The sequence below is a fragment of the Luteimonas sp. GW821-FHT14E02 genome, assembly GCF_058803905.1.
This window is the reverse complement of the sequence record NZ_JBXAPK010000002.1, coordinates 87,710-145,380: the sequence shown is the minus strand read 5'-3', so window position 1 is coordinate 145,380 and position 57,671 is coordinate 87,710. Positions and strand designations below refer to the sequence as shown.

At 65.6% G+C, this 57,671-nt stretch carries 45 protein-coding genes (1 of these 45 cut by a window edge); 9 read left to right on the top strand and 36 right to left on the bottom strand.

Features of this window, described 5'->3' with window-relative positions; all coding sequences use genetic code 11:
• Positions 1–798, bottom strand: partial view of a serine hydroxymethyltransferase gene (gene glyA, locus AC1RNP_RS03705; RefSeq protein WP_493049909.1) — the 5' portion only. It extends 471 nt beyond the left edge of the window; only the first 798 of its 1,269 coding nucleotides appear in the window; its start codon is at positions 796–798; its stop codon lies beyond the left edge, outside the window.
• Positions 799–1,092: 294 nt separating this feature from the next.
• On the opposite strand from glyA, the gene lpxO reads away from it, so the two are divergent.
• Complete coding sequence (gene lpxO, locus AC1RNP_RS03700; RefSeq protein ID WP_493049908.1) at positions 1,093–1,995, top strand: lipid A hydroxylase LpxO; 903 nt, start codon at positions 1,093–1,095, stop codon at positions 1,993–1,995.
• A 142-nt stretch (positions 1,996–2,137) separates the two neighbouring features.
• On the opposite strand, the gene AC1RNP_RS03695 is transcribed toward lpxO, so the two are convergent.
• Positions 2,138–2,710 (bottom strand): RcnB family protein, encoded by a 573-nt coding sequence (locus AC1RNP_RS03695; protein ID WP_493049907.1) that lies wholly within the window; start codon positions 2,708–2,710, stop codon positions 2,138–2,140.
• A gap of 218 nt (positions 2,711–2,928) precedes the next feature.
• Between AC1RNP_RS03695 and ettA the strand changes: the two genes are divergently transcribed.
• Entirely contained in the window at positions 2,929–4,587 is a 1,659-nt protein-coding gene (gene ettA, locus AC1RNP_RS03690) for an energy-dependent translational throttle protein EttA (protein WP_493049906.1), read from the top strand.
• A gap of 139 nt (positions 4,588–4,726) precedes the next feature.
• On the top strand, positions 4,727–5,554 hold the full coding sequence (gene pyrF / locus AC1RNP_RS03685; protein WP_493049905.1) for an orotidine-5'-phosphate decarboxylase: 828 nt from the start codon (positions 4,727–4,729) through the stop codon (positions 5,552–5,554).
• Between the two features lie 12 nt (positions 5,555–5,566).
• Here pyrF and AC1RNP_RS03680 read toward each other — a convergent pair whose 3' ends face one another.
• The 5 genes from AC1RNP_RS03680 to def all read right to left on the bottom strand — a co-directional run bounded on the left by AC1RNP_RS03680 (position 5,567) and on the right by def (position 9,401).
• The gene (locus tag AC1RNP_RS03680; RefSeq protein ID WP_493049904.1) at positions 5,567–6,100 is read right to left on the bottom strand and encodes a pyridoxamine 5'-phosphate oxidase family protein; all 534 of its coding nucleotides are present in this window, start codon (positions 6,098–6,100) and stop codon (positions 5,567–5,569) included.
• An 81-nt stretch (positions 6,101–6,181) separates the two neighbouring features.
• Positions 6,182–6,520 carry a hypothetical protein gene (locus AC1RNP_RS03675; protein ID WP_493049903.1) on the bottom strand — a complete coding sequence of 113 codons (339 nt, stop codon included), beginning with the start codon at positions 6,518–6,520 and terminating at the stop codon, positions 6,182–6,184.
• 17 nt (positions 6,521–6,537) lie between these two features.
• The gene (locus AC1RNP_RS03670) at positions 6,538–7,695 is read right to left on the bottom strand and encodes a peptidogalycan biosysnthesis protein (RefSeq protein ID WP_493049902.1); all 1,158 of its coding nucleotides are present in this window, start codon (positions 7,693–7,695) and stop codon (positions 6,538–6,540) included.
• A gap of 6 nt (positions 7,696–7,701) precedes the next feature.
• A complete protein-coding gene (locus AC1RNP_RS03665; RefSeq protein WP_493049901.1) occupies positions 7,702–8,430 on the bottom strand; it encodes a class I SAM-dependent methyltransferase in 729 nt (242 codons plus the stop codon).
• A 437-nt stretch (positions 8,431–8,867) separates the two neighbouring features.
• A complete protein-coding gene (def, locus tag AC1RNP_RS03660) occupies positions 8,868–9,401 on the bottom strand; it encodes a peptide deformylase (protein ID WP_493049900.1) in 534 nt (177 codons plus the stop codon).
• Between the two features lie 65 nt (positions 9,402–9,466).
• Here def and AC1RNP_RS03655 point away from each other — a divergent pair, with 65 nt between their 5' ends.
• On the top strand, positions 9,467–9,859 hold the full coding sequence (locus AC1RNP_RS03655; protein ID WP_493049899.1) for a hypothetical protein: 393 nt from the start codon (positions 9,467–9,469) through the stop codon (positions 9,857–9,859).
• Between the two features lie 103 nt (positions 9,860–9,962).
• Here AC1RNP_RS03655 and AC1RNP_RS03650 read toward each other — a convergent pair whose 3' ends face one another.
• The 19 genes from AC1RNP_RS03650 to AC1RNP_RS03560 form a co-directional block, all read right to left on the bottom strand.
• On the bottom strand, positions 9,963–10,808 hold the full coding sequence (locus AC1RNP_RS03650; RefSeq protein ID WP_493049898.1) for a glycosyltransferase family 2 protein: 846 nt from the start codon (positions 10,806–10,808) through the stop codon (positions 9,963–9,965).
• Positions 10,805–11,749, bottom strand: a complete 945-nt coding sequence (locus tag AC1RNP_RS03645; RefSeq protein WP_493049897.1) for a glycosyltransferase family 2 protein — start codon at positions 11,747–11,749, stop codon at positions 10,805–10,807. The genes AC1RNP_RS03650 and AC1RNP_RS03645 overlap by 4 nt, the downstream gene beginning before the upstream one ends.
• A gap of 21 nt (positions 11,750–11,770) precedes the next feature.
• Positions 11,771–14,011 (bottom strand): type II secretion system secretin GspD, encoded by a 2,241-nt coding sequence (gene gspD, locus AC1RNP_RS03640; protein WP_493049896.1) that lies wholly within the window; start codon positions 14,009–14,011, stop codon positions 11,771–11,773.
• Between the two features lie 10 nt (positions 14,012–14,021).
• On the bottom strand, positions 14,022–14,807 hold the full coding sequence (locus AC1RNP_RS03635) for a type II secretion system protein, XpsN-like (RefSeq protein WP_493049895.1): 786 nt from the start codon (positions 14,805–14,807) through the stop codon (positions 14,022–14,024).
• Positions 14,794–15,456 carry a type II secretion system protein GspM gene (gspM, locus tag AC1RNP_RS03630; RefSeq protein ID WP_493049894.1) on the bottom strand — a complete coding sequence of 221 codons (663 nt, stop codon included), beginning with the start codon at positions 15,454–15,456 and terminating at the stop codon, positions 14,794–14,796. The genes AC1RNP_RS03635 and gspM overlap by 14 nt, the downstream gene beginning before the upstream one ends.
• Positions 15,440–16,630 (bottom strand): PilN domain-containing protein, encoded by a 1,191-nt coding sequence (locus AC1RNP_RS03625; protein WP_493049893.1) that lies wholly within the window; start codon positions 16,628–16,630, stop codon positions 15,440–15,442. Before AC1RNP_RS03625 ends, gspM begins: the two co-directional genes overlap by 17 nt.
• Complete coding sequence (locus AC1RNP_RS03620; protein WP_493049892.1) at positions 16,627–17,505, bottom strand: type II secretion system minor pseudopilin; 879 nt, start codon at positions 17,503–17,505, stop codon at positions 16,627–16,629. The genes AC1RNP_RS03625 and AC1RNP_RS03620 overlap by 4 nt, the downstream gene beginning before the upstream one ends.
• Before the next feature lie 41 nt (positions 17,506–17,546).
• The gene (locus tag AC1RNP_RS03615) at positions 17,547–18,239 is read right to left on the bottom strand and encodes a type II secretion system protein GspJ (RefSeq protein WP_493049891.1); all 693 of its coding nucleotides are present in this window, start codon (positions 18,237–18,239) and stop codon (positions 17,547–17,549) included.
• Positions 18,236–18,709 carry a type II secretion system protein XpsI gene (gene xpsI, locus AC1RNP_RS03610; RefSeq protein ID WP_493049890.1) on the bottom strand — a complete coding sequence of 158 codons (474 nt, stop codon included), beginning with the start codon at positions 18,707–18,709 and terminating at the stop codon, positions 18,236–18,238. Before xpsI ends, AC1RNP_RS03615 begins: the two co-directional genes overlap by 4 nt.
• Positions 18,706–19,200: a type II secretion system protein XpsH gene (gene xpsH, locus AC1RNP_RS03605; RefSeq protein ID WP_493049889.1), complete on the bottom strand. Its 495-nt coding sequence runs from the start codon at positions 19,198–19,200 to the stop codon at positions 18,706–18,708. Before xpsH ends, xpsI begins: the two co-directional genes overlap by 4 nt.
• Before the next feature lie 74 nt (positions 19,201–19,274).
• Positions 19,275–19,706, bottom strand: a complete 432-nt coding sequence (gene gspG / locus AC1RNP_RS03600) for a type II secretion system major pseudopilin GspG (RefSeq protein ID WP_493049888.1) — start codon at positions 19,704–19,706, stop codon at positions 19,275–19,277.
• Between the two features lie 202 nt (positions 19,707–19,908).
• Positions 19,909–21,126, bottom strand: a complete 1,218-nt coding sequence (gene xpsF, locus AC1RNP_RS03595) for a type II secretion system protein XpsF (protein WP_493049887.1) — start codon at positions 21,124–21,126, stop codon at positions 19,909–19,911.
• 143 nt (positions 21,127–21,269) lie between these two features.
• Complete coding sequence (locus tag AC1RNP_RS03590; protein WP_493049886.1) at positions 21,270–21,563, bottom strand: GIY-YIG nuclease family protein; 294 nt, start codon at positions 21,561–21,563, stop codon at positions 21,270–21,272.
• Between the two features lie 54 nt (positions 21,564–21,617).
• Positions 21,618–23,297, bottom strand: coding sequence for a type II secretion system ATPase GspE (gene gspE / locus AC1RNP_RS03585; protein ID WP_493050277.1), 1,680 nt, complete (start codon positions 23,295–23,297; stop codon positions 21,618–21,620).
• A gap of 285 nt (positions 23,298–23,582) precedes the next feature.
• Entirely contained in the window at positions 23,583–25,490 is a 1,908-nt protein-coding gene (locus tag AC1RNP_RS03580) for a S8 family peptidase (RefSeq protein WP_493049885.1), read from the bottom strand.
• Positions 25,491–25,603: 113 nt separating this feature from the next.
• On the bottom strand, positions 25,604–34,564 hold the full coding sequence (locus AC1RNP_RS03575; protein WP_493049884.1) for an ESPR-type extended signal peptide-containing protein: 8,961 nt from the start codon (positions 34,562–34,564) through the stop codon (positions 25,604–25,606).
• A 422-nt stretch (positions 34,565–34,986) separates the two neighbouring features.
• Positions 34,987–39,063, bottom strand: a complete 4,077-nt coding sequence (purL, locus tag AC1RNP_RS03570) for a phosphoribosylformylglycinamidine synthase (RefSeq protein WP_493049883.1) — start codon at positions 39,061–39,063, stop codon at positions 34,987–34,989.
• A gap of 103 nt (positions 39,064–39,166) precedes the next feature.
• Complete coding sequence (locus tag AC1RNP_RS03565; protein WP_493049882.1) at positions 39,167–40,000, bottom strand: DsbC family protein; 834 nt, start codon at positions 39,998–40,000, stop codon at positions 39,167–39,169.
• Positions 40,001–40,359: 359 nt separating this feature from the next.
• A complete protein-coding gene (locus AC1RNP_RS03560; RefSeq protein WP_493050276.1) occupies positions 40,360–41,370 on the bottom strand; it encodes a site-specific tyrosine recombinase XerD in 1,011 nt (336 codons plus the stop codon).
• A gap of 93 nt (positions 41,371–41,463) precedes the next feature.
• Between AC1RNP_RS03560 and AC1RNP_RS03555 the strand changes: the two genes are divergently transcribed.
• Positions 41,464–41,949, top strand: a complete 486-nt coding sequence (locus tag AC1RNP_RS03555; RefSeq protein ID WP_493049881.1) for an RDD family protein — start codon at positions 41,464–41,466, stop codon at positions 41,947–41,949.
• 18 nt (positions 41,950–41,967) lie between these two features.
• On the opposite strand, the gene AC1RNP_RS03550 is transcribed toward AC1RNP_RS03555, so the two are convergent.
• The 7 genes from AC1RNP_RS03550 to AC1RNP_RS03520 all read right to left on the bottom strand — a co-directional run bounded on the left by AC1RNP_RS03550 (position 41,968) and on the right by AC1RNP_RS03520 (position 47,534).
• Positions 41,968–42,354, bottom strand: a complete 387-nt coding sequence (locus AC1RNP_RS03550; protein WP_493049880.1) for a hypothetical protein — start codon at positions 42,352–42,354, stop codon at positions 41,968–41,970.
• A 16-nt stretch (positions 42,355–42,370) separates the two neighbouring features.
• Positions 42,371–43,783, bottom strand: coding sequence for an O-antigen ligase family protein (locus tag AC1RNP_RS03545; RefSeq protein ID WP_493050275.1), 1,413 nt, complete (start codon positions 43,781–43,783; stop codon positions 42,371–42,373).
• Complete coding sequence (locus AC1RNP_RS03540) at positions 43,761–44,906, bottom strand: glycosyltransferase (RefSeq protein WP_493049879.1); 1,146 nt, start codon at positions 44,904–44,906, stop codon at positions 43,761–43,763. Before AC1RNP_RS03540 ends, AC1RNP_RS03545 begins: the two co-directional genes overlap by 23 nt.
• A gap of 14 nt (positions 44,907–44,920) precedes the next feature.
• Positions 44,921–45,121 carry a zinc-finger domain-containing protein gene (locus AC1RNP_RS03535; protein WP_493049878.1) on the bottom strand — a complete coding sequence of 67 codons (201 nt, stop codon included), beginning with the start codon at positions 45,119–45,121 and terminating at the stop codon, positions 44,921–44,923.
• Positions 45,122–45,439: 318 nt separating this feature from the next.
• Entirely contained in the window at positions 45,440–46,150 is a 711-nt protein-coding gene (locus tag AC1RNP_RS03530; protein ID WP_493049877.1) for a pirin family protein, read from the bottom strand.
• A gap of 118 nt (positions 46,151–46,268) precedes the next feature.
• A complete protein-coding gene (locus AC1RNP_RS03525; RefSeq protein ID WP_493049876.1) occupies positions 46,269–46,877 on the bottom strand; it encodes a YceI family protein in 609 nt (202 codons plus the stop codon).
• A 69-nt stretch (positions 46,878–46,946) separates the two neighbouring features.
• On the bottom strand, positions 46,947–47,534 hold the full coding sequence (locus AC1RNP_RS03520) for a malonic semialdehyde reductase (RefSeq protein WP_493049875.1): 588 nt from the start codon (positions 47,532–47,534) through the stop codon (positions 46,947–46,949).
• Between the two features lie 127 nt (positions 47,535–47,661).
• Here AC1RNP_RS03520 and AC1RNP_RS03515 point away from each other — a divergent pair, with 127 nt between their 5' ends.
• The gene (locus tag AC1RNP_RS03515; RefSeq protein ID WP_493049874.1) at positions 47,662–48,609 is read left to right on the top strand and encodes a mitochondrial fission ELM1 family protein; all 948 of its coding nucleotides are present in this window, start codon (positions 47,662–47,664) and stop codon (positions 48,607–48,609) included.
• Positions 48,610–48,637: 28 nt separating this feature from the next.
• Here AC1RNP_RS03515 and AC1RNP_RS03510 read toward each other — a convergent pair whose 3' ends face one another.
• Entirely contained in the window at positions 48,638–49,276 is a 639-nt protein-coding gene (locus AC1RNP_RS03510; protein ID WP_493049873.1) for a TetR family transcriptional regulator, read from the bottom strand.
• A 470-nt stretch (positions 49,277–49,746) separates the two neighbouring features.
• Here AC1RNP_RS03510 and AC1RNP_RS03505 point away from each other — a divergent pair, with 470 nt between their 5' ends.
• From AC1RNP_RS03505 to AC1RNP_RS03495, 3 genes are all read left to right on the top strand, one after another.
• Complete coding sequence (locus AC1RNP_RS03505; protein ID WP_493049872.1) at positions 49,747–51,468, top strand: right-handed parallel beta-helix repeat-containing protein; 1,722 nt, start codon at positions 49,747–49,749, stop codon at positions 51,466–51,468.
• A gap of 82 nt (positions 51,469–51,550) precedes the next feature.
• Positions 51,551–52,849, top strand: a complete 1,299-nt coding sequence (locus AC1RNP_RS03500; RefSeq protein ID WP_493049871.1) for an FG-GAP repeat domain-containing protein — start codon at positions 51,551–51,553, stop codon at positions 52,847–52,849.
• A 325-nt stretch (positions 52,850–53,174) separates the two neighbouring features.
• Positions 53,175–54,932 (top strand): hypothetical protein, encoded by a 1,758-nt coding sequence (locus AC1RNP_RS03495; protein ID WP_493049870.1) that lies wholly within the window; start codon positions 53,175–53,177, stop codon positions 54,930–54,932.
• Between the two features lie 58 nt (positions 54,933–54,990).
• Here AC1RNP_RS03495 and AC1RNP_RS03490 read toward each other — a convergent pair whose 3' ends face one another.
• Both AC1RNP_RS03490 and AC1RNP_RS03485 read right to left on the bottom strand, forming a co-directional pair.
• Positions 54,991–56,169, bottom strand: a complete 1,179-nt coding sequence (locus AC1RNP_RS03490) for a DUF4785 domain-containing protein (protein ID WP_493049869.1) — start codon at positions 56,167–56,169, stop codon at positions 54,991–54,993.
• An 8-nt stretch (positions 56,170–56,177) separates the two neighbouring features.
• Positions 56,178–57,056, bottom strand: a complete 879-nt coding sequence (locus tag AC1RNP_RS03485; RefSeq protein WP_493049868.1) for a hypothetical protein — start codon at positions 57,054–57,056, stop codon at positions 56,178–56,180.
• Positions 57,057–57,671: the final 615 nt, after the last annotated feature.

Here is a 57,671-nt window from a genome sequence, read left to right as displayed (position 1 = left end):
CTGGATGCCGGGGAAGACGATCGATTGCAATTTCTTCTCGATCTCCTCGGCCGCCTCGCCCATCGCGGCGCGGCTGGCGACGATGATGCCGCCGCGCGGGCCGCGCAAGGTCTTGTGCGTGGTCGAGGTGACCACGTGCGCGTGCGGCAGCGGGCTCGGGTACACGCCGGCGGCGATCAGGCCGGCGACGTGCGCCATGTCGACGAAGAGATAGGCGCCGATCTTGTCGGCGATGGCGCGGAAGCGCGCCCAGTCCACTACCTGCGAGTAGGCGCTGAACCCGGCCACCACCATCTTCGGCTTGTGTTCCAGGGCGAGGCGCTCGACCTCGTCGTAATCGATCAGGCCCTCGTCGTTCACGCCGTACTGCACGGCGTTGAGGATCTTGCCGGAGAGATTGACCTTGGCGCCGTGGGTGAGATGGCCGCCGTGCGCCAGCGACATGCCCAGGATGGTGTCGCCGGGATTGAGCAGCGCGAAATACACCGCCTGGTTGGCCTGCGATCCTGAATGCGGCTGCACATTCGCGTAGTCGGCGCCGAACAGCTGCTTGATGCGGTCGATGGCCAGCTGTTCGGCCACGTCGACGTATTCGCAGCCGCCGTAGTAGCGCTTGCCCGGATAGCCTTCGGCGTACTTGTTGGTCAGCACGCTGCCCTGCGCTTCCATCACCCGCGGGCTGGCGTAGTTTTCCGAGGCGATCAGCTCGACGTGATCCTCCTGGCGGCGCACCTCATTGGCGATGGCTTGGGCGAGTTCGTCGTCGAAACCGGCGATGCGGGCGCTGCTGGAGAACATTCGGGACCTCGGGCGGGGGTTTGGCGCCTGGAACACCGGCGCGGACGGGGTTTTCAAGTATCGCAGGGCGCGGGACGCCGTCATAGGGCCGCCGGTGGCTCTTCACGCCTCTCCGCCGCATCCAGACGGCGCCAACCGTGCCGTGCGGCACTGATTCATCCCCCTTGCAAAACAATATGATCCGCCCCAGAAACCGGGGCAGGCCTTTAAAATGCGGTCGGCAAGCTCTTCGCCAGCCAGACCCACCGGGCGACGCGCCCGCCCTCCTTCTCCCTCTGGTCCAGAGTTCACGCCGTGAAATGGGTTTTCGTCCTTTTGTTCGTCGCCAGCGCGATCTACGTGCATTTCCGCGGCAAGGTGCGCCATCGCGTGGGCCGGCAGCTGCTCGACCACTCCACGTTCATGGCGCCGATCAACGTGCTGATGTACGCGTTCTCGCGCGTGCCGACAACGGCCTTCATCGACCCCGGCAAGCATTTCCCCGAGCTTGAAACGCTGCGCGGCCACTGGCAGGTCATCCGCGAGGAGGCGCGGCACCTGCGCGAGATGCAGCACATCAAGGCGGCCGACGGCTACAACGATGTCGGTTTCAACTCCTTCTTCCGCCGCGGCTGGAAACGCTTCTACCTAAAGTGGTACGACGACGCCCACCCCTCCGCCGCCGAGCTGTGCCCGCGCACCACCGAGCTGCTGCGCGCCATCCCGAGCGTGAAGGCGGCGATGTTCACCGAACTGCCGCCGGGTTCCGAATTGCGCAAGCACCGCGACCCCTTCGCCGGCTCGCTGCGCCTGCACCTCGGCCTGGAAACGCCCAACGACGACGCCTGCTTCATCGACGTGGACGGCACCCGCTACAGCTGGCGCGACGGCGAGTGGACCATGTTCGACGAAACCTTCATCCACTGGGCGCAGAACGGCTCCGACCAGAACCGGACCATCCTGTTCTGCGACATCGAGCGGCCGATGAAATATCGCTGGGCGCAGTGGCTCAACCACTTCGTCGGCAAGAACTTCATCGCCGCCGGCGCCTCCCCGAACATGGAAGGCGACAAGACCGGCGTGATCAACAAGTTGTTCAAGTATTTCTACGCGGTGCGCCTGAAAACCAAGGAACTGCGCAAGCGCAGCAAGTTCACGTACTACGCACTGAAGTACCTCGGGATTGCGCTGGTGGTGGCGCTGATCATCTGGCTCTAGGGAAACTCCAAGATCGTCATTCCGGCGAAAGCCGGAATCCAGTTTTTCCGTCAAGAGTCGGATTCCGGCTTCCGCCGGAATGACGAGCAAAAAGAAAGCGCGCCCTGGGCGCGCTTTCTTCGTTCCGGATGCCGGCTCCGCCTTAGTTGTGCAGGATCAGGTCGGCGATGACGCCGGTGGCGATCGCCACCAGCAGGAAGTCGCCGGCATCGCTGCGGCGCCAGCGGTAGCCATACGGCGGGTGCCGCAGGCCGTAGCGCCCGTAGTCGTAGACCACGTAGGTCGGGCCGTAGCCGCGATCGTAGTAGCGGGTGCCACGCGCCCAGCGCGGCGGGCCGTAACCGTGGTAGCCGTAGGCGCGGCCATAGGGCGGGCCCGGACGGTAGTCGTGGTGGATCACGCGTACCGGCGGCGCGTAGTAGCGTCGACCGTAGTCGCGATCGCCGTAATAGCGTTCGTCACGGTAATACCGCCTGTCGTCGTGTCGACCGTAGTAGCGTCGATCGTCATCGCGATCACGCCCGTGACGTTCACGGCGCCAATCGCCGCGGTCATCGTTGCCGCGGTGGTCACGCCAACGCTCCTGGCGGCCGTCGTGACGCTCGTAGCGGCCATCGCCGTGCTCGCGCCAGCCATCACGCGCGAGGGCCGTCGGCGCGGTCGCCATCAGCGCAAGCAGCAACGGCGCCGTGAATCCGAGCAGTTTCCGCATCATGTCGTTCTCCCGGGTGGGATCTGGTTGGGGACACTATCGGAGAGGGCAACTGAATCGCCACTTTCCCGAACCGGGTTCGCCCGGCTCCCCAACAAACCGGTTCAGATGGCGTGCAGACGGACGGCCTGGCGAGGGCGCACCGGCTATAATCCTGACTTCCCAACCTTCCAGCTCGCCCGCCGGCCCCGCCGCGGGCGCGGGCCGCATCGGAATCCTGCATGCAATACATCTACACCATGAACGGCGTCAGCAAGACCGTGCCGCCGAAGCGTCAAATCATCAAGGACATCTCGCTGTCGTTCTTCCCCGGCGCCAAGATCGGCCTGCTGGGCCTGAACGGCGCCGGCAAGTCGACCGTGCTGAAGATCATGGCCGGCGTCGACCAGGATTTTGTCGGCGAAGCCCGCCCGCAACCCGGCATCAAGGTCGGCTATCTGCCGCAGGAACCGGAGCTGGACCCGGAGAAGACCGTGCGCCAGGCGGTCGAGGAAGGCGTCGGCGAAATCCTCAACGCCCAGGCCGAACTCGACAAGGTCTACGCCGCCTACGCCGAGGAAGGCGCCGACTTCGACAAGCTGGCCGCCGAACAGCAGCGCCTGGAATCCATCCTGGCCGCCGGCGACGCGCACACGCTTGAGAACCAGCTGGAAATCGCCGCCGACGCGCTGCGCCTGCCGCCGTGGGAGGCCAAGATCGGCAATCTCTCCGGCGGTGAGAAGCGCCGCGTCGCCCTGTGCCGCCTGCTGCTGCAGAAACCCGACATGCTGCTGCTCGACGAACCCACCAACCACCTCGACGCCGAGTCGGTGGAATGGCTGGAGCAGTTTCTGCAGCGCTACACCGGCACCGTGGTGGCCGTCACCCACGACCGCTACTTCCTCGACAACGCCGCCGAGTGGATTCTCGAACTCGACCGCGGCCGCGGCATTCCGTGGAAGGGCAACTACACCGAATGGCTCATCCAGAAGGAAGACCGCCTGAAGCAGGAAGAAGGCCAGGAAAAAGCCCGCCAGAAGGCGATCGCCAAGGAACTGGAATGGGCGCGGCAGAATGCCAAGGGTGGCCGCTCGAAAGGCAAGGCGCGCCTGGCCCGCATCGAGGAACTGCAGTCGGTCGATTACCAGAAGCGCAACGAGACCAACGAGATCTTCATCCCGCCGGGCGAGCGCCTGGGCAACAAGGTCATCGAGTTCAAGAACGTCAGCAAGAAGTTCGGCGACCGCCTGCTGATCGACGATCTCAGCTTCAGCGTGCCCCCGGGCGCGATCGTCGGCATCATCGGCCCGAACGGCGCCGGCAAGTCGACGCTGTTCAAGATGATCACGGGCAAGGAGAAGCCGGATTCGGGCACGATCGAGACCGGCCCGACCGTGAAGCTGGCCTACGTCGACCAGAGCCGCGAAGCGCTGGCCGGTAACCACAACGTGTTCCAGGAAGTCTCCGGCGGCCTGGACATCCTCAACATCAACGGCATCGAGATCCAGTCGCGCGCCTACATCGGCCGCTTCAACTTCAAGGGCCAGGATCAGCAGAAGCTCGTCGGCACGCTGTCGGGCGGCGAACGCGGCCGCCTGCACATGGCCAAGACCCTGCTGCAGGGCGGCAACGTGCTGCTGCTCGACGAGCCGTCGAACGACCTCGACATCGAAACCCTGCGCGCGCTGGAAGACGCCTTGCTGGAATTCCCCGGCAACACCTTCGTCATCTCGCACGACCGCTGGTTCCTGGACCGCATCGCCACGCACATCCTCGCCTTCGAGGGCGATTCGCACGTGGAATTCTTCCAGGGCAACTATCGCGAGTACGAGGAAGACAAGAAGCGCCGCTTCGGCGACGATGCCGGTCCGCACCGGCTGCGCTTCAAGGCGCTGAAGTGAGACAACAGCGAACGGGACCGGCGACGGTCCCGTTTTTATAGGTAACGGCTTCACAGGCAACAGCTTCGCAGGCAGCGGCACAAGCCATCGGCATCATCGCCTCGCATCGACATTGATATCGACTCCAGGAGTTGCTCCCATGAACTTCATGCACGCATTGCGCCAACGCTGGCAACAAGCCGGCACCCTGGTCTGCGTCGGCCTCGATCCCGAACCTGCGAAGTTCCCCGCGAAATTGTCCGGCGATGACGATGCGGTGTTTTCCTTCAACCGCGACATCATCGACGCCACGGCCGACTACGCCTGCGCGTTCAAACCGCAGATCGCGCATTTCGCCGCGCTTGGCGCCGAAGACGCGCTGTCACGACTGATCGCACACATCCATGCGCACCATCCCGGCATCCCGGTGATCCTGGATGCCAAGCGCGGCGACATCGGCAGCACCGCGCAGCAGTACGCGGCCGAGGCATTCGACCGCTACACCGCCGACGCGGTCACCGCCAATCCCTATCTTGGTCATGATTCGCTGCGGCCGTTCCTGGATCGCGCCGACAAGGGCGTGGTGATCCTGTGCCGCACCTCCAATCCCGGCGCCGGCGATTTGCAGGATCTGCCGGTCCGCGGCAACGATGGCAAAGAACGGCCGCTCTACCAGCACGTCGCCGCGAAAGTCGCCGGCGAGTGGAACGTCCATGGCAACTGCGCCCTGGTCGTGGGCGCGACCTGGCCGGCGCAGTTGAAGGAAGTGCGCGCGATCGTCGGCGACGTGCCGTTCCTGGTGCCCGGCATCGGCGCACAGGGTGGCGATGTCGAAGCGGTGGTGAAGAACGGCGCCACGTCCGATGGCACCGGCCTGATCATCAGCAGCTCGCGGGCGATCCTGTATGCGTCCGACGGCGACGATTACGCGCAAGCGGCGGCGCGCGCGGCGCGCGAGTTGCGCAACCAGATCAATCGATACCGCTGAATCTTCACGCGACTAGACTCCAGCCCATGCGGCCGCCAACGTGGATAGCGGCACCTCGATGCGCCGGTCCTGCTTGTCCTGCAGCCACCGCTCGATGTCGAACAGCCACCAGCGGGTGATCGTCACTTCGTAGAAGCGGCGATTTCCGGTTCCCACGAACTCTTCGATCGGAAGCATCCATTCCCGCCTGACCAGATCGTCAGGAAAGTTGTGCTCGTAATAGTGCCGATGGGCGGCATGCGCTTCCACGGAGTCGAGGACTCTGCACTCACTCACGAACTGGGCACCATCCAGCCCGATCGGCGAAGCCGCCCCCAGGTCATGGCGGAAGATGCTGCCGGACACAACGGCACCGCCTTCAAGATTGCGCGAATGCAAGGCATCTCGCATGGAGTACCAGATCAACTTCAGCGGCTCGGCCCGGCAAACATAATTGACCGTCGATGCCCACGGCTCGCCTCGCGCGGACACCGTGGCCAGGGTCATGAAACGTGCCGTGCGCAGTAGCAGCCGACTACGATCGAGCGGCGCGGAAAGTTCGGTCATGAACTTCCTCCAGCAATATTGGCGGGGAATATTGGCGAAACGGGCGACACAACCGGGACGACGCGTCCACGGACGCCGCCGTCAGGATTTGGGAGGAAGTGGCGCGTCGTTGAGCAGACGCGCTTCCAGGATCTCCCACCACAGATCCTGTTCCACGCGGCGTCGTTCCCATTCGGGATCCTGCGAGCGACGATGGACTTCCTTGCGATACGCGCCCCAGGCAGCCTCATCGGCGAAGGACACTGAGTGCTCCAGAGAATGCGCCTCGGTGCCGATCGTTCGAACCAGCCAGCGAGGATCGTGCGCCATCTCGAGGCCGGCGTAGAACCAGTCCTCGCGCTCCCGCACCCAACGCCAGAAGGCCCGCAAATCGCCGCGCGCCTTGATCGTGGGTCGCATGACATAGACCAGATGCAGCATCCGACGCTCCTTGTGCCTCAATGCGATAGCCGGCCCCACGCCGGCCCCAGGTGGTGTCCAAACATTTGTTCGTGTTGGGCGATGAAACGGTTGTTGTGCCGGTCGACCGCCTCCCTCGACACGGATGCGTCCACCAGCAATACGAGCGCCGCCAGCGGGTTGACCTCCGCACCGCGCAACGACTTGGCCTGCAGGGATGAAATGGAAAGTTCTATCCTGTCGATGCCGTGCGCCGCCGCGTAATCCAGCGGTGCGTAGTAGGACAATACGAAGTAACGGAAGTCGCCATCGTCGACGGCATAATCGGACCCGAAGTAGCGGGTGTGCAGCGTTCTCCCGAGACGGTAGAACACCGTCAACGCCACGATCCGCCGATCGCGGCGGGCAACCGCGACGATCGCGGATTCGTGCACGCCGGAGCGGCGCTGTCCGTCGAGCAAACGCCGCATCCAGGCTGCGCCTTGCATGCTGCCATGCCTGGCTCGGTTCTGCGCGATCAGATCGGCAGCCACCTGCTCGACCTCGCCGTCCAGCGCGCACCACTCCACCTGGTCACCATGCTCCGCGAACACCGCGAGCTCTTTGCGGATTCGCCAGCGGTTGTGTTTGCTTGCCGCCTGCATCGCATCCGTCAACCCATGCGGCGGCACCGTCAGCGAAGCCTCTGCCGAATGCAGGATCACCTGTGCATTCTCGCGCAGCGATGCCAGCTCCAGCGCCTTGTCCAGCGGCATGTAGGGAATCACCACGCCTGCGCGGCCGCGGTGCGCGGCCAGACTTGCGGCCGCGTCGAGCAATCCTCGCAAAGCCCGGCCTCGCCTGAGGCCGAGCGTGCACGGAATCTCGTTATGGGTCGATCGCCGCGCGCCTATCCAGAGGAACTCCCGCTCCCACGGACCAGGCACGTCGACGAAGTGTTCGGGAAGACAGAACAGACCCGGCGTGCGTTCGCCATCCCAGAGCGCACAGCCCCCAAGCAAACCGGCCGGGCCATGCAGCGTCAACAGCTCGGCCGGCCCGAGCGCATGCTCCAGCGCCGCCAGCCATCCGTGGCAGTTGTAGAAATCGTTGTCGGCAATCAGTGCGTCCCACGCATGACGATCGACGATCGAAACGGAGGGCACGACCACGGCACGCAGGCCATCACATATGTCCGGAGCATGTGTGACGATCATGGCGCATCAGCGTTGACAGTTCATGATCGCCGCATGCGGCTTCTGCCAGTAGGGCCGCATGAAGCTACCGGCTTCGCCATGCTCCTCGTCACTGAGCAGGCCGTGCGAAACCCACTGCACGGGACGGAAGCCGGCCGCATGCATCGCCGATTCGAGCGAGTTCCTGTTCCAGTAGTAGGCAGTGACCGTCGCATCGTATGGCGGTTTGCACAGATCGAGACGGACCTTGCCTCCATCGACATCGGGACCATCCGGCATCATGCGAAACCCATAGCGTTCGTAGTAGCCCGGCTCGCGCACATAGTCCGGGTGAATGGGCAAGGCGACCAGACGACCGCCCGGCCGCAACGGGCGCGCCATCGATGCGCACATCGCCTCCAACTCCTCGAGCGTGGTGGCATACGGCAACACGTACACGGCCAGGACCAGATCGAAGCGACCGTCGAGATCAGCGTGCAGATTCGAGGTGTGCTCGATCCCCAGCCGATCCTTCTCCTCTCTCCGGCGGGCGTACTGCAGCATGCCGTCGGATACGTCGTAACCGACTACTCGACGCGCGCCACGCGCTTTCATCCAGCGCGAATATATGCCATTTCCGCAGCCGAAATCCAGCACATCGCGTCCCGTCAGATCACCGAGCACGGCGAAGACGTTCGGGATTTCCATATGCTTGCGGAATGGCCATTGCGCCATGTCTTCGTAAAGGCTGGCGAGTTCGTCGAACTGACTATCCATGCGACCTCTCCCTGGACGTTGACGAGACTTCGATGTCATCACGACGGCAAGCCTTGAACGCTTCAGCGCGTTGTCCATGCATCACCGTGTGGCGCGCACGCTAACCAAATCAATGACGAAAAAAAGCGAATGAAATCACTGTTCCCCCACCGGAATTCGCGCGGCTTCGTGAAGAATTCTTCACATCCATCAGGAAACAGACGACGTCGTCGTTTCATCCGTGCTCGCAGTCGCACGGAAGCGATCGTTGTATTCGTCTGTCGGTGCCTGGTCTTTTCCAAGCTACGGATGATGGATGTTGAAGCAATGAACGACGAGCGTGAGCAGCGACTGCCAGCCCTCAAAGGAACATCAACGCAAATGCAATCGAGGCGTCACACGATGCGATCAACCGGCACCGGTAAGCAATGCTTTCCATCTCGACAATGGAAAGCGATTCAATCGTCGCTGTTGGGATCGAGCCCCGGGAACAGGATCTCGGTGAATCCGAACCGGGTGAAATCCTCGATCCGCGACGGGTACAGCCGGCCGATCAGATGATCGCATTCGTGCTGCACCACGCGCGCGTGGAAATCTTCGGCCTCGCGCTCGATCGGCGCACCCGACGGGTCGAACCCGCGATAGCGGATGCGGCGGAACCGCGGCACCACCCCGCGTAGCCCCGGAACAGACAGGCAGCCCTCCCATCCCTCTGCCTTTTCCTCCGACAGCGGCTCGATCGTCGGGTTGAGCAGGATCGTTCGCGGCACCGGCAGCGCGTCAGGATAACGGTCGCTGTGCTCGAACCCGAAGATCACCAGCTGCAGGTTCACGCCGATCTGCGGCGCGGCCAGCCCGACCCCGCCGGCGGCATGCATGGTGTCGAACATGTCGGCAATCAGGGCATCCAGTTCCGGGGTGCCGAACGCCGGAACCGGCTCAGCGATCCGGAGGAGACGGGGGTCACCCATTTTGAGGATGTCACGTATCACTGCCCGCTCCCGTCCGCCCGCGCGCCCGCCTCGAAACCCGTCAAAAGTCTGGTGAATGGGGAATCGTGCTGCTCTATACTTTCGGCGCCAATGGTTGGCGCCTCACCCGGACCCTTAAAGGAATTATCGTCATGAAAAGCATCTTTGTCACCGCTGCACTGGCTGCATCGTCGTTGTTCGCGTTTTCTGCGAACGCGCAGGCTGCTGACGCCCTGCTTTGCTACAGCTCTCTTTTCAGCCAGAGTTCCGGCGGCACCCCTTCCGGAACCGTGAATTATCCGCAGCTGACCAACGCGACGAAGTACACCTGCAATTCGACTGCCCAATACACGCTGTCCCAGCTCGCCCAGGGTGGCTGGATTGTCGTTGCCATCGACGAGACCTTGTACTCGACCACGTTCAACAGCAACGGCACGACCACCACCAATTCCCGCTACAGACTGATTATCCGCAGGTAATGCCGCAATGACGGATTGCCGTGGCCGGCTTGCAAACAGGGGGTCGGCTGCGGCAACACCTGGAACTTTCATCGCGTGCGTCGACGATAATCCGCGCACATGTTCACTTAAGAGCGCGCAAGGTCGCCGGTAGAAACCTGGCCCAGATCGCCGCCCAGATCGCCGTCCGGCTGACAAGATTGCGCCGGGGCGCTTCGAACTTCCGGAAATAGCGCCACAAGCCACGATGCTTGTGCCACTCCACGAACAGCGGCCGCGCGCGACTGGAAACACCACGCACATGCACGACACGCACGTCGTTCGCGACCGCCACCGACGCACCGGCCATCCGCACACGCCGGCATAGATCCAGATCCTCGGCATGCAGGCGATAGCCCTCGTCGAAGCCGCCAATACGATCGAACAGCGTGCGCGGAAGCAGCATCAAGGCGCCCGACACCGCATCGACATGCTGCAAGGCCTGGCCATCGTCGGGCGGCACATCGAGCGGACGTTTGCCACCTCCGCCGATCGCGGCTTTCAGCATCGCGCCGAAATCGGGATCGCGACGACGCGCGGCGCCATCGCGCACGCCCGCCTCGTCGACCAGATCGGCGCCAACTAGCCTCTCGGTCTCGCCGTTACGGGCATGCGCGAGCAGCCGCGCCAGCGTGTCCGCTTCCACCAGGCAATCGGGATTGACGAATGCCAGCCAGGGCGCGTCGCAATCTCGCGCGCCCTGATTACAGCCGACGGAAAACCCCGGGTTGTGCGGATTGCCGATGAAATGCACGCGCGCGTCCGTCGCCGCATGCCGCTGCACGATGGCGAGCGTGCCGTCGCGCGAATCGTTGTCGACGATGCGGATCTGGGAAATCCCTTCGCTGTGGCGCAGCCGGGTCAGGCAGTCGTCGATGGTGGTGGCGCTTTCGTGGGTGACGACGACGGCAGCGATACCTGGAGCCGTCATGACGCGTCCTCCTCGCCCGTTTCCTCCGTCGGAGGCAACGATAATGTCTCCGGCGCCCCCTTCGCAGCATCAGTGCTCACCGCAGGCGCCGTGTCGATTTCCGCGGGCGACCCGAACAGATCATGCTGCGCGGGAGACGAGGGAAGGCCGGCCTGCAAGCGGACAAGCGCATCGCGCGTCGCGCGCAGCGGATCATCCATCAGGAAGCCGGCCAACCGCGCATGCCATCCCGGCCAGCGCACGGCCAGGGCATCCAGATCGCCGTCGGCAGGCCCACCCTCGCCGCCACGCGCGACGAAAGCGGTTTCGCACAAGGCATTGCGCCAGCCGAGTCCCGACAGGCGCAGCGACAGATCGATCAGCGCGGCATACCACGAGGCATAGGTGGCCGCATCGAGCCCGCCCGCCTTGGCACGCGCACGGCCGCGCAGGAGGACGGCATGATCGACCGCCGCGGGCAGTTCCGGATGCCGCGGCGCCATCGCCGCCGCCGCGCGCGCGATTCGTTCCGGATCCTCGGGAATCGGCGCGATCTCGCCGCAGCGCGGCCATGCCGCGGTCTCGCCGGCATTGCACCAGGGCGTGGCGGTGGCGATCGAGGCATCGCGCGCGAAGCACGCTGTCAGCTGCATCGCCCATCCGGGCATCGGGATCGCATCCGGCGCGAGCACGATGACATCGGCATCGCCGCACGCCTTGAGCATTTCATCGAGGTGCGCGACCTGACCAATCGATCGCTGCCGGCGCGTGTAGTCGGCGGACAGTTTGGTCCGCGCGATCCAGCGCTCGATCACGGCATAGCCGCGCGGACCGCATTGCGCATCATCCGCCAGCCAGACCTGCGTGCCGGCCGGCGTGTTTGCCTCGAGCGCGCCGAGGCAGGCGTCGAGCGCGACGTCGTCGGCCCCGACCGGCAGCAGCACGACCGGGAGATCAGTCATGCGGCGCCCCGGTCTTCCGCATTACTTCTTCCGCTTGGGCTGGAGGGGTTCCATCGCGCGGAAGCGGCGGCTGTACTCGTCGGTGAGCGCGTTGGCCTCTTCCGGACTACGGACGATGGTGGGCGTGATGAGCACGATCGTCTCTGTGCGCTCGGTGGTCGAGCTTTGCCCACCAAACAGGGCGCCGATGATTGGAATACGGCTCAATCCCGGAATACCGTTGGAGCCACGACGAACATCGTCACCGATGAGGCCGGCGAGCAATACGGTATTGCCATCCTGCACTGCGGCCTCAGTCTTGAGCCTGCGTGTCGAGATTCGCACATTCGGGTTTTGCGCAGTCGGCTGACTGGACGGCTGACTGATCTCTTGAACGATATCAAGGAATACGATGCCATCCTTGGTGACACGCGGACGCACCTTGAGAATAGTACCTGTATCCAGATACTGCACCTGATTGTAGGACGTGCTGCCTCCGACGACCGGATTCACCGAAGTCGAAACAATCGGAATCTTTTCTCCGACATTGAAAGTCGCCTCGCTATTGTTCTTCACGAACACCGATGGTGTTTGCAGAATCTGCACATCAGTCACTTCATCCAGAGCCTTGATGACCGCAGCCGCATCATTCTTCACCAATTGCCACAACACTCCACCACCGGAGGTGCCTGCGCCTATAGCGGCGCCGAGCGTACTCCACTTGCTTGGCCCCGATATTCCAGCCTGATTGCCAGGCGCCGGGAACGGCCCGATGCCGTTATCGGTCATGCCTTTTTCGAGGTACCAGCTCACACCCCACGAGAGATCGCCCTTGAGCTGCACCTGCACCACTTGCGCTTCGATATGCACCTGCGAAGGCATGATATCGAGCCGCTCGATGACATCCTTGATCGAATTCCAGGCACTACCGGTGCAACGCACCAGCAAGGTATTGGTTTCGTCCACCGCCGAGACACCGACGCGCTCGCCTTCCACTTCCAGTGTGACGCGGCCATTGCCGCCCTGGCGCGGACTGAGCGATAGCGACCCGTTACCTAGACCGCCACCACCACTTCCGCCGAGAGAGTCGCTACCTGTCGAAGCCGAGCTCAGTCCCGAATCGTTATCCAGCCCGCCGTCCTTGATCTCCGTGGGATTAAGCCCCGGCATCAAGGACGCATTACCACTGCCTTCGTCGCCGCCGCGGCTTCCGCTGCCGCCGAAAACATCGGCCAACCGGTCAGCGAGATCCTTCGCCTTGACGTATTTCAATTCGTAGGAGAACAACTGCGAACCAGCGCCCGCGCCATCGATGCGCTCCAGCCACTGCTGGATCTGGTCGAGGTAATCCGGCTGCGGCGTGATCACCAGCACCGCGTTGGCGCCTTCCAGCGGCATGAAGCGGAACATGCCGGCGACCGGGGTCTTGCTCTGCTCGCCGAAGACTTTTTCCAGATCCTGCACCACCTTGCTGGCCTTGCTGGTCTGCAACGGGAACACGCCGACCGACATGCTCGACATCCAGTCGACGTCGAAGATCTGGATGGTGCGCAGGTAGTTCTCCAGTTCGGTACGGCTGCCGGCAACGGTGATGACATTGCGGCCGGAATCGACGTTGACGATCGTGCCCTGGCGCGCATATGGCTTGAGGATCTTCTCCATCTCCGTCGCGGAGATGTATTTCAGCGGCACCACGCGCGACTCGAAGCCGCGCGCGTTGGCGGCTGACCCCGTGCGCGGAGCGACAGCGCCCGTGGTGATGGCCTGATCGGCCGGAACGATGTTGTAGCGGCCATCGCTGTAGATCAGCCGCGCGTTGTTCCAGCCCAGCACCATTTCCAGCAACGACAAGGCTTCGGCCGGGCTGACCGGCTTGGGCGTGGCGAGCGTCACCGTGCCCTGCACGCCCGGCGCGATCACGTAGTTCTGGCCGAGCATGTCACCGAGGATGGCCTTGGCGACGGCCTGCAGCGATTCACCCTCGAAATTGAACGTGGCCGAGCCACTGGTCCCGCCGAGGTTTGGCGGTGTGGAGGCGGCGATGTCGCGATTGATGGTCTGGCCGCTGCCGCGGCGAATCTGCGGACGCGGGCCTCCGTTCTCGCTGTACTCCTTGCGGATGTCACGCGGAGTACTGTCTTTCTTGTCCTTGTCCTGCTCCGCCTCATCGGCGGCCGGCGACTGCAGCTTGGTGTTGTCACGACGCACGGTCGGCGTCGGTGCGGTCGCGCAGCCCGCGAGCACGGTGATGAGGAAGACGACACAGAAGGAACGAACATTCATTGCGTGCACTCTATGGGTTCTGGCCCGGCTGCGGCGGCCGTTGTTGCGCTTCCTGCCGCAGCTTGGCGCGGCGGGCTTCGATGCGCTTGCGGATGGCTTCGATCTGTTGCTGCGTGGCGGCGTCCTGCGCGGCGTCGGCCGGATTGGGATTCGGCGGCACGTCGGCGCTTTGCGGCGGTGGCGGACGGGGTGGCGGCACCTGGTTCACGGCGGGCGATGGCACGGGTTGTCCCGGAATCGGGGGCGGCGGAGGCGGTGCCGCGATCGCGGTCGGCGGTTCGCCGCCGGTGCCGTTGAAGATGCGCAATTCGAGCTTGCGTTCGCCTTCCGGCCCATTGAACACCGCGCTGCGCGCATCGACCGAGGTCAGATGCCAGTTCGGCGCGGCTTTCGGTGCGTCACCGACTTTCACGCGCATGGGTTCGCCGGTGCCGTCCGGCGTTTGCAGGATCGCCATCTGGAAATTCGGCGTGCGCAGGACGCTGGTGAGCACGTAATCGAAAGCGTTCGCCTTGCCCGCCTCCTCGCCTTCCGGATTGATGGTGAACGGCTGCGGGCGGCGATCGTCGGTGAACAGCGGACGCTCGCCGATGGCGGCGTACTGCGGCAAGGGACCGAGGCGTTCGGGCGACTTGGCGACCGGCTGCGGCAGGCGGCCGGCCAGCGTCGGATCGTCCTCCAGCGTTGCCACCTTGCCGCCGACGCCGATCAGCGCGAACACCCACACGCCGAGCGCCCACAGCGCCAGCCCGCCCAGCAGCCAGGTCTTGGCGCCTGCCGTCTCAACCCGGCGCATTGGCACCTCCCGCGGGTCCGGGTCCTGGGGGATTCGAGGTCGGAGCCGGCTGTGCCGGTGCCGATGTCGGCTGCAGATAGCCGTAGAGATCGAAACTGACGTCCAGCCCCGCCCCCTGTCGCGATTGCTGCTGAGCGACGAAGAAATTGGTGGAGAGGATGTTCAGATTGTCGACGAACAGACGCGGCGAACCGTTTTCCAGCGAATACAGCACAGTCGCCAGTTCGGGGTTGCCGCAGCGCAGGCGCACCTGCACCACCACGCGCGGGAAGCGCTGTGGCCGCGAATCAGTGGTCGGCGAGCGATTCTGAATCGCACAGCTCTTGTTGCCTGGGCTGGCTTCCGAAACCGCTGTTTCCAGACGCTGCACCAGGCTCGCCGTCGCCAGCTCCGGGCTGCGCTCGGTCATGAAGCCGGGAATGCGGCTGGATTGCTGCTGCAGCTCCTGCAGCCGCCGGCGCACCTGCGGCTCCTGTTTCAGTTCCATCCGTGCGCGCAGATCACGCTGCTGCAACGAGCCGATTTCTTCATTGATTTCGAGCATCGGCACCGTCCACCACGGATGGACGAGCACGAAATAGGCCAGCGCCAGCGCACCGACGAGAATGCCCAGGGCCAGCCAGCGGTCGCGATCAGGGCGTTCGGACATCGACGGCTCCCGGTTGCGATTTGGCGGCATCGGTGACTGCGAGTTCGGCGGTCAGGGTGAAGCGGTCGCGGTGCGTGCGCGGGTCGGGCTGCAAGGCGCCGGTCAGCGCCGGCTGGCGCCACAGTTTCGACCCTTCCAGCTTGACCACCAGTTGCGAGGCCTCGCTGCTCTGCCCGATCAGCGTCAGGCGGGTGTCCTCGATGGCGAGTTTTTCGATGTAGGTGGTGTCGGGCAGGCGGCGCGCGAGTTCGTCGATCACCTCGACCGTGGTCGGCCGGCCCACGCGTGCATCCTGCAGGAAACGCAGGCCTTCGACCCGATCGATCAGCTGACGCTTCGCGGCGGCGGCCTGGCGTGCCTGGCTGCCGTGCTGATCGGCTTCGCGCTTGAGCTCGGCGGCGACCTCCCGGCGGTTTTGGAGGATCTGCCACAGGCCCACGCCGAAGGCGAGCAGCGCGACGACGATGAAGACGAGATTCCAGACCTGCCACGGATCGCTGCGCCGGCGGCGCTGCCCGTCCGTCAGCAGATTGATGCCGAGCGCGCGGCCCTCGGCGTCGACGACATCGACGCCGGCGAGCGTGGCCCCGAGCGGGCCGAGCGCCGCGAGCGCCTTGTCGAACGTCGCGCGCGGGACGACGACGAGTTCGACGTCGAGCTGATCGCTGCGGCGCGCGACGATACGCGCGTCGTAATGCACATCGGCGGCGGCGAAAGGTGTCTGGCGATCGATTTCGAAGGCGACGACGTCGCGCAGGCGGTCCGCAGCCGCAGCCGGCAGGGTGAGCCGCCGCCTGAGGCCGGCGCTCGCGGGCAGCAGCAGCCAGCGCGGCAGATCGACGAGGCGCTGCGCGAGCAGTTCCGCCAGCGGATCATCGGAAGCGCTCTCCGCGGTGCCGCCAGCCTCGGGCGCCCAGGGGATCTGCCCAAGTGCCTCGTTGCCTTCCCCCCGCTGCAGCAGCAGATGCAGGTCGGCGCCGTCATGGCGAAACAGCAGGCGCTCGTGGGCGAGGCCGAACAGGGCGCGCAAGCGCGCCGGCAGCCAGCTCGCCAGCGCTTCGGTCCACCAGGTCCAGAACCCGTTGAACCCCGGACGCAGGCGCCCGCCGACCCGTCCGAACCTTTGTCGGAACGAACCTTGCGACGCGCTCGTATTGTCGACCGCGGACATCATCGCGGAATGGCTCCCTCTTCCCATCGCAGTGCCAGATAAGCGGATCCCGGCACGGTACCGATCCCCGCGCGCACGACGGCCTTCAGCACTGCCTGGCGGCCATCCCGGAGCCGCGCGCGGCTGACGATACTATACGTACCGGTGCCGCCACCCAACAGCGCGGAGTCGTCGAGGCCGCCAGGCTTGGGCTGGGTCTGTTTGCGGCGTGCCAGGATCGGCGCCGCGTCCACACCCAGTGCTTGCAGTACTTCGGCCGGCGCGTAGTTTGGATCAGGGCGCATCTGCCCGCTGTATACGGTGAGCAGCGGCGCTACCTTGGCGTAGAGCTGCGGCGTCATGCCCAGCACCTGTTCCACCTCGGCGATGGTGTCGAAAGGCGCGTCCTTGGCACCGTATGGCAGGCCCGCCGACGCGTAATCCGGATCCTCGGCGCCGCCCTGGGGCTGCGTGAGGTTGTCGATGTCGCGCCAGTCGGCGATCGCGGCGGCGAGCCGGTCGGCTTCCTGCTTGTCGGTGCCGAGCACCACGAACAGCTGGCTCAGGAACGGCACGTCGGCGGTGTTGAGGTCGACCTTGCCGGATTCGTCGACGATGCTGACTTCCACCTGCGCATCACCGAACGCCCAGGGATACGGCCGGCCGTCGGGCTTCCAGCGCAGGCGCGGATCGTTTTCGAACACCCGCGTCAGCGCGTACTCCAGGCCAGCGCGCGCGGCCTGTCCGACCACCACTTCCTGATCCAGCGATCGCGCCTGCAGACGCTCGATGCGCGCGGAGAACGCGAACGCGGCCACCAGCGTGGCCAGCAGCGCGATGATCCACATCACCAGCAGCAGGGCGACGCCGCGTGCGCGCGCGGCCGGAGCGCGCTTCATCTGAGCGCGCTTCATCCGAGCACGCTTCATCTGAGCACGTTTCACCGGAACACCCCCGGCGCCTGATTGCCCGCCTGCGGCAGCGACACCACCAGCCGCGGCCATTGGCCGGCGATCTTGCTTTGGATGTCGATCGACACCTGCACCGGCAACCGGTCCGGCGTCTCCCACTTGTCGACCCACTCGTCGAGCTTGTTTTCAGCGTTGAGCCCGCGATAGCGCATCTTCACGGACACCAGGTCCGGCACCATCGGTTCGGGCGGACGCGGCTGCCGTTCTTCCGCCACCGTGTTTCCCACTACCGGCGCGAAGGACACCACCAGCTTCGCTTGCCCGCCGTCCTCGATCACGCGGATGTCATGCAGATGCGGGCCGCCGCGGCCGAGATAGTCCGGCAGGTCGGCGACGAAACGCATATGGTCGGATTCGCCGATGAAGCGGGTCTGCTCGCCGGTGCTGGTATCGATGGCGAATCCGATCAGCAGCGCCGAGGTGATGCGGCGGCGCAGGAAGCCTTCGACGGCGCGCATGCGCTCGTTCTGTTCGGAAATCAGTTCGCCGCGCTGCTTGGTTGCGGTCGCCGCGCGCACCGTGGCGAAGGCCACGGCCAACCCCGCCGCCAGCAGCGTCGCCGCCAGCAGCACTTCGATCAGCGAGAAGCCGGAAATCTGGCGCCGGCGCGCATGCGCACGTGGCGAAGCCCGAACCGATGTTCTGCCCAATCGCGGATTCATGGCGTCACGCTCTGCATCATGTCCGGCGTGGCCAGGCGCAACGTTTCCAGCGACAGCCGCCGCCCCGGCCCGCCATCGCCCCACTGCACCGTCAAGGCCAGCCGCAGCAGATGCGGCGCGCCCGGATTGCGCAGCATGTCCTGCTGCGGGCGCAGCGGATCGGTGTAATCGCTGATCTGCATCGTCCAGCGATACTTGCCGTCGTCGAACTCGCCATCGCGTGCACCCGGTTGCAACGCCTCGCCGACGCCGGTCTGCGCGAGCAGCGATTGCGCATGCAGCGCCGCGCGCCCCGCATCGGCGGAATCCCGCACCTGCCGCGCCGAGCCGGACAAGGTGCCCAGCAAAAGCGTCAGCGCAAGCGCCAGTACCGCGAAGGCGATGATGATCTCGATCAGAGTGAAGCCGGTTTGCTTCCCCTTCGCCGAATGCCGCGTTCGCGCGGCAGCCCTCCCCATCCGGCGCTTCATGGCGGCACCGTTTCCGCGCGCCACGATTTGACCTCTCCGGTCAACCAAGCGACATCGACATTCCAGCCCGCGCGCTTGACGACCAGCTGCACGCGTCCGCCGGTGGAAGCGCCATCGGCAAAGAACACGATCGCGCCCTGTCCGCGGCTGGGCTGCACTTCGCGCGCGCCGAAGAAGCGGACCGAGATCTTGTCGGAGATGCGTCCCTGGCGTCCGGCAGCGCCCTCCCAGGTGTGCTCGCTCGGGCTGATGACGAAGCGCTGCGGCGTGCCGGTGGCGATCGCCTGCGCGCGCGCGAAGCGCAGATTGGCAGCCACGTCCTGCGTCGCCGAGCGCAACTGCATGCGCTCGAAACCGCCGGTCACCGCCATCACGCCGAGCAAGGCGGCGCCGGCGATGATGGCCATCACCACGATGATTTCGATCAGCGTGAAGCCGCGCTGATGTCCGTCAAAGGCATTGTGCGATCGCAGCACGGCGGCGGCGGGCAAGGGACGCTCCCCCGATGTCCGCACTGCGGCAACCGGTTCCCTACCCTGCCAATCCCGGCTGCCGAATTTCACGTTTACTCGTACTTGATGTCGCCCTTGACGCTGTCGCCACCGGCCTGCTTGTCGGCGCCGAGACTGACCAGATCGAAAGGCTTGTTGTCGCCGGGCACCTTGTATTCGATCGGCGTGCCCCAGGGATCCTTCAGATCCGCTTCCTTCGCATACGGACCGAGCCAGTTGTTGGCGCCGCCGGGCTGCGTGATGAGATCGTTGAGCGAAGCGGGCAGGTTGCCGGTGTCCATCTGGTAGGACTGGACTTTCTCGGCGAGGGTCTGCACCTGCGCCTGCGCCAGCTTGAATTTCGCCTTGTCGCCGCCGCCCAGGATTCTGCTCGCCGCGAACGCGACGATGCCGCCGATCAGCACGGTGACGATGATGATTTCGATCAGGCTGAAACCCGCCTGTGCCGAACGCGGGGAGCCGGGGAAGGAACGTGAACGCCTCATCGCTTGCATCCTAAAAAGTTGTCGGGTCAAAAACTGTCAACAAAACCTGTCAAATACGGCGCCTGGCCGCCAGGAACGCCGAAGTCTCGCATTTCCCGCCAGCCGGGAAATGACTGAACCTGAATTCCAGATGTTGGATCGACGACCGGGCAAATGGTTCATCGCCCGGACGGCCGTTCTGTCCCCTGAATACGGCACGGCGTCACTGGATTGTATCGGTGAGGCCGTAGATCGGGATCAAGACCGCCATGATCACCGCACCGACGATGCCGGCCAGGACCAGGGTGATCACCGGCACCAGGGCCGCCAGCATGCGATCCAGGGCCTGCCCGGTCTCTTGCTCGAAGGTGTCGGCGGTCTTCAGCAGCATGGTGTCGAGCGCGCCCGACTCCTCGCCCACCTGGATCATCTGCAGGGCCAGCCGCGGGAAGCGCTTGCCCTTGGCCAGAGCCGCGGACAGGCCGACACCGTTCTTCACCTCGTCCGCCGCGGCTTCCACGTCACTGGCCAGGGCACGGTTGCCGAGCACGTTGCGGCCGATGCCGAGCGCGGTCAGCAACGGCACGCCATTCTTCAGCAGCGTGCCGAGGGTGCGCGCCAGGCGCGCGGTTTCGAGCTTGGCCACCAGCGAGCCGGCCAGCTTGCGCTGCAAAATCCATTCGTCGAAGCGCGCGCGCACGGCCGGATCGCGGCGCTTGCGATCCAGCCACAGCAGCAGCAGCGCCGGCACCACGATCAGCACGATCCACCAATCGCGCACGAACAGGCCGAGGCCCAGCACGAGCTGGGTGAACCACGGCATCTCCGCATCCAGGCTCTCGTACATGCCGGCGAACTGCGGCACGACGTAGCCGAGCAGGAACATCAGCGCGCCGATGACCAGCGTCAGCAGGATCGCCGGATAGATCAGCGCATTGATCACGCGACCGCGCAGCGCGCCACTGCGTTCGAGATATTCGGCCAGGCGCTGTAGCGTCTCCTGCAAGCTGCCGCCAGCCTCACCGGCCCGCACCATGTTGATGTACAGGCGCGAGAAGGTACCGTGCTGGCGTTCCAGCGCCGTCGACAACGCACTGCCACCGCGCACACCGTCGCGGATGTCGGTGATGGTGCGGCGCGCGGCCTCGTCTTCCGGCAGTTCGAGCAGGATTGTCAACGCTCGATCCAGCGGCTGACCCGCGCCGAGCAGCGTCGAGAGCTGCATGGTGAACTGCACGAGCCGTTCGCCAGCGAACGTCTTGGGCTTGAACAGCGCACGCCAGGCGGATTCGCCCCCGCTGCCGCTGGCGAGTGTCGCCTCGACCGGCAAATGGCCCTGCTCCTGCAGGCGCAGCGCGACTTCGCTGTCGCTGGCGGCTTCCATTTGGCCGTCGAGCATTTCGCCACGGGTGTTGAGGGCTTTGTAGCGATAGAGAGGCATGGATCGTAGGCTTTGTTTTGCTCGTCATTCCCGCGAAGGCGGGAATCCAGTGACGTTGGCTTTTCTGAAAGCGGATGAAAACCAATCGAAAGCCGCTAAATCCCCGCCTTTGCGGGAATGACAGCCTCTTGGCGCCTCGACATTCAACCAACAATTTCGGACCACAAGTCATTCCAATAAGGGTTGTGCTCTTCAATCAACCTAATCTTCCAAACTCTGTTCCACTTCTTGATCTGCTTCTCACGCGCGATGGCTGTCTCCATGACGCCGTGCAGCTCGTACCAGACTAACTTCGTCACCTCGTACTTCTTTGTGAATCCGTCCGCGACATGCTCGCGGTGCTGCCATGTTCTTCCCACCAAATCGCTGGTCGTTCCAACATAAAGCGTTCCGTTGCGGTCACTGGCCAGGATGTAGACTGCCGGTTGTCTCTCCATGACGGCTCTAAAGTCACTGGATTCCCGCCTTCGCGGGAATGACGAGTAAAAGCATCACGCATCCTCCGTCACGCGCAGCACTTCCTCGATCGTCGTCAATCCAGCCATCGCCTTGATGATGCCGTCCTCGTACATCGTGCGCATGCCGGCCTGCTTGGCGAGCTGCTCCAGTTCGCCCATACCGGCGTGGCGCATCACCGCGCGGCGCAGTTCGTCATTCATCACCAGGAATTCCATGATGGTGGTGCGGCCGTGGTATCCGGTGGGTGCCAGCGCGGAGCCGCGCGGGCGATAGAGATAAATCTCGCCTTCGGGCTGGTAGCGGCGCAGGCTGAACTTCTCGATCTCCTCCGGCGAGGCCAGATATTTCTCCGCATGCGTCGGCTCCAAGCGCCGCACCAGACGCTGCGCGAGGATGCCGTTGACAGTGGAGGTGAGCAGGTAATCCTCCACGCCCATGTCGAGCATGCGCGTGATGCCGCCTGCGGCGTTGTTGGTGTGCAGCGTGGACAGCACCAAGTGACCGGTCAGCGCCGACTGGATGGCGATGCGGCATGTTTCCAGGTCGCGCATTTCGCCGATCATGATGATGTCGGGGTCCTGACGCACGATCGAGCGCAACGCATGCGAGAAGTCGAGGCCGATCTGCGGCTTGGCCTGGATCTGGTTGATGCCTTCGATCTGGTATTCGACCGGGTCCTCGACGGTGATGATCTTTACATCGGCCGTGTTGAGCTTCGACAGCGCCGTATAGAGCGTGGTGGTCTTGCCCGAACCGGTGGGGCCGGTGACGAGCAGGATGCCGTGCGGCTGGTCGAGCACCTTCTGGAATTGCGGCAGGAACTCGTCGGTGAAGCCGAGCCTGTGGAAATCGAACACTACCGTCTCGCGATCGAGCAGGCGCATCACCACCGATTCGCCATGCGCGGTGGGCACGGTGCTCACGCGCAGATCGAGTTCCTTACCCTGCACGCGCAGCATGATGCGGCCATCTTGCGGCAGGCGGCGTTCGGCGATGTTGAGCTTGGCCATGATCTTGATGCGGCTGATCACGGCGGCGGTGAGATTGCTGGGCGGGCTTTCGCCCTCCTCCAGCACGCCGTCGATGCGGTAGCGCACTTTCAGGCGGTTCTCGAACGGTTCGATGTGGATGTCCGACGCACGCAGGTCGACGGCGCGCTGGATGACCAGGTTCACCAGTCGAATGACGGGAGCTTCGGAGGCGAGGTCGCGCAGATGCTCGACATCGTCCATGTCGCCGCCGCCTTCGCCATCGGCGGTCTCGACAATGGCGCCCATCGCGCTGCGGCCCTGGCCGTGCCAGCGCTCGATCAGATCGTCGATCTCCGAGCGCAGGCCGACGGCGAGCGCGACCTCGCTGCCGCTTGCCAGACGGACCGCGTCCACGGCGTAGGTGTCGTAGGGATCGGCCATCCATAGCACGAGACGATTGTTCTGTTCGCCGAGCGGACAGACGTGGAACTGCTTGAGGAAGCGTGTCGACAGCGTCTGGGCTTCCGCCGGCATCTCCGGCGGCGCATCCGGCGCGTCCTTGCCGGTCAGCAGCGGCAGCCCGAGCACCTCCGCGCAGGTTTCGGCGTGGTCGCGCTCGGAGACCAGGCCCAGCCGTGCCAGCAACGACAGCAGATCGTTACCGGTTTCCTCCTGCAAACGGCGCGCGCGCCCCAGGTCGGCTTCCTTGAGCCGGCCCTTCTCCAGCAGCGCCGCGACGATGCGCTCGTCTGCGGCACGCGCGGCAGTGGCACCCTCGTTAACAGACGGGCCGACGGCAGGATGTTCGTGTCCGGGCTCTTGAACGACTGCGTTCACTGCGACCTCCTGAAGAAAGCCGACTTTAGCAGGTCATCCCGCATGCCCGACATCACAGCGGGCGGCTGCGCTCATAGCGCCGATCCCGAAGCGAATCGGACGTGAATCCGCCGCGAAATCCCCGTTTCCGGCACAAAAAAAGACCCCGGTTGGCAACCGGGGTCCAAGGTTTCGCGAGGACGATGCGATTTACTGGCGCGCCACCAGGGTGACGCCGCTGTACGCCGCCGCACCCACCAGCTTGATGTAGTAGGTACCCGCCTGCGGGGCGGTGAAGCGCACGGTTTCGCTGTTGCCGACGCGGGTCGACTTGGCGTCGTAGACGCTCGTGGTCGGCTCGGCGTCGAAGCTGACGTAAACCGAGACGTTGCCGGTACCACCGTAGGTCATGAAGCTGAGCACGCTGCCGGCGCTGGCTTCGAAGCTGTACAGCACTTCGCTGCCGGCCGTGCCGGAGAGGTCGGCCACCGGCGTCTTGTTGACCAGCGGGGTCGCATCCGGGCCGCACTGCTCGGTCTCCGGATCGCACGGCACTTCCAGCGCCTGATCGAGCGCGGCCTTGGCGTCGACGATGCCGGTGCCGATCGGCGTGCCGGAAGGAATGGTGACCGGGAACGGACGCGCGGTCTCCTTCAGCAGCGCTTCCATGTCGGCGGGCGACAGCGGATCGCGATCGGCCGCGGCGAGCGCGCTCTGCACCAGGGCCACGGTGGCGGCGACGTGTGGTGTCGACATCGAGGTACCGCCCATACCCATGTAGGTGACCTCGCCGGATTCCGGCGTGGTCAGCGCTTCGCTACCGGCCGACCAGACATAACCGTTCGGATTGCCATCGACGCTGCCACCACCGCCGGGCGCGGCGATGTCCACGATACTGCCGTAGTTGGAGTAGTAGGCGATGCCGCCGGTGATCCGGGTGGCGCCGACATCGATGACGTTGGCGCAATTGCCCGGGCTGTAGTCGGAAGAGTCCGAGGCCTCGTTGCCGGCCGCGATCACAACCGTGGTGCCGCGACCAACGGCGGCGTCGATCGCGGTCTGCTCCTCGGTCGAGCAGGCGCCGAAGCCGCCCAGGCTCAGACTGATGACCTCGGCCGGGTTCGCGTTGGCGGGAATGCCGTCGACGGTGCCGCCGGACGCCCAGGTGATCGCGTCGACGATGTCGGAGGTGTAGCCGCCGCAGCGGCCCAGCACGCGCACTGGCAAGACCTTGGCGTTGTGCGCGAGACCGGCCATGCCGGTGCTGTTGTTGCTGACTTCGGCGACGGTACCGGCCGTGTGGCTGCCGTGCCAGGAGCTGTCGGTGACCGGCGAACCGCTGTAGCACTCGCTGGCGACGGGATTCCAGTCGCCGTAATCCTTCGCGCCCGGCACGCGGTCGTCGGTCGCGCGGCGCGAGACGAAGGCGTCGGAGATGAAGTCATAGCCTTCCAGCAGGTTCGCCTGCAGATCGGGATGATCGAGCAGCACGCCGGTGTCGAGCACCGCGACCACGACACCGTCACCCTTGGAAATGTCCCAGGCTTCCGGTGCGCGCACGCCGCCGGTGGCATTGTGGAAATGCCACTGGTACTGCGAGTAGTACTGATCGTCCGGCACGAAGGCCGGCTGCGCCATCGCGGCGCGCACGCGCTTCACCGGCTCGGCGAGCGTGAGCATGCGATCGATCTGGGCGGACTGCACCGAGGGATCGGCCTTGATCTCACGGACCAGCTTGTCCAACTGCGCCGACGTCAAACGTTGCGACAGCTTGAGCAGTTCGGAGCCGGTGCCCAGCTTGCGCACGTACTTCGCCGTGAGCGTGGCCGACTTGCCGGCGCCCAGCGCCACTTTCGCCACGCCCGCGCGATTGGCGGCGGCGCTGACCACATTGAGCTTGGCGGTGCGGTCGACGCTGGCGGCGGTGTTGTTCTTGTAGCGCACGATGATGCGCGCACCCGCCTGCGACTGCGGTGCATGTTGCGAAATTTCCTTGACGATGGGCTGCTTGCCGCTGCCGGCGGCGTTGGCCGCAGGCAGGACCGAAGCCATCAGCGCGATGCCGGCGATGCCGTACACAACGAGTTGTTTCTTGCTGATCACGATGCAGTTCCTCATTCGGTTTACGAAACAATCGAAATCGCCGGCTGACGATTCCATCTCGACCGCGGCCGATCGGCCGCGGCATGCATCCGCGGGCTGTCTCTCGCCAGCCCGCGCACGTTTTCCGATTACCAGCCGAAGCCCGCGCCGATGCCGACCGACGTGTCGTCGCCGCTGGTCGCGCCGCCGAAGGTGATCGTGGCCCGATCGCTGATCGCACGCTGATAGCCGATCGACAGCGCGCTTTCCCCGCCCTGGAAGCCGACGCCGACACCGATGCGGTTGTCGGTGCGGACACCCGCGGCGCTCATGGCCATGTTGAGCATGGCCGCGCTCATCGCGCCCTGGCGATCGATGCGGCGATCCTGATCGCGGATGCGGCGGTTCAAGTCGTCCTTCAGCACGTCGAAGCTGTCTTCCAATGCCATGAACTTGGAGTCGGTGTAAGCCTTGGCCGAGTTCAGCGTCTTGGTCGCGCTGGCGTCCATCTGGCGCTTGTTCACCGCATCGGTGGCCTGGGTGCCGTCGGCGACGTTCACCACCTGACGCTCGTTGCCGACACTGCCAACCGAGACAGTGTTGGCGCGATCGGCCACCGAACCCTGGCCGAGCGCGACACTGTTCGCCGCCGTCGCGCTCGCGCCCTGTCCGATCGCCGTGCTCGACGCGCCGGACGCGACCGCGCCCTGGCCCATCGCCACCGCGTTGGTGCCCGAAGCCGTGCCGCCCATCGCGACGCTGCTGCTGGGCATGGCGGAAGCGGATCCGCCGGCCGCGGTTGTGCCGTTGCCGCTGCCGCTCGCGTTGGTGTCGCCGATGCTCTTCGTCGGCTTGTCAGCTGCGGCCGTGCGATCTTCACCGCCGGTCTCGCTCGTCGTGGTGCTGGCCACGCCATTGCTTTCGACGTCGGTCAGACGCTGATCGATCTGCGAGAGGGTGGCATCCAGCGCGCTGATCGCATCGCCGACGTTGAAGTAGCTGCCGCCCTGCACCATGTAGGTCGGTGCGCTGATCGTGCCGAACGCCGTCACCGACGCGCCGCCGCCGAGCGCCTGCGCCGTGCTGTCGAGCGCGTCGTACAGCTGGCCGCCGTTGATCGCCTGCGTGCTGCCGGCATTGACGTCGCCGGCCGCGAGGTTGTTGATCTGCGTGCCGTCCGCACCGGCCAGGGTGATGCTGTCCTTGTCCTCGTCGTCGTAGCTGACGGCGTTGGCGACGCCGGCGGCAACTTCGTCGAGCTGGCCCTTGTTGACCGCATCGGTGGTTTCCGTACCCGCCGCAACGTTGGTGATCTGACGATCGACGGCGGCATGTTCGTTGCCCGCCGCATCCGTCCAGGCATGCGCGGCACCGACCGATACCGTGTTCTCGCGTTCGGCCAGCGAACCTTCGCCCAGCGCGACGCTGCCGGTCGCCTCCGGCGTGGTCCAGGCATTGGCGCCGAGCACGGTCGCGCGATCGGCCTGCGCGAAGCTGTTGAAGCCCAGCGACGTGGACGAGCCGCCGATCGCCCAGCTCTCCGAGCCGATCGCGGTGGTGTAGTCGCCGACCAGAGTGCTGTCCCAGTAGGAGCCGGCATAGGCGCCCGCGCCGACCGCGACGCTGTACTGGCCAGACGCGGCCGCGGAGCTGAAGGAGCCGTCGGAGAAGCCGCCGATCGCCGTGCCGTACAGACCGGAGGCCGATGCGTTCTGGCCGACCGCGGTGCCCATGCTGCTCTGGAACACCGTCTGGCCGCTGTCGGGATCGACGACGAACATGCCCGTCGCCGCGCCCGCGCCGATCGCCGTGCCGCCGTCTCCGGCCATCGAACCCGCACCCGTCGCGGTGGCGTTGAAGCCAGTGGCATAGGCACCGGAACCGACCGCCGTGGACTGATAGCCATCAGCCGTCGCGAAGCCGCCGATCGCCGTGGTGAACGGCGCCTTGGCCCAGGCCAGCCCGCCGACCGCGGTACCGAGGAAACCCTCCACCTCGCTGCCCGCGCCGATCGCAACGCCATTGCTGCCGTTGCTGATGCTGTTGAAGCCCAGCGCCACGCTGCCGCCGCCGTTGGCCTGCGCATTACTGCCGCCAGCGAAGCTGGAACCGCCCGTGGCCATTGCGTTGCTGCCGAAGGCGCTGCTGTTCTCGCCTTGTGCAAGCGCGTTGTAGCCCGCTGCGGTCGCGTTGTCCGCCAGCGCATTGGCGCCGCTGCCGAATGCGGACGTGCCGTTGCCGATCGCATTGGCCGCTTCGCCCGCCGCCGTCGCGTTGTCGCCTTCGATGTATGCGCCCGCGTTGCTGTCCTCGCTGTCGCTCGCCTTGAAGAAGCGGTCGGTGTTCTCCGCCGTCTTCTCCACTTCCTTCAGCTGCGCCACGTTCACCGCGTCGGTGTCTTCCGTACCGGCCGCCACGTTCGTGATCTGGCGTTCCGCGCCGACATCGCCCACCGACACCGTGTTCTCGCGCTCCGCGCGCGAGTCCGCACCCAGTGCCACGCTGTTCGCCGCCAAGGCGAATGCGTTCGAGCCGACTGCCGTCGAGTTCTCCTCGCGTGCGTAGCTGTTGTAGCCGACCGCCGTCGACAGATCGCCCGTCGCCCATGCACCGTTGCCGAATGCGGAAGCACCGGCGCCGGTCGCTTGCGTGGTGATCAGTCCGAAGAACGACGTGCCGCCGACTGCGGTGCTCTCCTCGCCCGAGGCTTCCGCCGATTCACCCACCGCCGTCGCGCTGCTGCCGCTGGCCGTCGCGCCGTAGCCGAAGGCCGAGGCGAAGTCGCCAGTGGCTGCGCTGTAGCCGCCGACCGTCGTCGATGCCAAACCTGATGCTTCGCTGCGGAAGCCGGTCGCCGTCGCCTGCGTGTTCGAGGCCACCGATTCGGAACCGGTCGCGGTGGCGTAGGCACCGGTGCTCTGCGCACCTTCGCCGGTGGCCGTCGCGCCGATCTCGCTTGCCGTCGCACCGAGACCAATCGCAGTGGAGGACTCGCCCGAAGCAACACTTTCCGCACCAAGCGCCGTCGCGCCGTCGGCGCTGGCGGTGCTGTAGTAACCGACCGCGGTGGATTCGGTGCCGCTGGCTTCGGCCAGTGCACCGTTCGCCACGCTGCCGGCGCCGGAAGCAACGGCAGCTGCACCGGTTGCGGTGCTCTGCTCACCAGAAGCTTCGCTCTCCGCACCGACCGCCGTGGCGTACTCGGCGGTTGCCTGGCTGGAAGCACCCAGCGCCACGCTGTTCGCCGATTGCGCGATGGCGTTGTAGCCGACAGCAGTAGCAGCATCGGCGATCGCATTTGCACCGCTGCCATAGGCCGATGCGCCGTTGCCGATCGCATTGGCTGCTTCGCCCGAAGCGGTCGCGTTATCGCCTTCGGCATACGCACCAGCATCACTGCTGTCGCTGCCGGTGGCCTGGAAGTACTTGGTGTCCTGCGTCACCGCTTCCAGCTGCGCCACGTTCACCGCATCCGTGGCCTCGGTACCGGCCGCGACGTTGGTGATCTGACGCTCCGCACCGACATCTCCCACCGACACCGTGTTCTCGCGATCGGCAAGCGACCCCGAACCCAATGCCACCGAATTCGCGGCAAGCGCCTGGCTGCCGGCACCGATGGCAATCGCGCTCTCGGCATCGGCGAACGAATTGGTGCCGAACGCGATGCTGTGCAGGCCGTTGCCGAAGGCCTGGAAGCCGACGGCGACACTGTAGTCCTCGTAGCCGAACGCGCCGCGTCCCACCGCGACGGCGTTGGCGCCCGGCGTCCAGCTGTTGTAGCCGATCGAGGTCGAACCGTTTCCGTCCGCCCAGGCGGCATTGCCGAAGGCGCTAGCGTTCGTGCCTGTCGCCCAGGCGTAGTTGCCGGCTGCAGTCGCGCCGTCCGCCGTCGCCCACGACATGGCGCCGACCGCAGTGGTCTCCTCGCCGCTGGCCCAGGCTTCATCGCCGATCGCGGTGCTGTAGCTGCCGGTCGCGCGCGACTTGTAACCGCCGGCGAAGGCATGGTCGCCCGTCGCCTGCGCGCCATAACCGTAGGCGCTGCTCACCTCGCCCGTCGCCTGCGCGCCCGCGCCGACGGCGGTCGCGTTCTCCACCGAAGCAGTGCCGACCAGCACGGGATTGCCGTTCTCGTCGACGATCGGCTGGTTGAATTCGTCATAGGCCTGGCCCATGCCGCCGACCGCGACACTGCCCGCGCCATCGGCGGTGCTGTTCTGGCCCACCGCGACGGTGTTGTCGCCCGCGGCGGTGGCGCCGCTGCCGAACGCGGACGCGCCAGTGCCGATCGCGCTAGCCGCTTCACCGGCCGCCGTGGCGTTGTCGCCTTCGACGTAAGCACCGACCGCGCTCTCTTCGCTGTCGGTGGCCTTGAAGAAGCGATCGGTGTTCTCCGCCGTCTTCTCCACTTCCTTCAGCTGCGCCACATTGACGGCATCGTTGTCGTTGATGCCCGCGGTGACGTTGGTGATGCGACGCGTGGCCGGATAGCCGCCGTTGCCGGTGCCGTTACCCACCGAGACGACGTTCTCCTCGCTGGTGCGCGACCCCGCACCCAGCGACACGCTGTTGGCGCCGTTGGCCCAGGCGCTGACACCGATCGCCGTGGCGTTGGTCGCGTAGGCATACGTGTCACGGCCAAGCGCCGTCGCGCCGGCCTGTGTCGCCCAGGCGAACTGGCCGAGCGCGGTGGTGCGTTCCGCCGTCGCCCACGCCGACGCGCCGACAGCGGTGCTGTTCAAGGCCGTGGCGCGCGCGCTGGAACCGATGCCGATGCTGTTCTGGCCGCTGGCGGTGGACGATTGGCCGACCGCGATGCTGTTGGTGCCGGAAGCATTACTCTGCGTGCCCAGCGCGGTGCTGTAATCGCCGGTCGCATTGGCGACCGCACCGAAGGCGGATGCCTGCGCGCCCGGCGCATACGCGCCCACGCCCGCTGCGGTGGCCGCGAATCCGTCGGCGCTTGCACTCGCACCGAGCGCCGTGCCGCCCACGCCGGCACTCGTCGCGCCCGTCGTGACAGGCTGGCCGTTGTTCGTGATCAGCGGATCGCCATTTTCGTCCACCGCGATACCACCCACCGCCACTGCCGCCGGCCCGGTTGCTTGCGCGTTGTTGCCGAACGCGGCGCTGTTCTGACCCGCCGCCAGCGAGTTGTAGCCGACGGCAACCGCGCCATCGGCGAGCGCATTGGCGCCGCTGCCGAATGCGGACGTGCCGTTGCCGATCGCGTTGGCCGCTTCACCCGCCGCCGTCGCGTTGTCGCCTTCGATGTATGCGCCCGCGTTGCTGTCCTCGCTGTCGCTCGCCTTGAAGAAGCGGTCGGTGTTCTCCGCCGTCTTCTCCACTTCCTTCAGCTGCGCCACGTTCACCGCGTCGGTGTCTTCCGTACCGGCCGCCACGTTCGTGATCTGGCGTTCCGCGCCGACATCGCCCACCGATACCGTGTTCTCGCGCTCCGCGCGCGAGTCCGCGCCCAACGCCACGCTGTTCGCCGCCAGCACATACGAGTTCGCACCCAGTGCCAGCGAGTTCTCCTCGCGTGCGTAGCTGTTGTAGCCCACTGCCGTCGACAGATCGCCCGTCGCCCATGCGCCGGTACCGAAGGCCGATGCCGCCGTGCCGCTCGCCTGCGTGTTGATCAGGCCGAAGAAGGTCGTGCCGCCGACCGCGGTGCTTTCCTCGCCCGAAGCCTGTGCCGATTCACCGACGGCCGTGCTGCTGGTGCCGCTGGCTGTCGCGCCGTAGCCGAACGCCGAGGAGAAGTCGCCGCTCGCCGCGCTGTAGCCACCGACGGTGGTCGATGCCAGGCCTGAGGCTTCACTGCGGAAGCCGGTTGCCGTGGCCTGCGTGTTCGAGGCCACCGATTCGGAACCGGTCGCCGTGGCGTAGGCGCCGGTGCTCTGCGCACCTTCGCCGGTGGCCGTCGCGCCAATCTCGCTTGCCGTCGCACCCAGACCAATCGCGGTGGACGATTCACCCGAAGCAACGCTTTCCGCACCAAGCGCCGTCGCACCGTCGGCACTGGCGGTGCTGTAGTAACCCACCGCGGTGGATTCGGTACCGCTGGCTTCACTCAGCGCGCCGTTGGCCACGCTGCCGTCGCCGGAAGCAACGGCAGCCGCACCGGTTGCGGTGCTCTGCTCACCGGAGGCTTCGCTCTCCGCACCGACTGCCGTGGCGTACTCGGCGGTTGCCTGGCTGGAAGCACCCAGCGCCACGCTGTTCGCCGATTGCGCGATGGCGTTGTAGCCGACAGCAGTAGCGGCATCGGCGATCGCATTCGCGCCGCTGCCATAGGCCGATGCACCGTTGCCGATCGCATTGGCGGCTTCGCCCGCTGCTGTCGCATTGTCGCCTTCGACGTAGGCACCCACCGCACTGTCTTCACTGTCGGTGGCCTTGAAGAAGCGATCGGTGTTCTCCGCCGTCTTCTCCACTTCCTTCAGCTGTGCCACGTTCACCGCATCGGTATCTTCGGTGCCGGCCGCGACATTGGTGACCTGACGCTCTGCGCCGGCATCACCGACCGACACCGTGTTCTCGCGCTCCGCGCGCGAATCCGCGCCCAGCGCCACGCTGTTCGCCGCCAACGCGAATGCGTTCGAACCAACCGCAGTCGAGTTCTCCTCGCGCGCATAGCTGTTGTATCCCAACGCCGTCGACAGATCGCCTGTCGCCCAGGCGCCGTTGCCGAACGCCGAGGCACCAGCGCCCGTCGCCTGTGTCGTGATCAAACCGAAGAACGAGGTGCCGCCGACCGCCGTGCTCTCCTCGCCACTGGCTTCAGCGTATTCGCCGACCGCCGTGCTGCTCGTGCCGACCGCGGCCGAACCCGTGCCCACCGCGGTGCTGTAGTCGCCGATCGCGTTGGCGACCGCGCCGAAAGCGGACGACTGCGCACCCGAGGCATAGGCGCCCACGCCCGTGGCAGTCGATGCGAAGCCTTCCGCATTCGCGCTCGCACCCAGCGCCGTGCCGCCCACGCCGGCGCTGGTCGCGCCCGTGGTCACCGGCTCACCATTGACGGTAATCAGCGGATCGCCGTTTTCATCGACCGCGATACCACCCACGGCCACTGCGGCTGGTCCTGTCGCCTGCGCGTTGTTACCGAAGGCCGCGCTGTTCAGACCTGCAGCCAACGAGTTGTAACCAACGGCAACCGCGCCATCGGCGAGTGCGTTGGCGCCGCTGCCGAATGCGGACGTGCCGTTGCCGATCGCGTTCGCCGCTTCGCCCGCCGCCGTGGCGTTATCGCCCTCGACGTAAGCACCCGCGTTGCTGTCCTCGCTGTCTGTGGCCTTGAAGAAACGGTCGGTGTTCTCCGCCGTCTTCTCCACTTCCTTCAACTGCGCCACGTTCACCGCGTCAGTGTCTTCGACACCAGCGGCCACGTTGACGATCTGCCGCTCGAAGCCGACGCTGCCGACGGATACGGTGTTCTCGCGATCGGCGATCGACTGGTATCCCAGCGCGACGCTGTTGACCGCGAACACATCGGCTTCCGAACCGAGCGCCGTGCTGTAGTCGACGCGCGCCTTGGCCCAGCGGCCGAAGGCGCTGCTGTTCTGGCCGTCGGTGCCGGAAAGCTGACCGACCGCCGTGTTCTCGTCGCCGTAGGCGATGCCCCCCACCGCGACGCTGCGATCGCCATGCGCTTCCGACCAAGCGCCGACCGCCGTGCTGAACGCACCGTAGGCGCGCGTCTGCTCGCCCACGGCGACCGCGTTCAAGCCGCGTGCCGTGCTCGCGGCACCGACCGCGACCGAAGTCTCGCCGCTCGCTTCGGCGACGGCGCCTACCGCCACTGCGCCGTATTCGGTGGCGCGCGCAGCGACGCCGATCGCCGTGCTTTCCTGGCCCGATGCCGTCGTGTGCCAGGTTTCCTCTTCCCAGGTGCCGCCGTTGATGACGGTCATCTCGCCACCGATCGCGGTCGAACCCTGACCGCTGGCTTCGCTGCCGGTGCCGTAGGCCGACGCGTTGTCGGCGCTGGCCGTCGCGCGATTGCCGCCCGCCGTGGTGGACTTGCCCTGCGCGCTCGCGCCGCTGCCGAACGCCGTCGCGTATTCGCCTTCGACCGATGCGCCGGCATCGTTGTCGGCACCGGCCGTCGCCTTGAAGAATTTGTTGGTGTTGTTGGCGGTCTCGGCGACTTCATCCAGCTGCGCCTTGTTCACCGCATCGGTGTCGTCGATGCCTTCGCTGACGTTGGTGATGCGACGCGTGGCCGGACCGACCGTGCCGGCGCCGCCACCGTTGCCGACCGAGAACACGCCCGCCTCGTCCGCACGCGCGCCGTAGCCGATCGCCACGCTGCCCGCCGCCGCTGGCGCGACGTAGGAGTTGAATCCGATGGCGACCGCGCCTTCCGAATGGCTTTGCGCGGAGTAACCGACCGCCGTGCTGCGCTGGCCGAACGCCTGCGTGTTGGAACCGAGCGCGGTGCCTGCGGTGCCCTTCGCCCAGGCATTTCCGCCGACTGCAGTGGTGTTGGTCTGCTGCGCACGCGCGTTGCCGCCGACCGCGGTCGCGCTGGTGTGCGTGGCCTTGGCCGCGTCGCCGAGCGCGGTGCTGCCGGCTGCGGTGGCTTCGGCATTGTTGCCACAAGCCAGCGAACCGGTCGGCTGCACGCCGTCGCCGGCCTGCTTGCAGACGGTGCTGGCGCCGGCAGTCGGTGGCGCGGCCTGCGGCGGCGGCACGCTCTGTCGCGTGTTCGAATCGTGCTCGGAATTCGCCGAAATCGCGGCGATCGCGCCAGCAGCGACCGCTGCCTGCATCAGCAGCGAACTCTTGTCCTTGCTCGCGGCCGGCGCGCTTTCAACAGGACGCGTGGCTTTCGCCTCATCGACGCAAGCCGACGCATCGGTCGCGCCTTCACCGGTCGGTTTGCACTTGATGGCATCGACCGCCTGGATGTTCTGTGCTTGCTTGCCCTCGTCGAGGGACTTCTCCTGCTCCGCGATCGCGGGCGCCGCGACAAGCGCGCTCGCCACCACCACCGCCTGCAACAACCGCGCGCCTTTTCCTTTGCCTTTCGTCTTCGCCAACTCGGAAACCACCACCACGCCGCGATCGGCATCCCATACCTTGCGGAAAATGCGGTTCATTGCTTCAACCCCTTCTGTTGTTTGTTTGGCGAAGATGACGCGTGCGTTCGCGCAGCAGACGCCGCGCGAATTTCGATTTCGGTCTTTCCCAAGAGCTCCGGCTCGGCGATTCGGTCTTCCTTGTCCCAACGAGCTCCCCTCAGCCCATCCCGTTTCGCTGGGTCAGTGAATGCAGCCTGACGACGGAATGACCCGATAGTCGCTTCGCGGCTTTTTTGACGTCAAGTGAACAAAAGTGACTTCAGACACAAATTTTTTTCTTGCGTCTTCATTTCGCCATCACGCCTAATCGTTTTCCCATCAAGGGTTTACCCCTCAAAAAATCGCGCGGACGAATCGTTGCCCCGCGTTGATGCAGGCGCAAAAAAACCCGGTTCTTGCGATACCGGGTTCTCTTTATTTTTGTGATTAATTTCTCTTTTCTATCCGGCGCGACTGCGCACATTGCGGAACATGCGCAACCAGGGCGAGTCCTCGGACCATTCGCGCGGTGACCAGCTGAGGTTGGCGGTGCGCAATGTGCGCTCGGGGTGCGGCATCAGAATCGTGGCGCGCCCGTCCTCGCTGCAGAGCCCGGCGATGGCATCCGTCGAGCCGTTCGGATTGGCGGGATAGCTCGCCGCCGGACTTCCGTCACCCTCGACGTATCGCAGCGCGACGCGCGAGGCCGTGCGGTCGATGGCATCGGCGAAACCGTCCCCTTCAAAGCTGGCGCGCCCCTCGCCGTGCGCGATGGCGACGGGAATGCGCGAACCGGCCATGCCGCCGAAGAACCACGACGGCGATTCCACCACCTCCAGCATGCCGAAGCGCGCTTCGAACTGTTCGCTGCGATTGCGCAGGAACTGCGGCCAGTGCGCGGCGCCGGGAATGATGTCCTTCAGTTGCGACAACATCTGGCAACCGTTGCACACGCCGAGCGAGAAACTGTCACCGCGCGCGAAGAACGCCGCGAACGCATCGCGCAGCGCGGCGCGTTCGAGAATCGATGTCGCCCAGCCACGGCCCGCGCCGAGCACGTCGCCGTAGCTGAAACCGCCGCAGGCGACGAGTCCCGCGAACGTCTCGAGCTTCGCGCGTCCGGAAATCAGATCGCTCATGTGCACGTCGACGGCGTCGAATCCGGCGCGCGTGAACGCGGCGGCCATCTCGACCTGGCCGTTGACGCCCTGCTCGCGCAGGATCGCCACTTGCGGACGGGCGCCGGTCGCGATGAAAGGCGCGGAGATGTCTTCGGCGGGGTCGAATGTCAGTTTCGGCTGCAGGCCCGCCGCATCGAAGCGGCGAACGGCCTCGCGCTCCTCGTCGGCGCAGACAGGATCGTCGCGACGCTTCTGCATCGCATGCGTCACCGACCACCAGGCGTCGAACAACGCATCCCAGCGCCATTCCACCAACGATTCGTTGTCGTCGAGCACGCGCACCATCGGCGCCGTGGTCGGGCGCGCGATGCGCTGCGCGCATTCGATCAGGCCATGACTGGCGACGAGGTCGGCGAATTCGGCGCGATCCTCGTTGCGGATCTGCACGATCGCGCCCAGTTCCTCGTTGAACAGCGTGCGGAAGACGTCATCGGCGCGATCGGCGCCCCAGCCTTCCAGCGCGATGTCGAGGCCGAGATGCGAGCAGAACGCCATTTCGCACAGCGCCGCGAACGCGCCGCCGTCGGAACGGTCGTGATAGGCGAGCAGCAGGCCGGCTTCGCGCGCTTCGCGAATCAGTTCGAACAGGCTGCGCAGCCGCTGTGGATCGTCGAGATCGGGCGGCGCGCCGCCAAAGGCCTCGAAGCATTGCGAGAGGATCGAGCCACCCAGGCGCTGGCGTCCGGCGCCGAGGCCGATCAGCCAGATTTCCGTGTCGGCCTCGCGCGAAAGCAGCGGCGTGAGCTGCGCGCGCGTGTCCGTCACCGGCGCGAACGCGCTGACCACCAGCGAGACCGGCGACACCGACTTTTGCGCGACGCCATCGGCATTCCACTGCGCCTGCATCGACAGCGAATCCTTGCCGACCGGGATGCTGAGGTCGATCGCGGGACACAATTCCAGGCCAACCGCTTTCACCGCATCGAACAGACGCGCGTCCTCACCCGCATGTCCGGCGGCGGCCATCCAGTTCGCCGACAGCTTGACGCGGTGGAGCGTTTCCACCGGCGCGGCGCAGAGATTGGTGATCGCCTCGCCCACCGCCATGCGCGCGGCGGCGGCGGAATCGAGCAGCGCCAGCGGCGTGCGTTCACCGATCGCCATGGCTTCGCCGACGTGGCTTTCGTAATCCGAAAGGGTGATCGCGCAATCGGCCACCGGCAGTTGCCATGGGCCGACCATTTGATCGCGCGCGGTGAGTCCGCCCACGGTACGATCGCCGATGGTAATCAGGAAGTTCTTGGCGGCGACGGTGGGATGCGCGAGCACGCGCAGACCGGCCTCCTGCAGATCGATGCCGTCGGTCGACAGCGACGGCCAGCGCGCGGGACGCGGACGCTGGGTATCGCGATGCATCTTCGGCGGCTTGCCGAACAGCACGTCCATCGGCAGATCGATGGCGAATTCGCCTTTCCCTTCCCCCCCCGGGGGAAGGTGGCGCATAGCGCCGGATGAGGGCGGGGAATCACTCGCCGATGGACGTTCCTCAGCGAGTGATTCTCCCGCCCTCATCCGCCCCTGCGGGGCACCTTCTCCCGGAGGGAGAAGGGAAGCAACGGAAGCACCGTAGCCGACGACCAGCCGCTCCTCGGCGGTGGCCACGCCGACCGCGGCGAACGGACAGCGCTCGCGCTCGCACAGCGCGGCGAAATCGGCGAGGCGCTCTTGCGCGACGCCGAGGACGTAGCGTTCCTGCGATTCGTTGCACCACAGCTGCATTGGCGAGAGCGAGGGATCGTCGCTCGGCACCTTGAACAGATCGATCACGCCGCCGACGCCGGAATCGTGCAGCAGTTCCGGAATCGCGTTCGACAGGCCGCCGGCGCCGACGTCGTGGCACCACAGGATCGGGTTGTCGTCGCCGAGCGCGGCACAGCGGTCGATGACTTCCTGGCAGCGGCGCTCCATCTCCGGGTTGTCGCGCTGCACGGAAGCGAAATCGAGATCTTCCGCGCTGTCGCCCGAAGCGACCGAACTGGCGGCGCCGCCGCCGAGGCCGATCAGCATCGCCGGGCCGCCGAGCACGATCACCGCATCGCCCGGCGACAGCAGTTTCTTCTCGACCAGTCCGCGATCGATGGCACCGAGGCCGCCGGCCAGCATGATCGGCTTGTCGTAGGCGCGCGCGAGGCCATCGCCTTCCTGCACTTCGAAGCTGCGGAAATAGCCGGTGAGATTCGGCCGGCCGAATTCGTTGTTGAACGCGGCCGCGCCGAGCGGGCCGTCGGTCATGATTTCCAGCGCGCTGGCCATGCGCGGATTCAATGCGCGCGACTGTTCCCAGGGCTGCGGCAGCGTCGGAATGCGCAGATGCGAGACGCTGAAACCGCACAGACCGGCCTTGGGCTTGCCACCGCGGCCAGTGGCGCCTTCGTCGCGGATTTCACCGCCGGCACCGGTGGAGGCACCGGGGAACGGCGAGATCGCGGTCGGATGATTGTGCGTTTCGACCTTGATGCAGAACGCGCTCTCGTGCACGTCCTCGTGACGATAGGTAAGCGTCTGCGCATCGGGGCGGAAGCGCCGCGCCGCATAGCCTTCCACCACCGCGGCGTTGTCGCTGTAGGCCGAGAGCGTGTGCTCCGGCGTCTGCGCGTGGGTGTGCTTGATCATCTTGAACAGCGAGATCGGCCCGCCGTTCAACTGCGTGCCGTTCAACTGCATGTCCTCGCCGTCGATGGTCCAGGAGGCGTTGAAGATCTTGTGCCGGCAGTGCTCGGAATTGGCCTGCGCGAACATCATCAGTTCGACGTCGCTGGGATCGCGGCCAAGCTCGGCGTAGCGCATGCGCAGGTAGTCGATCTCGTCGTCGGCGAGCGCGAGGCCAAGGCGTGCGTTGGCGGATTCCAGATCGGCCAGGGCGATGCGCTCGAGTTCGCCGCGCGCGGGCACGGCGAACAGTGCCGCGGCCTCGTCGTGCCTGGACAGCAGCGACTGCGTCATCGGATCGTGCAGCAGTTTCGCCAACGCCGTCTGTGTTGCCGCATCGGACGGCCAGCCGGCCAGATCCAGACGCAGGCCGCGCTCGACGCGCTTCACCGGCAATCCGGCGCCGCGCAGCAGTTCGGTGGCCTTGCTGGCCCAGGGCGAGATCGTGCCCACGCGCGGGGCGACATACCGGGACACCGCCCCATCGGCGCGCGGCGCGGCGGCGGCGCCAGCCTGGAGGATGCGGTGCAGGGTCGCCGCGTCGGGAAGCGCGGCGGGGGCGCCGTCCTCCTGACCGCGGAGCGGTTCCACCCAGTACACGTACCAGGCGCCCGACACGCGGACGGAGGGTGAGAGGGCTTGCAGACGGGTTTGGAGCCGGTCGCGACGGAACGGAGACAGGGCAGGCAGGCCCTCGAGGACGATCATGTCCGGGGGAGCAGACGCTGGGAAGCGGGGCGCTATTGTACCTGACCGCTAACGCGATGCTCCCTCTCCCCCGCAGGCGGGGGAGAGGGGATTCAAAATCATGTCAGGGGCTGCCCGCGGCGGGCATGCTGCTGGCGAGCGCGTCGTTGAGCGAGGCGCCCTTCGCCAGCTTGTCGAGCGTGGCGCGCAGGGCGTCCGGCGGCATGTAGCCCGGCATCACCTCGCCCTTGTCGGTGATGATCATCGGCGTGCCCTGCAGACCGACGCGCTGGCCGATGTCATATTCCATGGTGACCGGGTTCTTGCAGTTCTTCACCGGCACCGCCTGGTCGTTCTTGGCATCGGTGAGGGCCTTCTTGCGGTCGGCCGCGCACCACACGTTCACCATCTTCTGGAAGTCGGGACTGCCCAGGCCCATGCGCGGGAACGCCAGGTACTGCACGGCGATGCCCTGGCGGTTGTATTCGGCGATCTGCGAGTGCAGCTTGCGGCAGTAGCCGCATTCCACGTCGGTAAACACCGACACGGTGTATTTCGGGCTCGGCGGCGCGAAGACGATGCGGTCGGCGACGGGAATCGTGTCGAGCAGCTGGCGGCGGACCTTGGCCAGATTGCGCTGGCTCAGGTTCTCCTTCGCGTCCATGTCGTACAGGTTGCCCTGCAGCAGGTAGCGGCCGTCGTCGCTGACGTAGAGGGTCTGGCCGCCGACGATGGCCTCGCGGAAGCCGGCGATCGGCGCGGCGCTGATGTGGTCGATCTCGACCTGGGCATTGAGTTTCTTGATCGCATTGCGGACGCGCTCTTCCGGCGAACCCGGTGCCACCGCCGGCGCGGCCGGCTTGGCGGCGGCGGACTTGGCCGGCGGCGCGGGCTGCGCGCAGGCGGACAGGCTGAAGAGGCTGCCGAACAGAGCGAGGAGGAAATACCGTTGCTTCATGAGAACTGCCTGACGACTGGATGCGGCGATTGTCGCATGGGCGGGTGAACGGGGGTGCATGGGGAGTCCTTCCGGCTTTGTCCGCGAGGTGGGAGTCGGGATTCGTAGACAGCGTTGGAGGCTGTGGATTCCCGCTGATCTTCGTGAGATGGCGAAACCTTCGGGTTCATCACAGTTGTTGTGCTTGGTGCGTCTTTGGCCGGGGGCGGCACGCCACGCGGCAGTGCCGCACCATTGATTTCCGATGGATTGTCGCTGCCATCCTTGGCGCAACTTTGTCGGCTCCGGACCGCCCTGCCCGGCCATCCGTGGCCGGGCGTTCGGCAGGCCACGCGGCAGTGCCGCGTAAGCGGCCTGCCTCACCCCCTGGGGTGGTGCTTCGCGTGGAGGGACTTCAAATGCTCCCGCGCCACCAGCGTGTAGATCTGCGTGGTCGACAGCGAGCTGTGTCCGAGCAGCATCTGCAGCGCGCGCAAATCGGCGCCGTGGTTGAGCAGGTGCGTGGCGAAACTATGACGCAGGCCGTGCGGGCTGATCTTCGCCAGGTCGATGCCGGCGACGCTGCCATAGCGCTTCACCAGCCGCCAGAAGTCCTGCCGGGTCGGCGCCTTGCAGCGCGCGTCGAGGAACAGCGGCTCCAACGCACGCTTGGCAGCCAGCTGCGCCCGCGCCTCGTTCAGATAACGCTCGAGCCAATGCTGCGATTCCTCGCCGAGCGGAATCAGGCGTTCCTTGCTGCCCTTGCCCATCACCCGCAGCACGCCCTGACGCAGGTTGACGGCGGTGGCGGGCAGGCCGACCAGTTCGCTCACGCGCAGGCCGGCGGCGTACATCAGCTCCAGCATCGCGCGATCGCGCAATCCGAGCGGCGTGGCGATGTCGGGCGCGGCCAGCAAGGCCTCGATCTGGCTTTCCGACAAGGCCTTGGGCAGCGAGCGCGGTAGTTTCGGCGGTTCCAGCAGCGCGACCGGATCGTCCGCGCGCGCGCCGTTGCGCAGCTGCAAGGCGAAAAACGCGCGCAGCGCCGACAGCAGCCGCGCATTGCTGCGCTGCGACCAGCCGTGCCGCGTGCGCCAGGCGAGATAGTCGAACAGTGCCGCGCGATCGGCGCCGGCCAGGCCACTACTTCTCCTTGCCATCCCTGGCGACACTACTTCGGCTTGCGGATGCTCCGGCCCGGCCATCCTTGGCCGTGCGCTCCCCAGCGCGCGAGCCTGCGGCTCGCAAGCACGCTGGCTCGCCCAGCGCGCAAAACCTTGCAGATCGCGGCGATAGCCATCCAGCGTCTGCTGCGCCAGACCGCTTTCGGCCCAGATCGCATCGAGGAAGGCATGGATGGCCTGCTCGTCGCGTGCGGGCAACGGCGGCAGTTGCGCGACGAGTTCGCGGCGGTCCGCAGGCGTGATCATGGCCGAAAGCGTAACGGCTGACGGTGGGTTGCGTGCAACCGTTATTCTGTCGGGATGTCCGAACCCTCGCCACAGCCTTCTCCCGCAGACCGACCGCGCGCGCTGATCGGCTGGCGCCTGCTGGCGCTGTTCTACGACTTCTGGCCGGTGCTGGCGTTGTGGATGCTGGTGTCGCTGGTGTTTACCCTCGCCTTCACCATCGCCGGCCATCACGATCCGCGCCAGAACATCGCGCCCTTCAGCGCGCTGCAACTGCTGCTCTGGTTCTCGTGCTGGGCGGTGGGCGGACTGTATGCGGGCATCAGCTGGCGCCGCGGCGGGCAGACGCTCGGCATGCGCCCGTGGCGGTTGCAACTCACTGCCGTGGACGAAGTCTCGGCACCGACGTGGCGCTCGCTCGGCGTGCGCTACCTCGTCGGCACCGTTTCACTGCTGCTGGCGGGCCTTGGCTTCTGGTGGGCCTGGTTCGATCGCGAGCGCCTCACCTGGCACGACCGCGCCAGCGGCACGCGGATGCGGCGGAATCCCAAACGGCGCTGACCCGTCTCCTACCGGCGACTAGTGGTCGTCCTCGGCCGATTCCGTCTTCTCGCCCTTCTCTTTCGCCCGTGCGATCGCTTCGGGTTCGCGTGAGAGCAGACGCCAGTATTCATCGCCGTTGCTGCGCGTGTAGCGGATCGCACCCGCGCGCACGAGAATGCGCCTGAGTTCGTCGTCCTCGAAACCGCCCAGCCGCTCCCGCAGCAGACTGAAGGAACGATCCGTATAGCCCTTGTGGCTGAGGAAGTGCTGCGCCGTCTTCTCGGCCATGTGTTCGGTCTTGACCGCTTCCAGCGCGATCTCCAGATCGGTCGAGGCGCGGTCTTTTTGCAGCCACCAGGAAATCAGGCCGCCCACGAACACGCCCAGCAGCCCGAACAGGCCCGCGATCATTTCCGAATTCATGCCAGGCCTCCCAGGTTCACGACGCCGCCGCGTCCGGAGCCGCGGGCGCTTCGGCAATCACTTCGCCTTTTCGCGCCAGCAGGCTGCCCGCGTACAGCGCCGCCAGCAACAGGGTCAGACCGCCCCAGAACGTAGAGTAGAACGCGAGGTGGGTGTTGAACGGGAACACCGTGACCGCCAGCGCCAGCATCGCGGGTCGTGCGCGATCGCGCGCCGGTTCGGCCGCGTAGCGCCACGCGCGCCAGGCGAGCGCCACGCCGGCCAGCCACAGCAGCAGGCCCAGCGCGCCGGTTTCGCTGAGGATTTCCAGCACGATCTGATGCGCGTGCAAGGCCGGACCGCTGCCCCAGGCCGGGGTTTCTCCCGGCTCCGGATCGCAGGCCGGGAACGCATCGCGGAACCCGCGCGCACCCACGCCGTTGACCGGGTGCTCGCGCACCATGCACACCGCCGCGCCCCAGATGCGACCGCGTCCGGACAGGGCGCTGTCCATGCCGGCCTCGTCGGCGGTCAGCGCCTGCGTGGTGCGCTGGATGCGCTCCCGCATCTGCGGAACGGTGAGCGTGAGCGCGACCAGCAGCACCGCGCCGAAGGCGAACACGCCGGCGAGTTTCTTCCAGCCCAGCAGGCGCCAGCCGGAAAACACCAGCACCAGCGCGTAGGTGAGCCAGGAAGCGCGCGCGCCGGCCAGCAGCACCACACAGCCGACCAGCCCCGCCGCCACGATCCATCCGATGTTGCCGAAGCGACGCCCCGCCGCGTACAACACGAACGGCGACAGGCTGGCGAGCACGATGCCGAGTTTCAGATTGCAGGGACCGAGCACGCCGCCAAGGCGATCGACGGCGGCAATTTCCTCCGCGCTGCACATCGGCTTGTGCTCGATCGCCTGTTTCAGCGCATCCAGCCCCCAGAACAGCGGACTGGTGCCGGACACGGCCTGCGCCAGCGCATCGAGCGTCCACACGCCGGCGATCACCGCCAATCCACCGAACGTGATGCGCCGCCCGCGCGCATCGGCCACCGCGGCCGCGGCCAGCCACAGGAACGGCAGATAGCGCAGCCCGGTCGCCGCCTTGTAGAACGCATGCCGCGCATCGACCGCATCCACGGCGGAGAACAGCTGCGGCAGCCAGTAGGCGAAGAACAGCACGCTGGTCAGCGCCCACGCCGGCCCGCTCAGCAGCGCGGTGCCGCCACGGAAGCGCGACACCAGCAATTTGATGATGGCCGCGAGCGCACCCAGCACCAGCACGCCCTCGGCGATGCCCGGCGCCGGCCACAACGCGACGAAGGCCAGCACCCACCACGGCGCCCAGCGCCAGCCGACCTGGCCGTCGGCGTGCCTGTCCGAAAGCGCGCCACCAGCAGCGTGCCCGGTAGGCGCGTGCTCGGCAGGAGCCTGATCAGCGCTGGACGAGTTCGTCATAGACATCGAGCGTGGCCTGCTGCATGGCGTGCAGCGAATATTGCGCGAGCGAAGCCGGCATCGTAGCAAGCGACGGCGGCTTGGACAGCAGCGAGCGAGCGCTCGCCTGCAACGCCGCGAGATCGAACGGCGCCACCGCGCCGCTTGGCAACAGCTCGCGCAACAGCTCGCCAACGCCGCCATGCGCCCAGCCGAGCACGGGGCGGCCGACCGACAGCGCTTCGATCACGGTGCGTCCGAACGACTCCGGCTTGCGCGAGACCTGCAGCACCAGATCGGCGGCGGCATAGGCGTCCGCGATCGCCGCCGTCGGCGGCGTGATCGCCAATGCGTCGGCGAAACCGCCATTGCGCGCCTCGGCCTCGAGATCTGCGATGTACTGCTCGCGACCCGCCTCGCGCGCGCCGGGCATCCACAACCGTGCATCGATACCGGCGCCGCGCAGGCCGCCGAGCAACACCAACGCATCGGCGTGCCCTTTCAGCCGCGTGCCGCGACCGGGCAGCAACAGCAGCGGCCCCTCACCGCCGAGTTGCGGATATTGCGCCGCCACGCGCGCGCGCGCTTCGCGATCCGGCACGGGCACACGCGGAAACGCGGCGGGATCGATGCCGCGCGGAATCACTCGCAACGTCGCCGTGCTGGTCTTCGGATAATGCTGGAGCACGTAATCGCGCACCGTCTGCGAGACGCAGATCACCCGCTCGCCGCGCGTCATGATCGCGCTGTAGCGCGAGGGCGAATTGAGACCGTGCACGGTGGTGACGAAATGCGGCTTGGGCAGCGGCAACGGTTGCGTGCCGGGTGTGCCGCGCAGCGCGCGCCAACCCACCCACGCCGGCAGCCGCGAGCGCGCGTGCACGATGTCCGGGCGCTCGCGCGCGAACAGTCCATGCAGCGAGCGGATGTGGCGCAGCGTCAGCAGCGACTTGCGGCCGATGTCGAATTCGACGTGCTCGGCGCCGCTCGCCAGCAGCGTCGGCACCAGACGTCCACCCGCCGACACGACAATGGCGCGATGGCCGGCGCGCACCAGCGCGTCGGCGATCTCGAGGGTGGAACGTTCGACGCCGCCCGACTCCAGCGCGGGCAGCAGTTGCACCACGGTCAGCGCGCGACCCATGCAGTCGCGGCGCTTCAGTCGATCAACACGAAATGCGATCCGCAGTACGGGCAATCCGCCTCGCCGCCTTCGCTCTCGATCGGCAGGTAGACACGCGGATGCGAGTTCCACAACGCCATCGACGGCAGCGGGCAGCTCAGCGGCAGATCGCTGCGGCGCACTTCGTAGCGTTTCTGGGCGTTGGCTTGGACGGGAGTGGCGTTGGCTGCGGTCATGGCGGAACGGCAAGGACGGGTACGGCTAGTTTACCGTGCGGCGGCCCACCCAGGCGTTGAGACGCAATTCCGGTCATGCGTGCCGGATGTCACTCGGTCACGATGCCGGCGCCCGCACCTTGCCACTCCGCCGCCGAGCCGGCTATCTCGCCCGCCAGCGGCGAATCGCCCGCGACGCCGCAGACGGCTCCGGATACCGGGCCGAAAGCCGAACAGACGCCGGGAAACACCCGAGTGGCCCCACGCTCCCGGCCATTCACCGGGAGCGGCGATGCCTCACATGGAGCGGGCACCACGATCACCCGCTCCGCGCTGATGTCATAACGGCAGATCGAACAACAGGATTTCGGTGGCGCCGTCGCCGCTTCCGGTGACACGCAACTCACCTGCTTCCTCGGCATAGCCGACCGCATCCCCCTCGGACAGCGTGCGCCCGCCGATCACGACCTGCCCCTGCACCACCTGCAGCCAGTAGCGCCGCAGCGGCTTCAGCACATGCGCGACTTCCTCGCCATCGCTCAGTCGCGCGCCATGTAGCCAGGCCTGCTGTCGAATCGCGAGACTGCCACCGGCGCCATCGGGCGAAGCGAAGGTCGCCCAGCGGCCACGCCGCGCTTCGGGATCGAAACCGCGCTGCGCATGCGCCGGCGCCGCGTTGACGCGATCGGGCTGAATCCAGATCTGGAGGAAATGCACCGGCGCTTCTTTCGAGGCGTTGTATTCGCTGTGCTCGATTCCGTGACCGGCACTCATCCATTGCCATTCACCGGCATGCACCACGCCCTCGCCACCGCTGTTGTCGCGATGCGCGAGCGCGCCCTCGAGCACGTAGCTGAGGATTTCCATGTTGGCGTGCCCGTGCGGCGGGAATCCCGCGCCGGGCGCGACGCGATCCTCATTGATCACGCGCAGCGCGCCGAAGCCCATCCATTGCGGGTCGTAGTAGCGGCCGAACGAAAAAGTGTGCCGGCTGTCGAGCCAATCGGTGCGGACGGTGCCGCGTTCGGCGGCGGGGCGGAAAATCTGCATGGACGATCGCCAATTGAAGCAGCTGCGTTGAAAAAACGGGTTGAAAAAAGATGCACTGAAAACAAGCGCGCCATTCCCGCCCAAGCGGAAATGGCGCGCGAGAGGAAACTTCCGAAAGTTATTCCTTCTTTTCGCCTTCCGGCTTCGGCACGACCGCCTCGGTGGTGATCTGCAGCTTGACCTCGTCGCTCACGTTCGGTACGTACTTGTCCACGCCAAACTCGCTGCGCTTGAGCGTGGTGGTGGCGTCGAAGCCGACCGCTTCACGCTTGGCCAGCGGCTGCACACCCGCCTTGTTGAGGGTGACGTCGAGGACGACCGGCTTGGTCACGCCCTTCACGGTCAGATCGCCGGTGACCTTCAGCTTGCCCTTGCCGGCGCCTTCGACCTTGGTGCTCTTGAAGGTGATCTCGGGATACTTGGCCGCGTCAAAGAAATCGGCGCTTCTCAGATGCTCGTCGAAATCCGACGTGAACGAATTCAGCCCGGCCAGCGGCAACGTGACCTCGACGCTCGACTTCGACACGTCCTCGGCGTCGTACACCAACGTGCCCTTGACCTGGCCGAAGTTGGCGAAAGGATTGGAGAAGCCGAAATGGCTCCAGCTGGCCAGGACGTTGGTGTGGTTGGCATCGAGATTGTAGGTCACCGGCGCGGCGAAGGCGGAAGCGGCGAACAGCGACAGCGCGGCGGCGAGGACGGCACGTCTGGGCGAAAGCATTTGCATGGTCGAATCTCCTGAAACTGATACTGATGATGAGAGGAACTTGCGGGGCAAAACGCTGCGGAACGTTGCTTACTCGATGCGGGCGGCCTCGTCGAAAGCCAATCGCGGCGAACGCGGGAAGATGCTCGACGCGTCCCCCTGGCCGAGATTGACGAGGAAGTTGGACTTGATCGGCGTGCCCTTGAAGAACGCTTCGTCGACGATCGCATTGTCGAAACCGGTCATCGGCCCGGTATCCAGACCGAGCGCGCGCGCGGCCAGGATCAGATAAGCACCCTGCAGGGTGCCGTTGCGGAAGGCGTGATCGCGCCGATTCTCGCGCGGGCCGTCGAACCAGCTCTTGGCGTCGGTGTGCGGGAACAGGTACGGCAGCTTTTCGTGGAAGTCCGGGTCATAGGCCACGATCACCGTCACCGGCGCGGCCATGGTCTTGTCGTGGTTGCCCTGCGACAGCGCCGGTTCGAGCCTGGCCTTGGCTTCCTTCGATTTCACGAACACGAAGCGCGCCGGCGACATGTTGGCGCTGGTCGGCCCCCACTTCAGCAGGTCGTAGAGTTCGCGCAGCTTCTCGTCGCTGATCTCGCCGCTGAAGGCGTTGTAGGTGCGAGCGCTGCGGAACAGCTGATCGAGCGAGGCGGCGGGCAGAACGTCGGACATCCGGGATTCCTTGGGAGGGTGGGGCCGCTGAGGCGCGGCGGTCGAGGGAGTGTAGAGTTCCATATGCAATGTATAAGTCCCGCGTCCGCAACGAATCATCATTGAAATAGAACAAAGACCGCTTTCCGTGACCGATTCGCTGCAAATCTGGGCCGTCAGCGATGGCCGCGCCGGCAACCTGCGGCAGGCGGAGGCCCTGGCGCATGCGCTGGATCCGGCCGCCGAGCATGTCGAGGTGACCACACGGGCCCCGTGGCGATGGTTCGCGCCGCGCTGGCTGCCTGCCAAGCCCGGCGCCTTCGGGAAGGCATGGGCCGAAAGCACCGCCCTGCCCGAAGTCGCGGTCGGCTGCGGCCGCCAGGCCGCCCTGGCCACGCGCTGGCTGCGCCGGCAGGACACCCGGTCGGTGCAGATCCTCGACCCGCGCATCGACCCCGCGCACTGGGACCTGGTGATCGCCCCCGAGCACGACGGCCTGCGAGGCGCCAACGTCATCACCACGCTCGGCAGCCTGCATCCGGTGGACGACGGCTGGCTCGCGCAAGCGCGCGAAGCCTTCGCCGCTTTCGCGGAGCTACCACGGCCGCGTACCGCCGTGCTGCTCGGCGGCTCCAGCGCGCATGCCCGCTTCAATCGCATGGCGTTCGAGGTGCTGGCGTCGAAACTCGAAGCGGCGCTCGCGCGCGATGGCGGCAGCCTGCTGCTGACCGCCTCACGCCGTACCGACCCCAAAGTGCGCGAACTATTGCGCCATCGCTACGACGACACGCCGGGCATCGTCTGGCGCGGAGAGGGCGATGGCGAAAACCCCTACCCCGGCATCCTCGCCTGGGCCGATCGCATCGTCTGCTCACCGGACTCGGTGAACATGATTTCCGAGGCCTGCGCCACCACCGTGCCCGTGCACGTGTTCGATCCCGCGCGCGTGCGCGGCCGTCCGCGACGCTTCCTCGATGCGCTCCTGCAACGCGGCCGCATCCGCGCGATGGACGCACGGCTCGCGCCCTTCGACGTCGAACCACTGCGCGAAACGGCGCGTGTCGCCGCGGAAATCTGCGATCGCCTGAGCCTCTAGCGCGTCGCCGCGCGCGCGGCGGCTCCGCTCACTTCTTCTCCGCGGCCATCTGCTGCAACGTCAGCCGTCCGATGAACTGCGTGCGCACGAAGCCGACGATGTCGGCATGGATGCTGCGCCGGCGTTGCGGGGTTTCGATGTAGTCCAGCGCGCGATAGAACATGTAGTACGTGATCGCGCGCGTCGCCAGTTGCAGCGACTTGCGTTCCAGCCCCGTGGCCAGCTTCATGCTGATGATCTGCTCGGCGCGATCGAGCGCGATGTCCTCCACCGCCTGCTGCAGGATTCCACGCATCGGCGAATCCTTGCTGTGCATCTCGCGCAATCCGACGATCATCGCGTCGGTATGGTTTTCGACGAAATCGAGGAAATAGGCGACCGTACTGATCGTCACATCCTCATCCTGCTTGGCGTGGGCGGGGATCTCCTTCAGCTCCTTCATGAGCTGGGCCGCCACCATCTCGGCCGCGGTGCGGCCGAGGTCGTTCATATCGCGGAAATGCCGGTAGAAAGTGTTGTGGTTCAGCCCGGCCTCGCGGGCGAGCTCCCGCAGCCCCAGTGACGGCAGTGCGATGCCGTCACGCGCCCCCAGCCGAAAGGCGGCCTCGATCAGGCGCCGTTTGCCGTCCGGCAGGGCATCGATGCCGGCCAATGCCCGCGCCTTCACAAGGATTTCTCCCTATTGACAATAGGGTAGCCAAATGGATACTCCAACAGTATCCGCATGGATACTTCTTTGCGTGGGCAAAAAAATGGCCGCACAGCGATCCTCCGTTGTCATGGTGCCGCCGCTGGGGGGAACGGACACCGGTACGCGCCATCCGGTACGCATACCCCCGCGCAATGGCGAAGCAGCTGAACACGATGCCTGCGGCCGGCGCGATTCGCAAGCCGCGCGCCGCCGAGCACGTGCCGCTGCTTTAGAGACCACTTCTTGTGGGTTGAGGCGGCTGGCTCCGCGGATCGCCTGCGGAATCAGCCATGACCACTTCGCCACGAGTGCCCTGATTCCTGCCACTCACCCTTCGATCCTCGGGAGATCGACGCCGCACTAAACCACCACCACATCTGTCATGAACCTGGGAGGGATTCATGCAACACCTATTTGTCACCGCCTCACGCCGGTGCAAGCGTTCTATGCTCGCCCGGATCGCAGGCCTGATGTTCCTGATCGGCACCGGCGCCGGCCATGCCGACGTCGCACAGGCTGCCGGCAACGTGCTCTACGTTCGCGCCAATGCTGGCACCACCGCCGAGACCTTCGACGGCAGTCTCGCTCGACCATTCAATTCACTGCAAGCTGTCGAACAGGCTTCTGCTCCTGGCGACACGATCGTCGTACTGGCAGCACCGCACACGATGGCGCCACTAGATGGCGGCATCGCGCTGAAACCAAACCAGATCCTGCTCGGCGAAGCGGCCACCACGGATCTAGCCGCGCGCATCACGAACACCAGTTCACGCCACGACGGTGACGCCGTCGTGCTCGCGCCGAACGCCGAGGTAGCTGGTCTGCTGATCGAGCATCCGCGACGCGGCGGCATCTACGGCCGCAACGTGCCCGGCGTGAACGTCCACGACAACGAAGTCGTCGGCCATAACCGCTCCTGCAAATGGGGGTTGATCATCGGACCGATCACGATTCCCAGTTCCATCCCCGGCGTCGTGATCCCGCAGCCACTTCCGTTGCCTAACGGCTGGGCTGGCATCATGGTGGACGCGGACAGCGGCAGCGGTGGCGTGACGATTCACAACAACACCGTGCGCAACGCCGAGTGCGGCGATGGCATCGATGTGCGTCTATCCGGCAATGCCAGTTACAAGGCGAGCATCGACGGGAACACCGTGCACAACCTCAAGCAGGGACCGCTGATCCTCGGCTACCTCTCGGTGCTGGCGATCGGCATGCAGGCACTGGACGATTCACGGCTCGACATCACGCTCGACCGCAATACACAACATGACATCGGCGAGTACCACCTCGGCGATATCAGCCTTCCTTACATTGATGCAGAGGGCGTGTTCGCCACGATCTCCGGCAACGCCGAACTGGTTGCCGACATCAACCGCAACACGTTCTATCGCGGGCTCGGCAGCTGGTCCTCCAATGGCCTGGAAGTAGTCCTCAACAGCGGCAGTCCGCGGGCGACAGTGCATGTACGCAACAGCTCCTTCATCCACACGACGGGCGACGTGCTGGAAGGTTTCAACTTCGGTGTCGGCTCCTATCTGGACATGAAGCTCGACAACGTAATTGCCATCGAAGCGATCGGCGCGCCGATCATCCAAGATCTCGCACGCCCATTCAGCTATGCCGGGAACCTGGGCGACTGTCTCGTCATGACCAGTTCCGGTGCCGGCAACACACTGCTGCTTGATGTCCGCAACAGCCGATTCGAAAACTGCGTCAACAACGGTGTGACGATCAGCTCGAATGCGCTACTAGGGACCGGCTCGGTGGAGCGCGTGCATTTCAACATCGAGAACACGCGCATCTCCGCCAACCGCTTCTTCAACCTGAAGCTCGCAAACCTTGCACCAATCAAAGAGCTCACGGGCCGGGTGCAGAACAGCGATTTCAGCCACGGCCAAGGCGTCAACCTAGGCCTCGAGCGCTTTGGTGCAGTTCCGGCCAGAGCCATGTTGGATTTCGGCGGCGGCGCGCTCGGCAGCCAGGGGGGCAACTGCTTCCACGGTGGCGGCACGCGCGATCTGGAAATCGACGGTCTCAACGTTTCCCTGAAACACAACTGGTGGGGGCAATCCAGCGCGCCGTATTGGTGGCGTACCTGGATCGCGAACGGAAGCGCGGCGCTTACACCAATCGCACTCACCGCACCGCTCCACTGCAAGCCCTAAACGCTCCATTCCCGATTGATCCACTCAGCAGCCGCTTCCGTGCAACAGCAGCTGCTCTCCACATCGACGAGAGAACATACTAATGATCGCAAAAAAGACTGCTTTGGCCGCGATGATCGCAGCCGGACTCATACTGAGCTCATCGGCCCAGGCCGCCATCTCGTTCGCGAGTCCGAAAACCTACCCGACCGGTGTTCTCATCGGTCCCGGCCCTTCCGCGGACTCGATGGACAGCGCCGACTTCAACAACGACGGGAATATCGATCTGGTCCTCGCCGACCCATACCTGCCCTTCAGCACCCCTGTGGTGGTGCTCGGCAACGGCGACGGAAGCTTCAAGGCGCCGATCAGGATCAACGTGAAGCTGAAGGATCCTTTGCTGGGATTCCTCGATATTCCTTATCTGTACGCCACTCAATGCGTAAATACCGGGGACGTCAATCAAGACGGCTTTACGGATATCGCAGTCGAAACAGGTCCGTTCGTGGCTCTCTTGCTGGGCAATGGTGACGGCACTTTCCGCCATGGCACCACGAAATTCATCGTCCTCGGCGGCCAGCTGTTCACTCCGCTGATCGATACCAACAAGGATGGCAAGCTCGACCTCGTCACCGGCACCGCCGCCACGCTCACCACGTTCCTCGGCGACGGCACTCCCAAGCTGGGTGGCGGTGTCAAGATCAGCGGCCCCGTGGGAGTCACTGCTGCATTCAGAGAGACGAATCTGAATAACGATCAATACCCTGATGCCGCCGTCGTGGAGAGTCTGCCCGGCGGCGCCTTCTTCCGGGGCGTCTCGCTGTGGAAAGGCAATGGTGACGGCAGCTTCGCCAAACTGAGATCGATCAATACCGGCTTCATTCCCGAAGATGTCGTGGTCGCCGACCTCGACGGTGACGGCGTTGATGATTACGCCACAGCCAATTCTTTCAGCTTCAATATTTCGGTGATTCTCAGCAGCAGCGGGTTTACGGCAAAAACCTACGAAAACGTCGGCAAGGCCGGCACCGAGGATGCAAGCGTCCAAGGTCTCGTCGCCGAGGCGAAGCAAAAGATCAATGAAAGCGTCACGGCCGACGCTCCCACCGAGCTTCGGGACATCTTGTTGAACTCGACGTTCCAACCCGGCCCGGTGAGTATCCGAGCCGCGGATCTCGACAATGACGGAGATAAGGACCTTGTCGTCACTTCGGTGATCGGCATCTGGGCGACCGTCTATGAAAACGACGGCACCGGAAAGCTCATCAACCGACAGGATCTGCCCGTCGCACTGCTTCCGCAGACGCCGGTGCTCGCCGACTTCAATAAAGACGGCAAGATCGATATCGCTGTTGGTGGTTGGGGTGGCGCGCTCGGCGTCCTGCTCAACACCAGCAACTAGCCGACGGCTTCATCGAGCGGACATTCCCCGACCCCGACGATGAAGCCCATCGGATCGGCGGCCGTCACGAGACGGCCGCCGATCTTTTCTGGCAATACAAGACCCGTATTCCCGAGCCCACGTGCGATCGGGAACCCGCATTCTTCGCGGTAATCCTTGGAAACATTCCGAATGCGGCGCTGTAACAACGCCAATCAAGTGAGTGCGCCCAAACGCCAGCAGTGCGCGCCGCCAACCCATCATCCTGGAGACTCCAATGACATCGCAACCGCAGCATTCACTTCTACCACCTTATCGCAGCCGATCACGATCGCGATCACTCGGCATGCTCCTTCTCGCTGGAATCGCCTGGCTCGGCTCATCCGGTTCCGCCGCCGCCGTTGAGGTTGGTGCACGCAAAGAAGTCGTCGTGCAGTCGCTCAATCCCGCTGCAGGCGTGATCGAGAGCTACGTCTCGCTCTATTCGCCGTTGCCGGCTTCCGTCGGCCCGCATCCTGAGGCTTGCGACTGGATCAGCTACATGCGCTACCGCGATGCGAAAGGCCCCGCCAATTCCTCGGATGCCGACATCGTCTACACCGCGCAGCCCGGCCTTCGCGGCGCGTCGATGACCTATGACATCCTCGCCCGCCAGGTCGTGCAGAAAGCCGCGGCGGCGGGCAAGCATGTCGAGTTCTGGTCGATGAGCCGTCGCGGCACTTGCCTGGTCGATCGCACCGGACTCGACGCCGGTATCGCGCAGCGCGACTACCACGTCGCGATCGACTACTACTACAAAGGCAAGATCATCGACGGCAAGAAATTCGCCGGCTTCCTCAAAGGATCGCAAATCGGATTCCTGAAGAATATCGATGCCGTGCAGGTTCTCAAGGATTGGCGTCTGGCGATGACGGAGGGCCTGCCCGATCCAACGGTGCGTGCGCGCAAGCTGATCTGTGGTGGACAGTCGATGGGTGGATTCCTCACCGGCCTGTTCATCGGCTGGGATTTCGATGGCGATCCCGCCACCACCGACGACGCCGGCTACAAGAATTGCCGCGCCTACTTCGCCCACGAATCGTTCATCCACACCGACCCGGCTGACCTCAGCGGGAAACCGGTGCTCGGCGGAATCGTCGGCGGGATCGGCAATCTCCTGAACACTTCACTCGGTGCGCTGCTTACCGACACTGAATTGATGCCTGCGCTCGATCTTGGCGTGGTGATCACGCCGGAAACCTGGTTCCTGTTCAACCTCGCAGCCCTGGCAGCGTACCTCGAACCGGATGCCGAATCCGATCTGTTGAGGCAACTGCCGCACACACCGAACCTGGACACGACGCTGAAGGTGTTCCTCTCCAGCAGCTACCTCCAGTTCACCACCGGCATTCCTGACGTGCGCAGCTTCCGCTACACCAACGAAGCGTTGCTTGGCGCTCTGTTCGATAACAATTCCCAGATCCTTGGCCTGTTACATGGGGGCATCGGGAGCTTCGGCGGCGGGCCGGTGAAGGACAAGACCTTCCCCATCCCTTCCCAACTCGGCAGCCTTCCGCTGGTGGGGCCGCTCCTCGAGCAGATCTTGCATACCAACACGGACCGCAAGGCCGCTCCGATGAACCCATTCGTGCTCACGACTTGGCGAAACTACCGGCAGATTCCCGGGCGGTTCTGGTACGGCGGCGAGTACACCACCCCAGATGACGAGTCGGTCGATATCCATGACTATGCTCGTTCGATGGTCGAGGGGCCCGCCTCGCATGCCGATATCTATGTTTCGATGGCGACCGTGCTGGACAACCTCTATGTTCTAGGTCCGCGCCACGGCAAGTTCGAGAATCTACGCTACCGCAATGCCGCCTCTTTGAGGCCACGCCACATCACGTATGGCGAACACGGCGATGTTGGGAGGATTGCCAGTACGCTCGACCCGTTCATCACTCTGCTGAATCCAGACGATCCCTTCTACGCCACCAATGCCCTGGTGTTCAAGGGATTCCACCACCTCGATATCACCGGTGGCGCGCCGGTCCAGAACGATGGCCAGCCCGAGAAAGCAAGCCAGAATCTGGTGCAGTTCGGAATCGCCAATACATCCAACTGAACAATGTTCGGCTTCAACTAGCCGATGGCGGCAACTGCCGCCATCGGCTTTTCTTTTTCTAGCGCGGGATTCGAGCGACCTGCGTGCGACGCTCGACGGGCGCGAGCCGTGTCTGGTCATTCAACTCGACATCGCGCAGTTCGAACGGAGCACCGTAGCCGGCCGGCAGATCCGCGCGCTTGAAGGCCAGCGCCACGGTTCCGGTTCCATTCTCGATCCAGCGCGCGCTGTGAGCGATGGCAACCGGGCGCAATGCATTCCCGGGTCCGGTCGCATACAACGTACCGCGCACTTCATAACGTCCCGGCGAAGCCGCCTGGACCGGCAGGTCGAAACGCAGTGCGGCGGCATCGAACCGATAGCTGCCATCCAGTTTCGCCGTCGGCTGCGCGACCGCGATCGCAGTACGCGCATCGCGCTGCACATCGCCGGCGTTCGCGAACACCTGCACTTCCCACAAGCCCGGCTCGCTCCCGGCATCGGCAGGCAGCGGCACCTTCGCGCGCAAGGCGCCAGCGCCATCTGCGGTCAGCGACAACGGCCAGCTACGTCCCGACGGCGAAACCAGCAACGCGCCGCCTTGCGCGCCTTTCAAGCGCGTATCGCCGCGCAGCAGATCGATCCGGATCTCTCCGTTCTCGCCGGCAAGGGCATGATCCCGATCCAACGCGGCGCGCATGCGCACGTCGCTGCGAGGCTCGTAGACGTGCATGACATAGCGGCCACGCGCCTGCGCCAGACGGACGTCGTAGCGCCCCGGCGATGCATCTTCGGCCAGCTTCACGACAGCCGTCCTGTCGTTCGCTGCGAGACCCGCGGCACGCAACTGCTCGCCACCGCTGCGCTTGGCCAGGGCGACCTCGCGGCCACCACGCGATACACGCACGGCATCGGCGGAAACTTTCGCCGCATCCGCTGCGGGACTGACCCGGATCAGCGCGCCGGGCGATGTGGTGGTGACGCCGACACCGCGCTGTAAATCGGCACCGTCCACTTCCTGCCAATACTCGCGGCTTTCCACCGCGGCAGGTTTGGGATCGGCGACGATCGCGGCGTTGGGGTCCAGCGCCCAGGAGAATTGCACCGGCGCGCGTTCGGAGACGGCGCGCGCAGGCATCGCCAGCGTCACGAGATGTCGCGGCACCTGATCGGACGCCGACGGCGGCAGCATGGGAGTCTCCGCGGCGGCGGCATCGAGACCGGCGGCAAGCAGAGCGAGAGCAAGGATCGTTCGCATGGTCGGCCTCACGGAGTCATGTTGTTGCGCAGGATGGTGTCGAGCGTGAAGCAGGCACGCCGGCTCTGGTTGTGGCTCAGGGGTTCCGCACCGGCGGTGCGCTGCTTGTCCTGGAACCACACGGTGCCCGCGGCCGACTGGCTGGAGCAGTTGAGGAAACCGTCAGAACAGCTGTCGAGCCATTCCTGCGTCACTTCCAGACCGACGTTGAGCGAATAGCCGCCGCAGTAGCTGTCACCGTCGAACGGCGAGGAATCCACGTCGGAGCCGACCACGCTGCGGAACGGCTTCGGCAACGCCGGCCGTCCCGCCGTGCCGTAGAGATTGTTGGCGTTGTAGGTCGCCATCCAGCTGACCTGCTGCATGCGCACCGCATCGGACTCGTAGCCGAGCAGCCAGCCGACCGCCTGCTCGAAGCTGTTTCCGTTCATCACGGCATCCGCCAATGGCGTACCCGCGGAAGATGGCGCCAGCGCATTGACACGCACCACCTTGCTGATGATGTTCGGGTAACGGCTGTCGTAGGTGGGATTGGACAGGATCCAGCGCATCACGTTGGCGCCGTTGGAATGCGTGATCACGATCAGCTGCGTGATCTGCTTGGCGTTGATGAAGTCGGTCAGCTGCTGCGCCAGGCAACCGGCGGCGCGGCTGTCCCACATGTACTGTTCGAAATCGCAATTGATGACCACGTAGTTCGCCGGACTGGCGAGGCCGGCCCGCACGTTGTCGACCATCGCCGGCTGCCAATAATCCTGATAGGCATTGCTTTGATTGCCGGTGCCGTGCACGAAGGCGACGCCAACGGCGGCCTGTACCGCCAGCGGACAAGCCGCCAGCGCCGTCAGCAAGGCGAACTGGCGTCGCCAGGAACGAGAGATGCGCATCGTTTTCCCCAGATCACGAGCGGTGCGATCCATCGGCGTCCTGCCCACGATGCCCCGACTGATTCACCGTCGCATCCGGCGACGGCGTACAGGCCGGAGCATACCGAGACGTCTGCGACAGTCATGTGGCAATGCATCATCTACCGTGATTTCGCGACGCCGTCATCGTGATTGGCGTGAAAGCGGTGTGAATTTTTCGCTCAATGCGCTGATTCTGTGGGAATGAGCGAATGCGCTTTCCTCGTGCTGCGTGTCGGACGCGCGGGGTATGAATTCATTGCATGCACACTTTCGTGTTGCATGCGGCTCGCATGCGGTGTCGACAAGCAGACATGGGAGTCCCGTCATCCAACGATCGCATCACGGCATGACTCAGGTGGCATTGCATCACGGCAGCGCGCGAGAACTTTGATGCGTTAGTGGCGGGCCGTTCCTGTTCCTGTTCCTGTTCCTGTGCCTGTGCCTGTGCCTGTGCCTGTGCCTGTGCCTGTGCCTGTGCCTGTGCCTGTGCCTGTGCCTGTGCCTGTCCTCGTCCCGCCCGTTCCCGTTCCCGTTCCCGTTCCCGTTCCCGTTCCCGTTCCCGTTCCCGTTCCCGTTCCCGTTCCCGTTCCCGTT

What these genes read in the sequence shown, in the direction of transcription:
- AC1RNP_RS03695 (WP_493049907.1), bottom strand. Translation starts at nt 2,710, where the DNA reads ATGATGCGGAAACTGCTCGGATTCACGGCGCCGTTGCTGCTTGCGCTG.
- ettA (WP_493049906.1), top strand. Translation starts at nt 2,929, where the DNA reads ATGCAATACATCTACACCATGAACGGCGTCAGCAAGACCGTGCCGCCG.
- pyrF (WP_493049905.1), top strand. Translation starts at nt 4,727, where the DNA reads ATGAACTTCATGCACGCATTGCGCCAACGCTGGCAACAAGCCGGCACC.
- AC1RNP_RS03680 (WP_493049904.1), bottom strand. Translation starts at nt 6,100, where the DNA reads ATGACCGAACTTTCCGCGCCGCTCGATCGTAGTCGGCTGCTACTGCGC.
- AC1RNP_RS03675 (WP_493049903.1), bottom strand. Translation starts at nt 6,520, where the DNA reads ATGCTGCATCTGGTCTATGTCATGCGACCCACGATCAAGGCGCGCGGC.
- AC1RNP_RS03670 (WP_493049902.1), bottom strand. Translation starts at nt 7,695, where the DNA reads ATGATCGTCACACATGCTCCGGACATATGTGATGGCCTGCGTGCCGTG.
- AC1RNP_RS03665 (WP_493049901.1), bottom strand. Translation starts at nt 8,430, where the DNA reads ATGGATAGTCAGTTCGACGAACTCGCCAGCCTTTACGAAGACATGGCG.
- AC1RNP_RS03650 (WP_493049898.1), bottom strand. Translation starts at nt 10,808, where the DNA reads ATGACGGCTCCAGGTATCGCTGCCGTCGTCGTCACCCACGAAAGCGCC.
- AC1RNP_RS03645 (WP_493049897.1), bottom strand. Translation starts at nt 11,749, where the DNA reads ATGACTGATCTCCCGGTCGTGCTGCTGCCGGTCGGGGCCGACGACGTC.
- gspD (WP_493049896.1), bottom strand. Translation starts at nt 14,011, where the DNA reads ATGAATGTTCGTTCCTTCTGTGTCGTCTTCCTCATCACCGTGCTCGCG.
- AC1RNP_RS03635 (WP_493049895.1), bottom strand. Translation starts at nt 14,807, where the DNA reads ATGCGCCGGGTTGAGACGGCAGGCGCCAAGACCTGGCTGCTGGGCGGG.
- gspM (WP_493049894.1), bottom strand. Translation starts at nt 15,456, where the DNA reads ATGTCCGAACGCCCTGATCGCGACCGCTGGCTGGCCCTGGGCATTCTC.
- AC1RNP_RS03625 (WP_493049893.1), bottom strand. Translation starts at nt 16,630, where the DNA reads ATGATGTCCGCGGTCGACAATACGAGCGCGTCGCAAGGTTCGTTCCGA.
- AC1RNP_RS03620 (WP_493049892.1), bottom strand. Translation starts at nt 17,505, where the DNA reads ATGAAGCGCGCTCCGGCCGCGCGCGCACGCGGCGTCGCCCTGCTGCTG.
- AC1RNP_RS03615 (WP_493049891.1), bottom strand. Translation starts at nt 18,239, where the DNA reads ATGAATCCGCGATTGGGCAGAACATCGGTTCGGGCTTCGCCACGTGCG.
- xpsI (WP_493049890.1), bottom strand. Translation starts at nt 18,709, where the DNA reads ATGAAGCGCCGGATGGGGAGGGCTGCCGCGCGAACGCGGCATTCGGCG.
- gspG (WP_493049888.1), bottom strand. Translation starts at nt 19,706, where the DNA reads ATGAGGCGTTCACGTTCCTTCCCCGGCTCCCCGCGTTCGGCACAGGCG.
- xpsF (WP_493049887.1), bottom strand. Translation starts at nt 21,126, where the DNA reads ATGCCTCTCTATCGCTACAAAGCCCTCAACACCCGTGGCGAAATGCTC.
- AC1RNP_RS03590 (WP_493049886.1), bottom strand. Translation starts at nt 21,563, where the DNA reads ATGGAGAGACAACCGGCAGTCTACATCCTGGCCAGTGACCGCAACGGA.
- AC1RNP_RS03580 (WP_493049885.1), bottom strand. Translation starts at nt 25,490, where the DNA reads ATGAGGAACTGCATCGTGATCAGCAAGAAACAACTCGTTGTGTACGGC.
- AC1RNP_RS03575 (WP_493049884.1), bottom strand. Translation starts at nt 34,564, where the DNA reads ATGAACCGCATTTTCCGCAAGGTATGGGATGCCGATCGCGGCGTGGTG.
- purL (WP_493049883.1), bottom strand. Translation starts at nt 39,063, where the DNA reads ATGATCGTCCTCGAGGGCCTGCCTGCCCTGTCTCCGTTCCGTCGCGAC.
- AC1RNP_RS03565 (WP_493049882.1), bottom strand. Translation starts at nt 40,000, where the DNA reads ATGAAGCAACGGTATTTCCTCCTCGCTCTGTTCGGCAGCCTCTTCAGC.
- AC1RNP_RS03555 (WP_493049881.1), top strand. Translation starts at nt 41,464, where the DNA reads ATGTCCGAACCCTCGCCACAGCCTTCTCCCGCAGACCGACCGCGCGCG.
- AC1RNP_RS03550 (WP_493049880.1), bottom strand. Translation starts at nt 42,354, where the DNA reads ATGAATTCGGAAATGATCGCGGGCCTGTTCGGGCTGCTGGGCGTGTTC.
- AC1RNP_RS03545 (WP_493050275.1), bottom strand. Translation starts at nt 43,783, where the DNA reads ATGACGAACTCGTCCAGCGCTGATCAGGCTCCTGCCGAGCACGCGCCT.
- AC1RNP_RS03540 (WP_493049879.1), bottom strand. Translation starts at nt 44,906, where the DNA reads ATGGGTCGCGCGCTGACCGTGGTGCAACTGCTGCCCGCGCTGGAGTCG.
- AC1RNP_RS03535 (WP_493049878.1), bottom strand. Translation starts at nt 45,121, where the DNA reads ATGACCGCAGCCAACGCCACTCCCGTCCAAGCCAACGCCCAGAAACGC.
- AC1RNP_RS03530 (WP_493049877.1), bottom strand. Translation starts at nt 46,150, where the DNA reads ATGCAGATTTTCCGCCCCGCCGCCGAACGCGGCACCGTCCGCACCGAT.
- AC1RNP_RS03525 (WP_493049876.1), bottom strand. Translation starts at nt 46,877, where the DNA reads ATGCAAATGCTTTCGCCCAGACGTGCCGTCCTCGCCGCCGCGCTGTCG.
- AC1RNP_RS03520 (WP_493049875.1), bottom strand. Translation starts at nt 47,534, where the DNA reads ATGTCCGACGTTCTGCCCGCCGCCTCGCTCGATCAGCTGTTCCGCAGC.
- AC1RNP_RS03505 (WP_493049872.1), top strand. Translation starts at nt 49,747, where the DNA reads ATGCTCGCCCGGATCGCAGGCCTGATGTTCCTGATCGGCACCGGCGCC.
- AC1RNP_RS03500 (WP_493049871.1), top strand. Translation starts at nt 51,551, where the DNA reads ATGATCGCAAAAAAGACTGCTTTGGCCGCGATGATCGCAGCCGGACTC.
- AC1RNP_RS03495 (WP_493049870.1), top strand. Translation starts at nt 53,175, where the DNA reads ATGCTCCTTCTCGCTGGAATCGCCTGGCTCGGCTCATCCGGTTCCGCC.
- AC1RNP_RS03490 (WP_493049869.1), bottom strand. Translation starts at nt 56,169, where the DNA reads ATGCGAACGATCCTTGCTCTCGCTCTGCTTGCCGCCGGTCTCGATGCC.
- AC1RNP_RS03485 (WP_493049868.1), bottom strand. Translation starts at nt 57,056, where the DNA reads ATGCGCATCTCTCGTTCCTGGCGACGCCAGTTCGCCTTGCTGACGGCG.